Below are 56373 nucleotides of genomic sequence, written 5' to 3'. Positions count from 1 at the left end.
CTGATGACGACAGATCCGGCTGCCGAGGGTGAGCCGGTCGTATCGGCGCCTGTTGATGAGTCTCTGAAATCACTGAACAAGGGGGCGGCCTCTTCTGCGCCCTCCGACCTGGTAAACAACGCTTCCACGGTCCGTGTTCCCGAGCAGTTGCCAGCCTCGCTGGCCGGCACCTCGGTCCCGGATGGTTGGGCCCGAACGGACAGGTTCGGCAATCTTGTCCCGACCCCGCATCTGCGACAGCTGTTCGAGTATTTCCTGTCAGCCCTGGGAGAGGAATCGCTGCAAGCGTTGGTGGCGCGCATTGAAGCGGCGCTGTCGGGCCTGGAAGAGCCAGCGAGATCCCAGGCCCTGGTAACCCTTGGAAACTACCTGGAATACAAACTTGCGGTTTCTGAGCTGGAACAAAGCTATGGTGAGGTGTCCGGGCTTGGCGCGGGTGAGATGCAGCGAAGGATGGCAGAGATCCAGGCACTGCGGCGGACCTGGCTTGATGCCGATACCGCCGCCGCTTTCTTTGCTGACGATGAGGCAGTCGACCGCTTCCAGATCGAAAAACTCAGGATCGCAAGCAATGACAGCCTGACCGATGAGCAGAAAGCAGAAGCTCTTCGCCAGGCCGAGTCTGCCTTGCCGGAGCCGCTCCGCAAGGCCAGGGAGGAGACCCGACGGTTTGCAGACTATGAACAGGTGCGCCGGGAGCTGGCGGATGATCCCCGGGCGCTCGAGGCCTGGCGTCAGGAGGCCTTTGGGGAAGCCGCGGCGGACAGGCTGGCCCGCCTTGAGGAGGAACAAAAGAACTGGGACCGCCGCTGGCAAGTCTATTCACAGGAGCGGGACCGGCTATTGTCCCCCGGGCTTGCCGAGCCGGAACGTCAACAGGCGCTGGAGCGTCTGAGGGCCAGCCACTTCAATGAAACCGAACAGGTTCGAGCCGAGGCGCTGGATTCGATACGGTAATTAACCTGTCATTTAATCGCCCTATCCTGCCAGGGGAGTCTGCAACCAGCGGCGCCGGCCGTGTATGATGGCGCAAAGGGCGCCCGGCGGATGCCGAGACGGTCCATCAGACTTTTTGTTCAGCCATCCAGGAGGTTGTCAGTGCCGATTCCGACTCCCCGTACTTTTCCTGCCACCCGCTTACGCCGTAACCGGGCCAGCGATTTCTCGCGTCGCCTGGTTCGGGAAAACCAGCTCACGCCGGACAACCTGATCTATCCGGTATTCGTGCTGGAGGGTGAGGGCCAGCGGGAACAGGTGCCCTCAATGCCGGGAGTGGAGCGCCTGAGCATTGATCTGCTGGTTGAACAGGCTGCGGAGCTGGTCGAATTGGGTATCCCGGCAATTGCCCTGTTTCCGGTAGTTCCGGCCGAGAAGAAAAATCTCTCCGGCTCCGGAGCCTGGGATTCCGATGGTCTGGCGCAGAGAGCGGTTCGCGCCCTCAAGTCGGCCCACCCGGAACTCGGAGTGATTACAGACGTGGCGCTGGACCCGTTCACCACCCATGGCCAGGACGGCATCATCGATAACGACGGTTATGTCCTCAATGACGTGACGGTCGAGGCACTGGTCAACCAGGCGCTCTCCCATGCCGATGCGGGCGCCGATGTGGTCGCACCGTCTGACATGATGGATGGCCGTATTGGTGCCATTCGCGAAGCGCTGGAAAACGGCGGCCATGTGAACACACGGATCCTGGCCTATTCTGCCAAGTACGCATCAAGCTATTACGGGCCTTTCCGTGATGCGGTAGGCTCGGCCGCCAATCTCGGCAAGGGTAACAAGGCGACCTACCAGATGGATCCGGCCAACGGTGACGAGGCATTGCATGAGGTCTCGATGGACCTGGCCGAAGGCGCAGACATGGTGATGATCAAGCCCGGTATGCCGTATCTCGATATCGTGCACCGGGTGAAGACGGAATTGCGGGTACCAACATTTGTTTACCAGGTCAGTGGCGAATACGCCATGCATATGGCCGCAGCCCAGAACGGCTGGCTCGACGGGGATGCGGTGATGATGGAAAGCCTGATGGCCATGCGCAGAGCCGGGGCCGACGGAATCCTGACCTACTTTGCCGTGCGCGCGGCCCGACTGATGCGGGACCGTCAGCGCGGATAAGGCCAAAATCATTCGCCAGCAGTGGCGAACACACTGGAATCGAGGAATCATGACAACGGAAACGGCGAAGAATCAGACGGCAGGGGATGACCGGAGTGTGCCTGCGCCGGTGGATGTGCCCCCGGTTGGTGAGGAGATCAACCTGGATGCCAATGAAAACTACTTTAACCGCGAACTGAGCCAGCTGCAGTTCAATTACCGGGTACTCAAGCAGGCGCTGGATACGACCCACCCGTTGATCAACCGTCTGATTTTCTGCTGCATCTTCAGCAGCAACATGGATGAGTTCTTCGAAATCCGTGTTGCCGGTCTGCGGCAGCAGATGAAATACGGTCGTGAAACCATCGGTGCCGATGGCATGATGCCGGACCAGGCACTGGCGGAAATCAGCCGTGTTGCTCACGAGTACATCCGCGAGCAGTACGACATACTGAACAATGTTCTGATTCCCGAGATGGAAGAGCAGAACATCCACTTTGTCCGGCGCCGGGAGTGGACGCCGGAGCAGGCGGAGTGGGTGCGCACTTATTTCGAGGAGGAGATCCTGCCGGTGGTCAGCCCCATCGGGTTGGATCCCTCCCACCCGTTTCCACGCCTGGTGAACAAGAGCCTGAACTTTATCGTGGAACTGGATGGCAAGGACGCCTTCGGCCGGGAAACCGGCATGGCGATTGTGCCGGCTCCTCGTTCGCTTCCGCGTCTGGTGCGGCTGCCCGATGATGTCTGCAGTGGTGGCGAGAACCTGGTGTTCCTGTCGTCCATGATCCACGCCCATGCCGATGAACTCTTCCCCGGCATGGAAGTGAAAGGCTGCTACCAGTTCCGGCTGACCCGTAACGCCGACCTTGAGCTTGAGGACGACCTGGAGGACCTTGCCTCGGCCCTGCGTGGTGAGTTGCTTAGCCGCCGGTTTGGTGACGGGGTGCGCCTGGAGGTTGCTGACAACTGCCCGGAAGAACTGGTGCAGTTCCTGCTCAAGGAGTTCGGTCTGACCGAGCGGGATCTTTACCAGGTGCATGGCCCGGTCAACCTGACCCGGCTGATGGCGGTCGGTGGGCTGGTGGACCGGCCGGACCTCACCTATTCCGGCTTTTCGCCGTCGATCCCCAAGCAGATCCGCAGCAAGGAATCGATGTTCGACGCCATCCGCAAGCGTCCGATCCTGCTGCTGCATCCCTATGAGAATTTCAGCCCGGTGGTGGATCTGCTGCGCCAGGCCGCCAAGGACCCCCAGGTTCTGGCGATTCGACAGACCCTCTACCGTACCGGCGCCGATTCGGAAATCGTCGAAGCCCTGGCGGATGCCGCGCGCCGTGGTAAAGAGGTGACCGCCGTCATCGAGCTGCGGGCCCGTTTCAGCGAGGCCGAGAACCTGGAGCTGGCCAGCCGGCTGCAGGAGGCCGGGGTGATCGTGGTGTACGGCGTGGTCGGCTACAAGACCCACGCCAAGATGATCCTGATTGTCCGTCGTGAAGAAGGGCGGCTGCGCCGTTATGTCCACCTGGGCACCGGTAACTACCACGCGGGCAATGCCCGTCTGTATACCGACTACAGCTTCATGACCTGCGACGAATCCATCGGCGACGACGTCAACAAGCTGTTCCAGCAGCTGACGGGCATGGGCAAGGCTCTGAAGATCAAGAAGCTTTTCCACTCGCCATTCACCCTGCACTCGCGCCTGCTCAGCCTGATTGAACGCGAGGCCGGCTATGGCGAGAAAGGCCGGATTATCTTCAAGTTCAATGCGCTCACCGAGATCCAGCTGATCAAGGCGCTTTACCGGGCCTCCCAGGCGGGTGTGAAAATCGATCTGATTATCCGCGGTATCTGTTGCCTGCGCCCGGAGGTGCCGGGCCTCTCGGAGAATATTCGGGTGAGGTCGATCATTGGCCGCTTCCTGGAGCACACCCGTGTCTACTACTTTGGCAACAATGGCCGCCCGGATGTGTACTGTTCGAGTGCCGATGGTATGGAACGGAACCTGCTCAGCCGGGTGGAAACCGCTTTCCCCCTGGACGATCCTGATCTTGCCGCCCGGGTCAGAGAAGATCTGGATACCTACCTGGCCGACAATTGCCAGTCCTGGGTACTGCAACCGGACGGCAGTTATATTCAGAACCAGCCCGCAGAAGGTGAAGAGCGCCTTGCCTCACAATTGGTGTTGCTTGAACGGCTGACCGGAAAAACCTGATTCCCGAACTGGAGAAAGTTGTTTGAACACCAAATGGATGATTGCCGGCGCTGGTGTGCTGGCTGTAGCGGGCGGCCTGCCCTGGGTCGTGGGATACGTAACTGAGCAGCAGTGGCACCAGGCAACAGCGGAGGTGAACGATGCACAACCCTTCCTTCGCATGGAAACGGATAACTATGAGAGAGGTATTCTCGGGGCCCGTTTCAGAGGTTCGGTGAACCTGATCAATCCGGAAACCGGTGAATCCCAGAAGCTTGCCTACCGGGCCAATGTGACCCATGGCGTGACCGGCAGCCTGATGGATTTCCAGCCCGAGGATGGCTGGGCCGCCGGCGATAGCGACTGGTTCTCCGGTGAGGAGCCGAAGCTGACCCTGGAAACCCGTCTCTGGGGTACCGCTGTTCTCGAACTCGAAGCGCCCCAGATGACCCTGACGGACCCGGATACCGGGGAGACCCTGGCCTCAAGTGGCGGCTTGGCAAGAATTGAGGTCAGTGAGGCCGGTTCTCAGGCCGATGCCTTGATGGTCTGGCCGGGAGTAACCCTGTCCGGTCCGGACCTGGATATCCAGGTCAGCGACTTCCGCCTCGAGCAAACCATGAGTCATCTGACCGGTGAGGTCTGGACCGGCTCCGGCGAGATTGCGGTGGAATCGGTTGCTGTGACCCCGGCGGCGGAAGCCCCCTTCATGCTTCAGGGGATTTCGGTTCTTAGCAGCAGCGAGCCGGTCAACGATGGTGAGCGCCTGGATTCACGAATGACGTTCGAGGTCGCTGGCGTTTCAACGGCCGATGAGCGTTATGGTCCCCAGAGACTGGTGTTCGCATTGTCCGGGCTGGATGTGGCGGCCTGGAGCAACCTGACCGAGAGCCTTTCATCCATGCAGGCGCTGGCTATCACTCAGGCCTCTGGCGGTCCCCAGCAGTTTGAGCAGCAGATGGCCGCCATGCAGCAGGTGAATGCCGCCGTTCGGGATTTGGCAGCAGCCGGGTTCTCGGTTGGTTTTCCAGAGCTGACGGTGACCACCCCGGAGGGTGTGATAGAAGGCAGCGCCCGGATCGCCCATCCGGAGCTGACGGCGGATCAGAAAGCAGAAATGCTGATGGTGATGCAGCAGTTGACCGGCAAAATGGATCTCAGTCTGCCCGTCGCGCTCGCGGAGGAATACCCGGAATTCCGGTTACAGCTGGCACCGCTGATAAAGCAGGGGCTGCTGGTAGAGCAGGGTGACAGTCTGGTGCTTGATGCCAGTATGAAAGATCTTGTGCTGGACGTGAACGGTGTGGAAATTCCTTTGCCGCCGTTGCTTTGACGCCGCTGCTTCATTGCCATAAAAAAGCCCCGCTGGTCGGGGCTTTTTTGTTAGTTCAGCTTCAGCTGAACTTCTTTTTCAGGGCAGCCTCTACCGCCGGATCAACAAACTCCGAGACATCGCCACCCAGGGATGCGATTTCCCGGATCAGGGTGGAGGAGATGTAGGACAGGTGATTGGCCGGTGTCAGGAAAACGCTTTCCACTTCCGGAGCCAGACGGCGGTTCATGTCGGCCAGCTGGAATTCGTATTCGAAATCCGATACCGCCCGGAGTCCACGGAGGATCACGGTGGCACCCTGTTCACGGACGAAATCGGCGAGCAGGTTGCTGAATCCGGTGACGCTGACATTGGGGAGATGCGCGGTCGCCTGGCGGACCAGTTCGCAGCGTTCTTCTAGATCGAGAAGTGGCTGTTTCTTGGGGTTATAGGCGATGGCGACGACGATTTCATCAAACATTCGGCCGGCCCGTTCGATCAGGTCGGTGTGGCCGTTGGTGATGGGATCGAAGGTGCCCGGGTAGATGACTTTGGACATGCGCAGCTCCTTTCTTTGCGAGGCCCAAGGATAGCAGCATTTTCGGAGACTCTGTAGGCGTCCGGGGCTTCAGGTCGTGCATGTCGGCTATGTGGTGGGGCCGACTGGAAGGGCTTGTCCGGGAAACGCTACAAGCACCCCTTCGGGGTCCGGCCAGCAATCACAGATTGCTGTCGTTCGCCTGCGCATGAAGCTTCGCTTCATAATCGCTTGTCTCACCCATGTGCGCTTGAGCGAAGCCATCCATGGCTTCTCACATTCCCGGACAAGCCCTTCCAGCCAGCCCTTTCATCCCCGTGCGAGCCTCCCCGAAGGAAACTGGGGCTGTTATCTGCGCGCAATGCTAGCTGGCTGCTCGCGAGAGTCTTTGAGCCAACCTTGTACTGTTCCGTGCCGCCAGGGCGTAAACCGACAGCTGCGGATTTGCCCCGATGCTGGTGGGGAAGATCGAGGCATCGTGGATGCTGAGGTTGCTGACCTGGTGGTGTTCACCAAAGCCGTTGACGACCGAGTTTTGCGGATTGCTTCCCATGGCGCAGCCGCCCATCTGGTGGGCGGTGAACAGGCGGACGCGGTGGGGTGCCATGGGGAGCTGGTCGATGGCGGCTTTGGCGTCGGTCCAGTTGGTGTACCAGTCGGAATCCAGGTGCATCAGGCGGACTTTTTCGGCACCGGCGGCGAACTGGATTTCGGCCATGGTGTGGAAGGCTTCGCGGATGCCCTTCCAGAGGTAGTCGCTGACGGGGTAGTCCAGTACCGGACTGCCGTCGTCGCGGAGGGAGACTGTGCCGCCGGGGCTTTCGGGGTGGAAGCCGTCCCGGAGCAGGGCGATGACGGACTGCATGTGGGGCAGGCCGGCCATGTTGTTGATCTGGGTTTCGCCGTGGCCGGGTATGACGCCGCTGGACATGCCCGGGTGCAGCGGTGGCACCTCGAGTTTGTAACCAACCGGGCCGTCGACGCCGTTTCGGAAGTTGAATTCGTCCGAGTAGATGGACTGGGGCGCGCCATAGAACGGATCGACGCGCTGAGGCATCTGGGCGACGGTGGCGTTGACCGGATGGATGAACGAACGCTTGCCGATCCGCTGGTGCGGGTCCGGGATGTCGGAGCGGAGCAGCAGGCCGGGGCTGCCGATGGCGCTGGCGGCGACCACGAAGTGTCGGGCTTTGAGCGTGACCTTGATCCCGGTCGGGGTGACGCCATCATCCGCAAAGGCAGAGGCTTCCAGGTGGTCGATCTTGTCCTCGTTCATTACCAGGCGGTCGGCGCGCAGGCTGTGGAACAGCCGGGCGTTGTTATCGAGCGCCCCCGGAATGGTGGTCATCAGGGCGCCCTGTTTGGCGTTGGTCGGGCAGCCGACGCCGCAATAGCCCAGGTTCCAGCAGCCTTTCACATTGCGGGGAATGATCTGCCAGCTGTAACCCAGTTTTTCGCAGCCCTGGCGCAAGATGTCGTTGTTGACGTTCGGGTCGACCTGCCACGGGGCCATGGAGTGGCGTTCTTCCCGGCCATCGAACCAGGGCGCCATGGCGTCCGGCCGAAGTTCGTCCAGGCCAAACTGCTCGGCCCAGTAATTGAGCGTGGGCGCCGGTGTCCGGAAACTGGAAGTCCAGTTTACCGTGGTGGAACCGCCCACGCAGCGGCCTTGCAAAATGGCGATTGCCCCGTCCCGGGTTACCCGGCTCATGCCTTCCTGGTAAAGGTTGGCATAGGAGGTCTGCTCGTCCATCTTGAAGTCTTTCTGATAGTAAAGCCGGCCCTCCTCCACGAGTATCACGGACAACCCGCTGCGGGCCAGAATCTCGGCGGTGGTGCCGCCACCGGCGCCGGTTCCGATAACAACAACGTCCGCTTCTGCGGTCAGGTTTTGCGTCAGGAGGGCGCTATCGGTGACGTTCCAGCCTGATTCCAGGCCCTGGGCAATACGATCGGTCAATGACATGTTTGTGCTCCGTCAGATCAGCTGGCAATCAGGCGTTTTGGAATTGTGGCAATGCGTCGACCGCGTATTGCGGTGGTCCGGGATAGCCGGACAGGTGCCAGAAATCCCGATAGCCATAAAACGCCACGTTGCTGATCTTGGTCAGCGCAATGTAGCCGTTGTTGAACAGCCCGATACGGCTGGTGCGCCAGCGCTCCAGAAACGCGTCGGCTTCCGCCGTTGTCACATTCGGCCAGCTGGACCAGACCCGGGCAACGGTCACCCGGGTGAGCCCGAAGTTCAGCAGGTCAAACAGTTGCCGCAGTTCCTTCTGGTTAGCTGGTCCGAACTTGTGGATGCCGGCATCAATCCGCTCGATCGTCCCGGCAATTGCCAGGTTTCTGGCCTGTGGCTGCTCTGGCAAACCCGGCCCAATCATGGCGGGCAACAAGGCCTCGAACAGCGCAATGTCATCCTCGTTTAAAAACCGGAACTGGTAGCTGGCGTCCATCCGGGTGCCAACGGCACTCAGCCGGCCCGCCGGCTGAGTGGCGCATCCGCTAAGCCCGGCGGTGACGCTGACGGTGCCCAGAAACACGGCACCGCCAAGTCCGGTTTTTAGAAAGCTTCGGCGGTTGAGATCGGCAAATTGAGGGTGTCCTGACGGATCAGGGATCTGTTTCTGCATGGGTGTGTTCTCGTTATTGTTTTTGGATAGCGGGGAAAATGCTGAATCGTCGCGGGCTGGTAGCCCCTTCCAAAACTGTGCAAAACAGGGATGTTTTGCTCAAGCCTACACGGACGTATTCACGGCGTGTTTTGGAAGGGGCTACCAGCCCGCGACAGACTCCGAGTTCTCAGCGGATAAAGAACTTGTAAACCAATTTGTGCGCAGTTGTCCCATGGGGCGCATAGACAAACTTGCCGCTGTTGAATTTCTGCTTGGTGAAAATGGCCCGGTGATGGGAGAAGGTCAGGAACCCCTCACGGCCGTGATAGTGCCCCATGCCGGAATCACCGATGCCACCGAAAGGCAGATCATCCTGGGCTACGTGCATCAGGGAATCGTTGATGCACATGCCTCCAGAGTGGGTGTTATCCACCACATGCTGCTGCTGGGTCTTGTCGTACCCGAAGAAATACAGCGCCAGAGGCCGCGGACGATCATTGATGTAGTGAATGGCTTCATCCAGGCTGCCGTAACTGACGATCGGCAGAATCGGACCGAAGATCTCATCCTGCATCACCTTCATATCCGGAGTGGTGTTCAGCACCAGCGTCAGGGGCAGTTTTCGGGTGCCGTCCTTCAGATTCTCCCGGGCAGGGTTGATCTCCACCAATTCGGCGCCTTTCTCCCGGGCGTCCTCAAGGTAGCCTTGCAGTCGATCGTACTGCCGCTCATTGATGATGGCAGTGAAGTCGTCATTGTCCCGCAGGCTGGGATACATCTCGGAAAAACGGGCACGGAACTCGTCGACAAACGACTGCACCCGGTCAGCGGGGCAAAGGACGTAATCGGGCGCCACGCAGGTCTGGCCGGCATTGAAAGCCTTGCCAAAGGCGATTCTCTGGGCCGCGTCTTCCATGGGCACATCCGGGGAGACCACGGCCGGGGATTTGCCTCCCAGCTCCAGGGTGACCGGTGTCAGATTTTCCGCTGCGGCCTTCATGACCAGCTTGCCCACCGACGTAGAACCTGTGAACAGCAGATGATCAAACGGACGTGACGAGAAGTCTGCAGCCACGTCGGCCTCGCCATTAATAACCGAGACCAGGTCCTCCGGGAAGCTGGCTTCAATCAGCTCCTTGAACAGGGCCGAGGTGTGTGGCGTGTACTCCGACATCTTGATCATGGTGCGGTTGCCCGCAGCCAGAGACGCAACCAGGGGGCCCACTGCGAGGTAGAGAGGGTAGTTCCAGGGCACGATTACGCCCACCACACCCTTGGGCTGGTAGTGGACCTTGTTGCTGGCAGGCTGGAACAACATGGATACATGGCGTTTGGATGGCTTCATCCAGCTACTGAGATTTTTCAGGGTGTAATTGATGCCCTGGATCGACGGCATGACCTCGGCAATGAGGGATTCGTCTTTCGAGCGGCAGTTGAAATCCCGGTCGATGGCATCCAGAAGCCGGTCCTGGTTACCCAGCAGCACCCGTTTGAGGCGTTTCAGGTTTTCCTGCCGCTCGGCCAGGGAAGGCATGGGATTGTTGCGGAACGCCTTTTTCTGATCCTCAAACACGCGGTGGGTGTGCTGGATCTGTTTCTTGCTCTCGGTGAGCTGAACGACAGTGGCTCCCATGATTTTTCTCCTCTTCGGCCCCGATCATGCTTCGTCGGTGGCCCGTTATTTCAGGTATTGAACGACTGGCGAAAAAGTGTTCAATTTGCGTCTGGGGGTATTATTAGAGTATATACTCTAGTGAGTCAAGCGGAGGCGGGTGGCGAATCGGGCCATCTGTGAGCGATACAACAACAAACGCCGACGGGTCTATGAAGACAAGAGACAAGATACTGCTCTCCAGCCTGGAGCTTTTTAACGAACGTGGCGAGCGCAACGTCACGACCAACCATATTGCGGCGCACCTGGCCATCTCGCCGGGCAACCTGTATTACCACTTCCGCAACAAGTCGGACATCATTTACGAGATCTTTCTGGAATACGAAAAACTGGTGGATTTCTACCTGGACATTCCGGAAGACCGGGCCATGACCCTGGATGACATGACCTTCTATCTGGAGTCGGTCTTTGACGGTCTCTGGAGTTACCGGTTCTTCCACCGGGATCTGGAATACCTTCTGGACAGCGACAAGAGACTGCGACAGGACTATCGCGATTTCACCAACCGCTGCCTGACTTCAATCAGTCGCATTTTCGAAAAACTGGCGGAAGCCGGGATTATCGAACCCCAGGAGGAAGACCTGCGATCGGCCATGTCGCTGAATGTGTGGCTGGTGATTACCAACTGGATGGCGTTCCTGAAAACCGCCCATGCGGCCGAGGAATCTGCCTGTCTCACGCTCACCGAGCTGAAGCAGGGCATCTACCAGGTGCTCACCCTGGAAATTCCCTACCTGACGCCAGCGTATCGTGAGCGTGTGATGGCTCTGAGAGAGAAGTATCGGCCGGCACTGCACGACAGGGACGATCTGGGCGCGGCCCTGTGTAAGTGAAATCCGAAGAATCGATCAAAAAATGATCTAGCCTGGAACTTTTGGCGAAAATCGGACTCATAACGGTGACGTTGGGAATTCGGATATTCCTTGCGTCTCCTGAGTGCGATCTCAGGTTTTAGCACGTCGCAAACCCTGACGTTTCACCGGTCTGCTTTCTGGCAGGCCGGTTTTTTTATTCCCTACTGTTTCCTGCTCAAAAAACACCCTTGTAAGTGATTTCCGAATTCGATACGCTTCTGATGTTACCGGTAACATCTGCCGGCACAAAAACAATCAGGAGACGCGATTATGTTCCCGACCCGACTCGCGACTGGCCTACTGTCAGCTGCATTTGCCTTTAACGCCTTCGCGGCGGACTATACCTTCAAGTTCCAGTCCTCCGACCCCTCTGGCGTCAAGAACTTCGAGATTCAGCAGCAATGGGCTGACCGTGTCGAAGAAATGACCGGTGGCCGCGTTGCCATTGATCTTCTGCCTGTGGGCAGCGTGGTAAGCCATACCGAAACTCTCGGTGCCATGAATATGGGCGTCCTGGATGGCCATGTGTCGGTGACCGGTTATTTTTCCGGCAAGGATCCCGCGTTCGGGCTCATTGGCAATACCGTGGGCGCTTGGTCCAGCCCGGACCAGCTCATCGATTACATCAATTATGGCGGTGGCTATGAGCTGATGAACGAGCTCTACGCGCCCTATGGCGTGAAGTTTGTTGGCGGTGGTGGCACTGGCCTGGAGTCGTTTGTTTCGAAGAAACCGCTGGACGGTGTGGAGGACCTGAAAGGCCTCAAGATGCGTGCACCGGAAGGTCTGGTGCAGTCGGTGTTTGCCGCCGCGGGGGCGGCGCCAGTGAACCTGCCGGGTTCCGAGGTCTACACCGCACTGAGTAAGGGTGTTATTGATGCTGCTGACTACACGGTGTTCTCCACCAACCACGAAGCCGGTTTGCACGAGATTGCCGAGCATCCGGTGTACCCGGGCTTCCACTCGCTGCCGCTGATCGAAATTGCCATGAACCTGGAAGATTGGGAAAAGCTTCCCGAGGATATTCAGACGATCATGACCGTCTCGGCCCGGGACTTCGCCCAGGATATCAGCGCCCAGCTGGCCATGGCGGACAAGAAGGCCGTCAGAGAAGCCCGTGACAATCCTGATATCACCGTTCATAACTGGTCGGCGGAAGAGCGCCGGAAGTTCCGCACCATTGCCCGGGAGCAGTGGAAGAAATACGCTGAGCAATCCCCCAATGCCGAGAAAGTCTATCAGTCGGTAACCGGCTATCTGGAATCTCAGGGCCTGCTCTGAAGTCGATGCCCCGTAACCAGCAACTGGGTGGGCAAGGCCTGCCCAGTGCGCGGAGTTGATTATGTCTACTGCAAACCTTTCTTCCGGGCCGGAGAGCACTCCGGGCCAAGGTGATCTGCTGCCCGAAACCGACGAGGATATCGGCTTTACCCGCCTTGACCGCGCCATTGTCTGGCTGGGAAAAAAGCTGAGCCTGGTTTTCGCGTTGATTGTTCTGGTGTCTTTCTACGAGATTGTCCGTCGATATGTGTTCGGATCGCCGACGCTCTGGGTGCATGAAACGGTGACCTTCGCTGGTGCCACCCTGTTCGTGCTGGGTGGGCTCTATGCCCTGGCCACTGATCGCCACGTGCGGATTGTGCTGATCTACGACGCCGTGTCCCCGGCCATCCAGCGTTGGCTGCGGGTGGTTCACCATCTGTTCGGGCTGGCGTTCTGTTCGATGCTGCTCTATGCCAGCTGGTTCATGGCCAGGGGCGCTGTCTGGGCCCCCTGGGGCGGCTGGCGTCTGGAGACCTCCGGGTCAGCCTGGAATCCGCCGTTTCCTGCCTTTCTCAAGGTGATCATTCTGGTGGCCATTGCTGTTATGACCCTTCAGTTTGTCTTGCACCTGATTCGTGATCTGCGTGGTCCGGCAACGGCCGGGGAGAAAGGTAATGTTTGAGCTGGCTTCTCTCGGAATTGGCTACGGCAGCCTGCTGATGCTGCTGATGCTGATTGTACTGTTGCTGACAGGCATGCAGCTGGCCTTTGCCACTGGCCTGGTGGCCCTGGTCTTTGCCCTGGGCTGGTTTGGCCCGGACGCGCTGCCGATTGTCAGCAGCCGTCTGTACAGCTTTATCGGTAACTACGTTTTTCTGGCGGTTCCGATGTTCGTATTGATGGCGTCGCTACTGGATCATTCCGGCATTGCCCGGGACCTTTTTGATGCTATGGCTCGTTTTGGCCGCAAACTGCGCGGTGGTGTCGCCCTCCAGACTCTGGTGGTAGCGGTGATCCTTGCTTCCATGTCGGGGGTGATCGGTGGCGAAACCGTGTTGCTCGGCATCCTGGCGCTGCCGCAGATGCTGCGCCTCGGCTACGATCGTAAGCTGGCCATTGGCACCACTTGTGCCGGTGGTGCGCTGGGCACCATGTTGCCGCCGAGTATTGTCCTGATTATTTATGGTCTGACCGCAAACGTCTCCATTGGTGATTTGTTCAAGGGGGCGTTCCTGCCTGCGCTGATCCTGGCGCTACTCTATATGGGGTACGTGCTGGTCAGGGTCTGGCTGAAGCCGGAGATGGCCCCCATCCCCTCCGACCAGGATCAGCCGGAAACCCCGGCGCCGAACTTCTTCAAGGCCCTGTTGTTCCCGATTCTGTCGGTCGTGGTCGTGTTGGGCAGCATCTATGGCGGTGTGGCGTCGGTCACCGAAGCTTCGGCCCTGGGTGTGCTGGGCATTGCCATCAGTACCTGGATCCGGGGAGAACTGTCTCTGGCCATGGTGCGCAAAGCCACAATCAGTACGCTGAGGGTGTGTGGCATGATCATCTGGATCGGCATCGGCGCCACCGCTCTTGTGGGCGTCTACAACCTGATGGGCGGTATCGAGTTTGTCCGCGAGATGGTTTTTGCAGTCAGTGGCGGGGATGGGCTAACCACCATCCTGTTCATGATGTTTATTCTACTGATTCTGGGCATGTTCCTGGACTGGGTCGGGGTGGCTCTTCTGACCATGCCGATTTTCGTGCCCATTGTCACGGAGCTGGGCTACAGCCCGATCTGGTTCGGTGTGGTGTTCTGCATGAATATGCAGGTATCCTTCCTGTCACCGCCCTTTGGCCCGGCCGCGTTCTATCTGAAAACGGTAACCCCCAAGGACATCACCCTCGGCGAGATTTTCCGGTCGCTACTGCCATTTATTGCCTTGCAGATTGTTGCGCTGGCCCTGTTGATCGCATTCCCGCAACTGGCTTTGTGGTGGCAGTGATATGAGCGTTTCCAAAATCATCGTCATGGGTGTGTCCGGGTGTGGCAAAAGCCTGATTGGTACCCGGCTGGCGGAACGTCTTCAGGTTCCGTTTTTCGATGCCGACGACTTTCACAGTCCGGCCAACGTGGCCAAAATGGCCAGCGGTGTGCCGCTGACAGATTCCGACCGTAGCGGTTGGCTGGATGATCTGGCAGAGCTGGTCCAGGGTGAGCAAGGCGGTCTGGTGCTGGCATGTTCTGCCCTCAAGCGGGCGTACCGTGACCGGCTGAGGTCGGGTAATCCGTCACTGCAGTTTGTCTATCTCAAGGGCGACATGGAAACCATCTGGTCTCGGCATTCCAGTCGGGAAGATCACTACTTCAATGGTCGTTCCATGCTCGAAAGTCAGTTTCGCACGCTGGAGGAGCCGGAACCCGGGGAAGGGGCCATTGTCGTCGACGTCTGCGAGCCACCCGACCGCATTGTTGAGCGCTGCCTGGCAGTGCTGAGTACACCCGACCGGAGGCGGAAAAACTGAATGGTTAAAAAGAAGCGCCCAACACTGCAGGATATTGCCGATAGGGTCGGTGCTACGAAAATGACCGTGAGCCGTTGCCTGCGGGGCGGCAATAATGTGTCTGAACACATGCGTGAGCGGATTTTCGCCGAGGCCGAGCGCTGGGTTACATCCCGAACAGGGCGCCGGATCTGCTTTCCAAATCCACCAGCCACGCAATCGGTGTGCTGCTGCCATCGCTGACCAACCAGGTCTTCGCCGATGTCATCAAGGGGATCGAATCAGTCACTGAACCGGCGGGCTATCACCTGATGCTGGCCCACTACGGTTACAGCCGCGAGGTGGAAGAGCGCAGTCTGGCCTCGCTACTGTCCTACAACGTTGATGGCGTGATTCTGTCGGAAAGCCAGCACACCGACCGCACCCTGCGAATGCTGGGAACAGCAGGCGTGCCCACGGTGGAAATCATGGACACCCACACGACGCCCTTCGAGCAGGCGGTGGGTTTTGACAATGTGCGTGCGGCCTATGACATGGTGCGGGAGATGATTCGCCGTGGTCGCCGCCATGTTGTGTACCTGGCGGTTCGGCTGGATGCTCGCACGTTGCAACGACAGGAAGGTTACACCCGCGCCATGGAGGAGCAGGGGCTGATTCCCGTTACCCTGCGCAGTGAACAGCGCTCATCATTCAGTGTCGGCGCCACATTGCTGCAACGCATACTCATCGAAGCGCCGGACACTGACGCGATCTTCTGCACCAACGACGACGTGGCTATAGGCGCTTTTTTCGAGTGCCAGCGGCAGGGTATCGAGGTGCCGGGCCAGATGGCGATAGCAGGCTTTCACGGCCACAATGTTGGCCAGGTCATGGTGCCGACGCTGGCCAGCGTCATTACGCCACGTGAGCAGGTGGGCCAAAGGGCGGCTGAGGCCCTGATCGCTCGCCTGTCCGGCGCGGACATGGGCGAACAGGTGATTGACCTCGGTTACCGGATAGAATGCGGTGGCACCCTTTAATTCCTTGTTACTCCGCTTCCAGCCACTCGATCAAGGCCTCCCGGCATTCGTCCACGCCCCGTTTTGACGTTGCAGAGAACATGATCAGATGTTCGACGCAGGAATACGATTTCAGGTTCTTGGCAATGCCCAGCATGGCGGTCTTGGCCTGGCCGTATTTCAATTTGTCGGCTTTGGTGGCCAGAATCATCAGCGGCAGGTTGTTATGTTCGCACCATTCCACCATCATTTGGTCGAAATCGGTCAGTGGGTGGCGAATGTCCATCACCAGAACCAGGCCGCGTAAACAGCGCCGGTCATTCAGATAGTGGCCCAGGTGCTTTTGCCAATCGTCTTTCATGTCCCGGGATACTTTGGCATAGCCGTACCCGGGCAAATCGACCATTCGGCAATTCTCGCGGTTGAGAGAGAAGAAGTTGATCAGCCGTGTGCGTCCGGGGGTCTTACTGGTGCGGGCCAGCTTGCTGTTGGCGGTGATCGCATTAAGCGCACTGGACTTGCCGGCGTTGGAACGGCCGGCAAAGGCGACTTCAGCGCCGAAATCCGGCGGGCACTCATCCAGGCGGGAAGCGCTGATGAGGAATCGGGCGCTGTTAAAAGAAAGGCTTTTTTGAGTCAGATCAGAGTCCACAGCGGTTGGCTTTCCTTTGGATTTCAGTTGTCAGGGATTAATGTATAATGCTACACCAATTCCGGGCGGCGCGCTGTGCGCGACCGCTGTCAGCCCCGGTTTCGAGCCTGACTGGTCAGTGCCTGCCGGCTGCATAGCGAAGAATACCCTTAAAAGATGAGAGAAGCGGAGCGAGCATGAAAAAACTGATCGCAGGAGTAGTTCTCGGTGTTGGCCTCACAGCGATGGCGCACGGGGCGGGAGATCCTCAAGCAGGTGAAGAGAACGCAGCGGTATGTGCCAGTTGTCACGGCGCGAATGGTGCCAAGCCCATTATGGGGTCTTATCCCAAGCTGTCCGGTCTCGGCGAAAAATATCTTTATCGCCAGTTGGTGTTGATCAAGGACAAAGAGCGGAATATCGCGGAAATGACCGGTATTCTGGATAACATGGACGATCAGGACCTGCAGGATCTTGCGGCCTATTATAACGAACAGGAAATGGTTGTAGGTCAGGCCGATCCGGATCTGGTTGATCAGGGTGCTGCTCTGTACCGTGGCGGCAACATGGCAACTGGCGTTCCTTCCTGTGCAGGCTGTCACAGCCCGCAAGGCGTTGGCAACGAGCCGGCCGGCTACCCGGCTCTTGGTGGCCAGAACGCAGAGTATCTGGTCAAGCAGTTGAAAGCCTATCGCGATGGTGAGCGGAACAGCGGCGTGAACGCATCAATCATGATGGATGTGGCCTCGAAGCTGACCGACGCCGAGATCGAAGCGGTCTCCAGCTACATCTCCGGCCTGAACTGACACAGCCGGACGGTACCGAAAGACCCCGCCTGGAGCGGGGTTTTTGCTGCCTTTCTTTTCTGTAACTGCCGACCTGTGGAACTTTTCAGGTACGCTGGGTCATAATCCTCCCAAAACGATATTCAGATAACCGGAGATTTTTCATGTTTCGATCCTTCAGAACGGCTTTCCTGCTCCTGTTGGCGCTGTCTGTTTCTGGCCTGGCCAGTGCTGCAGAGTGGAAAGAAGGGACCCATTACAACCGGTTGGATAACCCGGTAAGAACCGAAAGCGATTCCGGTGTCGAGGTAGCGGAAGTCTTCTGGTATGGCTGCCCCCATTGTTACAACTTCAAACCTCTGATTGAGGAGTGGGCGGCCAGTGCTCCTGATTACGTCAATTACGTGAAGATCCCTGCGGCACTGGGCAGAAACTGGGAACCCCACGCCTACGCTTTTTATGCGCTTGAGGCCATGGGGGAGCTGGACAAGGTGCACGATGCCCTGTTCGAGGCGCTTGCCGGTGAGCGTCGACCGCTGAATACCCCTGAAGCCCTGGCCGACTTTGTTGCGGATTACGGTGTAGATCCGGATGAGTTTGTCAGCACTTACAAAAGCTTTGGCGTGAATGCCCGTATGCAGAAAGCTCAATCGAAAATCCGTGGCGCGCGGATTACCGGAACGCCGACTATGCTGGTTAATGGCAAGTACACTGTCAGTGCATCCATGGCCGGCAGCCATGAGGCCGTTCTCGACGTGGTGGACTACCTTGTCGCCAAAGAGCGTGGCGAGGTGGAATAACCCCCGTTACGGGTTCCGGCCCCATTGCAAAGACCAGCCGGCCGGTTGAGGCCGCCACTATGTACAAGCATATCCGAAAGCAGTTGAATGGCATCCTGAGGCCGGCCGGCGGGCCCAGGGGTGCCTGCTCCGGGACCGAACATGTCCCCGAGTTCGAGCCGCAACGGCACATTCGCCTGCTCACCTTCAACATCCAGGTGGGTATCAATACCTCGTCCTATCGCCATTATCTTACGCGAAGCTGGCAGCACATCTTGCCTCATCGCAACCGTATCGAAAATCTGGACCGGATTGCCTCCCTCCTGCGCAGCTACGACGTAGTGGCGCTGCAGGAGTGCGACGGGGGCAGCCTTCGCAGCGCCTATATCAACCAGGTGCAATACCTGGCCGAAGCGGCCGGCATTCCCTATTGGTACCAGCAATTGAACCGGAATCTCGGTCAGATCGCCCAGCACAGCAATGGCCTGCTGAGCCGGTACCGTCCCCTGGACGTTACCGAACACAAGTTGCCGGGCCTGATTCCGGGCCGGGGCGCCATCATCGCCCGATACGGAACCGAGCATGATCCACTGGTGCTGGTGCTGATGCACCTTTCCCTCAGCAAGACGGCCCAGCAACGTCAGTTGGGCTACATCCGGGAGCTGATTGCCGACTACCGGCATGTGGTTCTGATGGGGGATATGAACGCCCATGCCGAACAGCTACTGACCCAGACGCCCCTCAGGGAAACCGATCTGGTACCGCTACCGGATACCGCCCATAGCTTCCCCAGCTGGCGGCCGGAGAAGGCTTTGGATCATATCCTGGTAAGTCCTTCACTCGAGATTCGCCGGTCCGAGGTGGTGAGTTATCCGATGTCGGATCACCTGCCCATCGCCATGGATGTGGCGTTGCCGGAGGGCTACCTGGAGAAGTTCTGAATAGCATCAAGTCAAAAAAAAGCCCGGCGCATTGGCCGGGCCTTTTTGGATGCCGGATCAGGAATTACTTGATCTTGGCTTCCTTGTACGCAACGTGCTTGCGGACAACCGGATCGTACTTTTTGATCTCGATTTTTTCCGGAGTGTTACGCTTGTTCTTCTTGGTCGTGTAGAAGTGACCAGTACCTGCTGATGAAACCAGCTTGATTTTTTCGCGCATGATGCGGCTCCTTAAAATTTCTCGCCGCGGGCACGAAGATCGGCCAGCACAGCGTCAATGCCTTTTTTGTCGATGATGCGCATGCCCTTGGTGGATACGCGCAGCTTCACGAAACGCTTCTCGGACTCAACCCAGAAACGATGGTTCTGCAGATTCGGCAGAAAACGACGACGAGTGTGGTTCATCGCGTGGGAAACGTTGTTACCGGATACCGGACGCTTACCGGTAACCTGACAAACTCTGGACATACTTGCCTCCGACCTGAGCAATGGTCTCAATAATACGAATTCGTTTTTTAATGCGTCTCTGGTTGCTAAGGAGCCATTACGCCCCCATTCGCGCCTCTAAACTGAACGCTGCTCGCCAGACGCCGCCAGAAAGGGACGCTTTTATACCAGAACTCGCCCCCCAACGCAAAAAATTGTTGGGAATTTGGCCAGTTTTCCGGCATTGCCGTGCAAGGTTAACCATCGGGCTTTACAGCAGACCCCGTTCAGCGAGAGATACTACCTCACCATGGCCAACAACCATATGGTCAAGAACCCTGATATCCACCAGTCCGAGGGCCTCTTTCAAGCGGCGGGTGAGGGAAATGTCGGCCTGGCTCGGTTCGGCGACGCCCGACGGGTGGTTGTGAGCGAAAATCACCGCTGCTGCATTGTCCTCCAGAGCCTGTCGCACCACTTCCCGCGGATAGACGGCCGCGCCATCGATGGTGCCCCGGAACAACTCACGGTATTGAATAACGCGATGGCGATTGTCCAGAAACAGGCCTGCGAAAACCTCGTGCGGGTAGGTGCCGAGCCGACTGGTAAGAAAGCGGCGGGTATCTTCGGGAGAGCGCAGGGGATCACCCTGGCGCAATGGTTCATCCATGACCCGGCGCGCCATTTCCATGGCCGCCTGAACCTGGGCGTATTTGGCGGTTCCCAGACCTTTGACATCGCAGAACTGGCGACGGGAAGCCGTCAGCAACCCCCGAAGCCCGGAAAACTCCTCAATCAGGTGGCGAGCCAATGCCATGACCGGCATGCCGGTGGTGCCGGTGCGTAAAAACAGGGCGAGCAGTTCGGCGTCGGAGAGGGTTTGCGGTCCGTGGGCGAGCAGGCGTTCCCGTGGACGTTCGTCCGTGGGCCAGGCGGGGTCTGACATCGTGGCTTCCTTGCATTGGTTGTCTCCTGCCCTGGTGCTTCCTGCACCGCGACGGGCATCTCAGGGTTACAAAGGTTACTTTAAAAACTAACAATCGGTAAACGTATGCCGGGTCTGGCAGGCTGTCGCTGCGGCCTGAGCATGCTATCTTATAAGCCTTTTATTTTATGCGGAAACGGAGCCCCTATGGCCGCCAGACGAATCCTCCTGGGAGTAACCGGTGGTATCGCTGCCTATAAAAGCGCCGAACTGGTTCGCCAGTTAAAGAAAGCGGGCCATGAGGTGCGGGTTGTTATGACCCGTGGGGCGGAAGCGTTCGTGGCACCACTGACCTTCCAGGCCCTCAGTGGCGAGCCCGTGAGGACGTCCTTGCTGGACCCTGAGGCGGAAGCTGGTATGGGGCATATTGAACTGGCCAAGTGGGCTGATCAGTTGGTCGTTGCGCCGGCGTCTGCCGATTTTATCGCCCGCCTTGCCCAGGGTATGGCCGACGATCTGTTAACCACCGTTTGTTGTGCAACCGAGGCGCCCATTGCCGTGGTGCCTGCGATGAATCAGGCAATGTGGAGCAACGGCCGTACCCAGAGAAATATCCGGCTTCTTGAAGAGGATCCCCAGATCGAATTATGGGGGCCGGCTCAGGGAGCGCAGGCCTGTGGTGATACCGGGCCAGGGAGAATGTTGGAGCCGGAGGATATTGTTGCGCTTGTCGATCACAGTCGCACAGGCGTGCTCGCTGGCAAGACGGTCGTGATTACTGCAGGCCCGACCCGAGAGCCTATCGACCCGGTGCGCTATATAAGCAATCACAGCTCCGGGAAAATGGGTTATGCCCTGGCCAGCGAGGCGCATAAGGCAGGTGCCCGGGTGATTCTGGTCAGTGGTCCGGTAGCGCTTTCCGCGCCTATCGGTGTCGAGGTTCGTCCGGTGTTAACGGCCGAGGACATGTTGCAGGAAGCCTCAAGCGCAGTGGATGAAGGTTGTGACCTGTTTATTGCGACAGCTGCGGTCGCCGATTACCGTCCGGAAACCTGTGCCGGAGACAAGATCAAGAAGTCCAGTGACGCCATGGCGCTCTCGCTGGTGCGCAATCCCGACACCCTGGCTACCATAGCCGGCCGCGACGATGCGCCTTTTAGCGTAGGTTTCGCGGCCGAAACCACCGATGTGGCGAGCTACGCCACCGACAAAATGCAACGCAAGAAACTGAACATGATCGTGGCCAACGATGTGTCTACGCCCGGGCTGGGATTTAACAGCGACAACAATGCGGTGACCGTATTCTGGCCGGGTGGCCAGACGTCGATCGGTCCCGACAGCAAAACGAACATTGCCCGACAGCTTGTGGCGATGATAGGTGAACATCTTGGTCAGGCCGCCCGCTGACTCAGCGCAGCGCACCTGCACTACAATCGACAGGACCCCTCATGAGCAGGAAAAATCTTCAGGTACGTATTCTGGATGATCGCATTGGCAGCCAGATTCCCTTTCCCGAGTATGCCACCGAAGGCTCCGCAGGCCTTGATCTTCGGGCCTGTCTGGACGAACCGCTGACCCTCGAGCCGGGCGATACCCAACTGATCAGGACAGGGTTGTCGATCCACATTGCCGATCCATCGCTGGCGGCCATGATCCTGCCCCGAAGCGGGCTCGGCCACAAGCACGGTATAGTGCTTGGCAACCTGGTGGGCTTGATTGATTCGGATTACCAGGGCGAGTTAATGGTGTCCTGCTGGAACCGGGGGCGCACCAGCTTTACCGTGGATGTGGGGGAGCGTCTGGCACAGTTGGTGCTGGTACCCGTTGTGCAGGCTGATTTTGAGGTGGTTTCGGAATTCGACGCCAGCGCCCGCGGTGAAGGCGGCTTTGGCTCCACCGGCACAAGGTGACCGGGAAGCCGGCCACGCAGAACATTGTGCCGGCGTCTATACTTTGCGGATAACTGCTTGTCCAGGACGATAAAATTACAACTGCAGGATGGACTATGAAGCTGGGTAAAAAGAAAGATGCCGACGCGTCCGTTGATGAAAAGCCATCAAAGAAGGCTGTAAAAAAGGAAAAGGTCAGTGCCTCGGGGCCCAAACTCAAGCGGCTCAATTCCGTGGCGGTCAACCAGTCACTGGTCGTGGTTCTGGCGGGCGTGGTTGCCGTTGCATTGCTTCATTTTCTGGTGGTCCAGCCTTCGGCCGAGGAGCGCTTCCAGTCATTGAAAGTCCTGGAAGCCGATGCCGCAGCGCTTCGCCTGAACCAGTATTTTGACCAGGTCCAGAAAAGCGTTGATGGTCTGGCCACCCAACCGCACGTGATTCAGGCGCTTAACAACCGGAATGAAATATCGGCAACCGAGGTGCAGCTGGCGGATTCATTGCCCGGCATTGAGGCGGTTCATCTGTTTCCCTACCGTGACATTCCACGCACCTCCAGCAGTGAGGGCCTGCTGGGCTTCTCCGGGCTTGAGCTGGCCCGGCGCGCTGAAACCGGCCAGCGACTGTTTCCCGACGCGTTTCCACGGGATAACCGGTGGTTTGTCCAGATGGCAGCCCCGGTTCGCAATCCGACCAGCAATGCGGTCATCGGCAGCCTGCTGATTATCTTCGACTCCGGCCAGATCCAGCCGTTGCTGCAAGTGGTCAACTCCAGCCTCGGTGGTCAGCTCGCGCTGGTGCAGACCGTGTCCGGTTCATCCCGCACCGTGGTCAGTAACGGCAGCGGCTCCGGAAACGCGGAATCCCGCCGGCTTTCCAATCCGGACTGGACCGTAGCCTACACCCCTGCAAAATCGTCCGCAGCGCCGGTTGATACGGTAATGATCGCGCTTCTGGTCGGCGTGCCCGCGTTGATCGCTGCCATCATCGTCTGGGTACTGCTGGGCGGGGCCCAGAAGGGCTTGCGTCAGGATGTGACGGCCCTGATCCAGTGGGCGCACAAGGTGTTCGGCGGAGAGCGGGTAAAGCTGCCGACCTTCCGTTGGGATATGGTCGCCTCAACCGGTGAGGTGCTCTACCGTTTGTCACAGGTGGTTGATAAACGGGTCGCCAAGGCTGTAGAAACCGCCAAACCCAGGCCGGCCGGTTCCGGAAAGTCTGGCGGTGGTGCCGCCAAGGGCGGCGATGAGCCTTTGTTCCAGGACAAGGACATGCCCGATATCGACATGCTTGATGGCGATGAGGACGTTCTGGGCTTCGGCAGCGGCGATGATACCGTCTTTGGTTCCGGCGACACTCCGGACGTGGAAGAGGTGGCCCTGCCTCAAGTGGAGCTTTCCCAGGATATTTTCCGGGCCTATGACATTCGGGGTATTGTCGGCGAAACCCTGACCGCCGAGGGCGTTGAAGTCATCGGTCGGGCCATCGGTTCGGAGGCCCGGGAGCGCGGTGTCGACAGCCTTTGCATTGGTTATGACGGCCGCCATTCCAGCCCGGATTTGGCCGATGCCCTGGCACGCGGTGTCATGGCAGCCGGGTGCAACGTTATTCACGTGGGTGCCGTGCCCACACCGGTCCTCTATTTTGCCACCCACGAACTCCAGACTGGCTCTGGCGTTATGGTGACCGGCAGTCACAACCCGGCCAACTATAACGGCCTGAAAATCATGTTGGGTGGCGAAACCCTTTCAGGTGAGGCCATCCAGAAACTGTATCAGCGCATCCAGACCGGAGATTTTGCCAGCGGTCGGGGCAGCCAGAGCACCGAGGATGTGCGCCGTGCTTACCTGGACAGGATTGTTGGCGATATTGCGGTAGCGGCACCGCTCAAGGTGGTCGTCGATGCCGGCAATGGCATTGCCGGGGAGCTGGCACCCATGCTGATCGAGGAGCTGGGCTGCGAAGTGATTCCGCTCTACTGCGAGGTGGACGGTGACTTCCCGAATCACCATCCCGACCCAGGTAAGCCAGCGAATCTGGCGGATCTGATTGCCCGGGTTGAATCGGAAGGGGCCGATATCGGTTTGGCCTTCGACGGCGATGGTGACCGTCTCGGTGTAGTAACCAATTCCGGCAAGATTATCTGGCCGGACCGGCTGATGATGCTGTTCGCCCGGGATGTGGTTTCACGTAATCCGGGGGCTGATGTCCTTTACGATGTGAAGTGCAGCCGCAGGCTGGCCGGGGTGATTTCAGAAGCCGGGGGCCGACCGATCATGTGGAAAACCGGTCATTCCCTGATGAAGGCAAAAATGAAAGAGACTGGCGCTTTGCTGGCCGGGGAAATGAGTGGTCATATTTTCTTTGGCGAGCGCTGGTACGGGTTTGATGACGGTCTGTATTCTGCGGCCCGCCTGCTGGAAATTCTGGGCATTGAGGATCGTCACAGCGATGAAGTTTTCGAGGATTTCCCGGATGACATCAGTACGCCAGAGCTGAATGTCGAAGTGACGGAAAGTTCCAAGTTCGACATTATCAAACGCCTCGGCGAGTCCGGGGATTTCGGTGACGGCAATATCAGCACCATCGACGGCATCCGGGTGGACTACGCCGACGGCTGGGGGCTGTGCCGGGCATCAAACACCACGCCGGTGCTGGTCTTACGCTTTGAAGCGGAGACCGACGAGGCGCTGGAGCGTATCAAGTCTGTGTTCCGTGACCAGCTGCAGAAGGCAGCGCCGGATCTGGTGGCGGATTTCTGATTCGCAGTCACCGAGTTTCACAGGCAAGTTTCAATACAGGATCAACAAGGCAAAAACATGGCGCTGGATCGTGAAACAGCAATGCAGGTAGCTTCGGTACTTAGCCGGGGCCTGCCTTATATTCAGAGATTTACCGGCAAGACCGTGGTCATCAAGTACGGCGGTAACGCCATGGAAAACGAAGACCTGAAGAGCAGTTTTGCCCGCGATGTGGTGCTGATGAAACTTGTAGGCATCAACCCGATCGTTGTCCATGGCGGTGGCCCGCAGATCGGCGAGCTGCTGGAGCGTTTGAACATCCAGTCCCGATTCGTCAACGGCATGCGGGTAACCGATTCCGAAACCATGGATGTGGTGGAGATGGTGCTTGGTGGTCAGGTGAACAAGGAAATCGTGTCCCTGATTAATTCTCACGGTGGCATGGCCGTTGGGCTCACGGGGAAAGACGCCAATCTGATACGAGCCCGCAAGCTGGAGGTGGTCGACCGCTCTCCCGAACTGGAACGCCCGGAGATTATCGACATCGGCCATGTGGGCGAGGTCGCCAGTGTCAACGTGGATGTGATTGAGATGCTTACCCGCAGCAACCTGATTCCCGTGATTGCACCGATTGGCGTGGGACCGGATGGCGCCTCCTACAACATCAATGCGGATCTGGTAGCGGGCAAAGTCGCCGAGGCCATGAAGGCCGAGAAGCTGATGCTGCTGACCAACGTCTCCGGTCTCAAGAGCAAGGAAGACAAGGTGCTTACCGGGCTCACGGCCAAGCAGGTCAATGATCTCATCGAGGACGGCACCATTCATGGTGGCATGCTCCCCAAGATCCGTTGTGCACTGAGTGCCGTCGAAAATGGCGTGCGCACGTCCCATATTATCGACGGCAGGGTCGCTCATGCGTGTCTGTTGGAGATCTTCACTGATGAGGGTGTCGGCACCCTGATTTCCCGTAACTGACGGCACCCGACAAGGAGTCTCCGGATGAAGCGCCTGCTTGCGACGCTGGTAATACTGGTTCTGGTCGGCTTTGCCGCATTCAAGGCGGGGGTCTGGTGGCTGGCGGATCAGCGCATGGCCGAGGCGAGACAGGCGCTGGAGCCCCACGGTGTTCTGCACAGGGGCAGCATCAGTTCCGGCGTCGAGGGCCGGTTGGTTCTCAACGACGCCAGCTGGCAGGATTTCGAGCTCACCCAGCCTCTGGACATGGCGAGGGTGGAGCTTGATACCGGCTCACCTGTCAGCTTGCTCTCTGTCCTGTTCGACCCGGCTGGCATGCCGGAACAATGGACCTTGCGACTCGACGGCCTTGGCCTGACCCTCGACCCGACAATGCTTCGTAACTGGGTTACTGCAGAAGGCGCCAACAGCGAGGGCGATCCGGCCTTGTTTGCGCTTTCCTGCGCGCCAGATCCGCGCCAACAGCTGGGTAGTGGTGACCTGATCCGCATGGGCATCACAGCACTCGCCGGGGATGGCTTTGTGCGACAGACTCCGGGCAATCTCCATGCTGAGTTGAATACCGTCAGCACCGGCAGTCTGGAGCTGGACTGGCGTGATGCCCGAATCCGGATCCAGGATGCCGAGCTGACCGTTTCCGGTGGCGCCGAGCCGATGACGCTGACCTTGCGTGATGGTGGCCTGATGCGTCGCATCGCCGCCTATTGCGCCCGCGAAGCCGGTATCGAAACCGGAGAATGGGCCAGGCGCGCAGTGCAGGCGCTGTCTGCCGGGCTTGAGGCCCGGGGCCTGGCCGCCAGTGACCAGCTGAAAGCGTTGTACCGGCAGTGGCTGCTGGAGGGCGGTGAGCTCACGGTAGATGTGCAGCCGGCCCAGCCTCTGCTCGGAGTGCCTGTAAGAACGGCTGAAAACGAGGGTGCGGGCATGAGCTGGCCAGTTCGTTACAACGGTGCAGGCGTGCCGGACGTCTATCTGGCCGAGGCCGAGCCGGTTGTTCAGGAAACACCAGAGGTGGCCGTCGAGCCGGTGGTGCCACGGGAGGATCCTGAGACCGAAACCTGGTATCCGGCGAGTCTTGAAACCGCCGAACAATGGGTTGACCGGCAGGTCCGGGTAACGCTTTCCAACGAGAACGTGGTGGAAGGGCGTCTGGTGAGCGTCAGCGAACGCGAGCTGGAAGTGGCCCGGGTTATCGCTGGCGGTGAAGTTGCCTACCCGATGTTGATCCGGGCGATTACCAACTTTGAAGTCTGGCGGCGTGGCCGTGCACAATGATTCCAATGGGAATCTGAGAGGAAACTATGTCGCAGTCCGATAGCAAATCCGCAGTGGTGCCGGGCATTCGTGACATGCTTGCCCGTCTGATATCTCTGCCCTCAATCAGCAGCGCGTCGGCAAAATGGGATCATAGTAACGAGCCTGTGGTGCGAACCCTGGCAGAATGGCTCGAAGCCCTCGGGTTTTCCGTGGAAATCCTGGAAGTGCCGGGCATGCCCGGAAAATTCAACCTGATCGGAACCCTTGGCAGCGGCCCGGGCGGTCTTGTGTTGTCCGGCCATACCGATACAGTGCCCTTTGATGACAAACGCTGGCAGAGCGACCCCTTTACCCTGACCGAGCGGGACAATCGCTGGTACGGGCTGGGTACCTGCGACATGAAAGGCTTTTTCCCGTTGGCCATTGAAGCAGCCAGGGCCTTTGTGGACGAGGATCTCAAGCAGCCCCTGATCATACTGGCCACCGCCGACGAAGAGAGCTCCATGGATGGCGCCCGGGCCCTGGCAGAAGCTGGCAAGCCCAAGGCCCGCTACGCGGTCATCGGCGAGCCAACCAGCCTGAAACCGGTGCGCATGCACAAGGGCATCATGATGGAGCGCCTGAAATTCGAGGGCCAGTCCGGTCATTCCTCCAATCCGGCCTTGGGCCGCAACGCCATGGAAGGAATGCACGAAGCGCTCACCGAGTTGCTGGCACTCCGGTCAGGCTGGCAGGAAAAGTACCGGAACCCGAACTTCGAGGTACAGTTTCCAACCCTGAACCTTGGCTGCATCCACGGTGGTGACAATCCAAACCGTATCTGTGCCCAGTGCGAGCTGCACTTTGATCTGCGCCCGTTGCCGGGCATGAACATGGAAACCCTGCGCCAGGCCATCCTGAGCAAGGTTCAGCCGATCGCGGACCGCCGGGAACTGTCCCTGGAATTCGAGCCGCTCTTTGATGGCGTGCCACCGTTCGAAACTCCGGCCGATGCCGCTCTGGTCAAAGCCTGTGAGAAACTGACGGGCCATACCGCCCACGCGGTTGCTTTTGCCACGGAAGCGCCCTGGCTCCAGAAGCTTGGCCTGGAGACTCTTGTTATGGGTCCCGGATCCATCGATCAGGCGCACCAGCCCGATGAATTTATAGAGCTGTCCCAGCTTGATCCAACCGTTAAAGTACCGCGAGGGCTGATCCGACAGTTCTGTCTCTGAGTGTGGCGCAGGCACTTCCGACGCCTGCGGAGAGTCCTGGCGGGGAGGGTGTGCCAAAACCGTGGAGCGCCAGGGATGGCGCGACCGAGCCCTACAGGGACGTATTTACGGGCGTGTTTTGGCACACCCTCCTCGACAGGACTCGGCAAACTCCTCAAGATAAAGTACCTGCCTTTAGAAGATAACGAGAGACCAGGAGAAAGGTTTGAAATCAAACGACTGGCTGCATGGATTCCGCCATTCATCCCCTTACATCAACGCCCATCGCGGGCGGACGGTGGTATTGACCATTCCGGGGGATGCGATTGAACACGGGAATTTCATCAACATCATCCATGACATCGCGCTGCTGAGCAGTCTTGGTGTGCGGCTGGTCGTTGCCTTTGGAGCCCGCCCGCAAATCCAGACGCGGCTGGATGCTGCAGGAATCGAATCGTCGTTTTCAAAAGGTTTGCGGATTACGCCGCAAGAGCACCTCAGCATGGTGATGGAGGCCGTCGGTGGCCTGCGTGCCTACCTGGAGAGCCACCTTTCCATGGGTTTGGTGAATTCGCCGATGCATAATGCCCGTATCCGGGTAAGTGGCGGCAACTATGTGGCTGCCAAGCCCGTGGGTGTGCTCGACGGTATTGATTTTGGCCATACCGGCAAGGTGCGCCGGGTGGATGTGGCCGGGATCGAGAAACTGCTGGAGCTTGGTCACATTGTCCTGTTGCCGCCCATGGGCTATTCGCCCACCGGGGATGCCTTCAACCTCTCCTACGAGGATGTTGGCAGCCAGGTGGCAGCGGCACTGCAGGCCGAGAAGCTGATGGTGTTTATTGATGATCCCGGGTTACAGGAAGAGGACGGTACTTTGATCCGGGAGCTGTCGGCGCGCCAGGCGTCCGATCGTCTGGCGGCCGGTGCGGTGACCGGTCACGATGCCGACTTGCTGCGAGCTGCCTGTGATGCCTGTGTGAAGGGTGTGCGTCGCGCCCACATCATCAGCTATGTGGATGACGGCGCCCTGCTGAAGGAGCTCTTCACGCGGGATGGCGCCGGCACGTTGGTCAGTGGTGATCACTACGAGCAGTTCCGCCAGGCCCGGGTCGAGGACATCGGCGGGATTCTGGAGCTGATCCAGCCGCTGGAAGAGCAGGGCATTCTGGTTCGCCGCTCCCGGGAGATGCTGGAAACCGAGATTGACCGCTTTGTTGTGGCGGAGCGCGACGGCACTATCGTGGGCTGTGCCGCTCTGTACAGCTACCCTGAAGAGGGTGCCGGCGAGTTGTCCTGCTTCGCGGTAGACCCGACCTATCGCCGGGCCGGGCGGGGCGATGAGATTCTGGCAATGGTGGAGAAGCTGGCCAGGGGGCAGGGTATCCAGAAGCTGTTCGTGCTCACCACCCAGACGGAGCACTGGTTCCGGGAGCGGGGCTTCCAGCCTTCGACAGTGCAGGCCCTGCCCGGGCCGAAGCTGGCTGCCTATAACACCCAGCGGAACTCAAAGGTGTTCTTCAAACCGCTCTGACAGGGCGGCCAGATGTTCAGTCCTCTGGGGTTCCGGTTGCTCTGACAGCGTCTTGACGGCCTTGTAAAAGTCCGCAAAGTCGTAGCCTGCATTCCGAAGCATCTGACGGAACGCCGGTACGTGCTGGTTGTACTGACGAAACAGCGCCAGGTTGGCATTGTTCAGGCTGACTGGTACCGGTCCGAACGGGCCCGGTTCGGACCACTCTGCGGAAAGTTCCTGATAGGCAAGAGCCAGCTCTTGGTAAATGGCCGCCTTGCGATTCCGCAGTTGCTGGTCTGGCAAGACGTCCTGCTGAGCATAAAGAACGTCCAGCCGGGCACTGAAGTCTTCGACCAGGGAGAGCGTCTGGTTTCGGCGAGCCAGGCGGTCCAGTGCCTCCTCGAACTGGCCGGGTTTGCCCTGGTCCGATAGCCAGAGCCTGAGCCCTTCCAGCTCCACCGCGGTGGCAAAGCTTTCGTTAAATGCCGTGTCATCGGCGATGTAGACCACCCGGTGTGCCAGCTCATGGAACATCAGGGCGACCATGCGATCCTCCGCCAGTCGGGTAAAGCCGGTGTGCAGGGGGTCATCGAACCAGCCGAGGGTGGAATAGGCCGTCACGCCGCCGATAAACGTGTCGAAGCCCTTGTTGCGAAACTGCGACTCCTCGGCACGCGCATCCGCCAGGCTGTAGTATCCCCGGTAGGCCTGACAGCCGAGCACCGGATAGCACCAGCGGTGCGGTTCCAGGGAGAACTCCGGCACAGCCACCAGGTTCACCACTACCCAGGGTCTGTCGAGATCCACGTAGTCGCTGAAGGCTTCTCCCACCGGCAGGGCCAGTCGTTGACCGGCGAATTCCCGGGCCTGTTGCGCTACCGTGAGTTTTCCCCGAAGGTCCACCGGCGTTGAGGTGTCGGAGAGAATGTCGTCGACCGGTTCCGCCGACATCATCAGGGAGAGATGGCCACTGACAGCCTGCGAATAGTAGCCAATGGTCGAACAGCCGTTAAGCATTGTTACCAGTAGCAAAAGTAGATAGATCTGACTAAGCTGTTTCATGGGTCAGGATGTTATAGTGGATTGGTTTGCCTGTGGGGGCCAGGCCGCTATAGTACAATCATGGTCTCTATAGTAGCAGCCGGTGGCATCCGCCATCGTTTCAGGGACGTGAGCCGGTACCGGGCGCTGTGTTCGGTGATCGTTCCGGCTTTGCGAGATATCAGGTAGTTCATGGATCCGAGAGAACGTCGTAGCAGCCCCCGCCAACCAATCAAGCTTGCCGCCCAGATTGATCTGGGAACCGGTGAAGCCTGGCCGTGTCAGATCGCCGATTTCTGTGCGGAGGGTCTGTTCGTCCGCTATTCGGGTGAAACCTCGAAGAAGCTGGATCGGGCGTTTGCTTCCGGCATACCCCCAGAACTGGTGATACGTTTTCGGGGTCTGGATGGTGCGCGCCGCCACGAGCTTCATGTCAGTATTGTCCGTCGCATCGATGGCGCCATGGGGGTCAATTTCAGCAGGCCCAACCCGGTAGCCGTGGATGCCATGCTGCAGCAATGCGGGGGCTCCCGAAGTCAGGATCGCTCCTCGCTCCGCGCGCCCAGTGACCGCGTACAGTTTGTCCTGCACCAGTCCGCCAAGGCGGTGACCCAGTTTATCGAGCCGTTGATGGACGCCTGTTTCGTGCAAATGGTGGAGGGTCTCAAACTGGCGGCCCAGAGAGCGGTAAATGATCAGCAGGCCAATGAATACATGGATGCTTCGGGCCAGATTCAGGCCCGGCAACGGGTCATCTGGCATCAGATGGCTCGCAGCCTGGAATCACCACTTAAGCCCGCCCCCAAGGGGTTTCCGGGGTCCGAGCTGTCCGTGGTCGACAAGGGCGAATTCGAGGACTGGTTGACGATCCGGGTGATGGTGACCAAGGCGGATACCCAGTATCGGGGCGATCTGCTGCAGCTCAAGCTTCGCCTGGACAAACTTGGCATCGCGAACGCCACGGGACACCACAATCCCCTCGGGCCCTCCCTGGTCTGCGAAGCCTTCCATAATGGCCTCAGCCAGCTCAAGGCGACCCGGGAGGTGGAGAAAGTCTGTCTGCGGGTCTTTGAGCAGACCGTGTTGCAACAGCTGGGACCTCTTTACAAAGAACTCAACGATATTCTGATTCGTCACGGTGTTCTGCCGGACCTGGATCTCAGCAAGTATCTGAGCGAGCAGGCCGGGGCAAAGCCGGAGACACAACAAGAGCCCGCGGAGCCCGAGCCGGTTGCCGCGGAGAGTGCTGCTGCAGAGTCAAAGCCGAAGGCGGGTGCCGAAGACGCCGGACAGCCCCAGTCTCGTCGCAGAGCCGGCATGCTGGGGGGCGAGTTTCGGGGTTATGCCCAGGCGGCCCAGACTGCGTTCGCCACGGTGCGTAACCTGCTGAATACCCTGAGCGCGAGCCGTGTGGCCCGGGGCGATCCGGAGCCTTTGCCGTTCCAGCCCAATGCCAGGCCTCTGTCGTCCGGAGAATTCCAGCGAGAACTCCAGCAGCTGCAATCTCAGCCCGTGGATACTGGCGAGGAGCTGGCTCCCCTGAAGGAGCGGGTGGTAGAGAAAGTAAAGGCAAGCGGTGATAACCGGCTGGATGAAGAACAGCAGGAAACGGTCGATGTGGTCGACCGGTTTTTCAAATCGGTGGTGGAAAGCCCGAAGCTCAGCGAGTATGCCCAGCAGCGCATGCGGCAGCTGGAAGTGCCCGTTCTCAAAGTTGTCATGAGGGACCCTGCGTTCTTTGACGATCAGGATAGCCCGGTACGCGGGGTGATGAACCGTCTGGCCCAGCTAGGGGTAAAGGGCGGGCGCATCAATCCGGTGGTTCAGCGTCGCGTGGATGAGCTGGTAGAGCGCATTACAACGGACTTCGAGCAGGACACCGGGGTATTCGAGCAAACGGTCCAGGAACTGGACACCCTGATTGATCGCCAGAATCTTGTCTATCGCCGGAATGTCGAGCGAGTGACAGCGGCCGCAGAGGGGGCCCAGAAGGTAGCCGAGTCAAAAAAGGCTGTGGCCGATGTTCTGGACAACAAACTGGGTGGGCGCAAGGTGCCAAAGGCGGTAATCAGCCTGTTGGATGGTGGCTGGCGGGATCTGCTTTCGCTGACCTGGATCCGGCAGGGGCCTGACAGCCAGCTGTGGCATGATTACCTGGCCGTTATCGATTCGCTCCTATCCTTCGCTGATGATCCGAACAGCTCCATTAATCTGCCCGAGCTGCTGCGGGTAATCCAGGATGGTCTGGCCTCTATTTCCAGCAACCACATGCCTTCTTCGCAAATCCGGGACGAGCTCAAGCAGTTCCTGGTTCGCAGTCCGCAAAAAAGCCCCGAACTGGTTGAAGTGCCAGTGGCAAAACCGGAGCAACCGGATGCCAGAAAACTGTCCGACCGGGAGCAACGAAGTCTTCAGCGCTGGATCAACCGGGCGCAGAAATTGCGAACCGGCGACTGGCTTCGCGACCAGGAAAAACCGGACGAACCCCAGTACATTCGTCTGGTCTGGGTGGCCCGCGGTTTCAGCCGCTTTGTCTTTGTGAATCACCAGGGCATGCGAGTGGTGGAATTGGAGCTGGAGTCCCTGGCCCGGCAGATGCGAAAAGGCATCATCGTGCCTGATAGCCAGTATGAACGCCCGCTGGTGGACGAGAGTATCGATCGCATGGTCCGCAAGGTCTATGACCAGTTGTCCTGGGCCTCCACCCATGATGAATTGACCGGCCTTCTCGGGCGTCGCGAATTCGAGCGCATGCTCGATCAGCAGTTGGCCCGTCGGGAGGATGAGCGCTCCCTCGTGCGCCTGGATCTCCGCAGGTTCCGCCTGCTGAACGACACCGCCGGCTACCAGGCCGGTGATGAGACCCTGAAGCGGGTTGCCGATATCCTGCGCAGCCACGTCGGTGACGGTATGCCCGTGGCCAGACTTGCGGGCAATGAGTTTGCCATGCTGGTGCCGTCCGAGAGTGCCAGCGACGCGGCAAGAGATCTCATCCGGGCAGTGGAGGCCGCCGAGTTCAGTTTTGGTGGTCGCGACTACCGGCTCTCAGCCAGCGCCGGTGTGGTCCCCACGTTGCCGGCCCTGGTCAGTGCTGAACGCTGGTTACGGGCGTCGGAGCAGGCGCTTGCCGCGTCTCGCCAGCAGGGCCACGGGAAGGTTTCGGAGTATGCCCTGGACGCCGATGACCAGGCCCGTCAGGAGCAGATTGCCGCCAAGGTTGCCAGCCTCAGCGACCTGAATGAGGAGCGCATGCTGCTGCGTTGCCAGAAGATCATCCCTCTGCATGCGAAGTCCTCCATGGCTGCGCAGTATGAGGTGCTGATCAGCATGTACGATGACGAGGGCAACCTCATTACCGGTCGGGACTTCGTGCGCATGGCCGAGCGTTATGACCGTATGCAGGCCGTGGATCGCTGGGTTGTTGGTCACATGCTGGACTGGCTCAGGGAACAGGCGCCGGACCCGAGGCATTTCGGCGGCGTCTGCATCAACCTGTCCGGCTATTCCATGAATGACCAGTCGCTGCTGGAGTTCATCTACGAAAAGCTGAGTGAGAAAGATGCGCCTATCGAGCGGCTGTGGTTCGAGATTACCGAGGCCTCGGCGATTAACGACGTCCAGTCAGTGGCAGACTTCATCATTGAGATGAAAGAACTTGGCTGCCGGTTCTGTCTCGGCAACTTTGGCAGTGGCCCCAGTTCGTTCGAGTTCATGCGTTCGTTACCGGTAGACCTGATTAAGATCGACAGCGCCTTTACCGGCCAGCTGTCGACCAGCGAGACTGACCGGGCAATGGTGCGCTCAATGGTGGATATGGCCCACTACATGAACCGGGAAGTGATTGCCTCCCAGGTTGAATCCCGGGACGTTCTGGACATGCTCCGACAGCTGGGTGTGGACTACGCTCAGGGCTTCGTGGTTGAAAAACCCCGTCTGCTCGACAGCCTAACCTGATTCCGGCAACCTGCCTCTATGTCAAAACGTCATCCCATCATCGCGGTTACCGGTTCGTCCGGAGCGGGCACCACGACCACCGGCCAGATTTTCAGCCGGATGTTTGCCAGTGAGGGGCTGAACGCCGCAATGGTCAGCGGTGACAGTTTCCATCGCTACAACCGTGAACAGATGGCCAGGCTTGCGGCCAAGGGCCAGTTCGGTGAGCGCAACCACTTTGCGCTGGCCGCCAATCACATCGACAAGCTGGAAGCACTGTTCTACGACTACGGCCACACCGGCAACGGTCGGTATCGTCAATACGTTCACGATGAGGATCGCAGGCTGGTTGAAGCCGGGCACAAGCCCGGCACCTTCACGCCCTGGGGGCCTTTGCCCGCCGATACCGATCTGCTGTTTTACGAGGGGCTTCATGGGGGTGTGGTCAGCGAAACCTGCAATATCGCCCAGTATGTGGACCTGCTGATCGGTGTGGTTCCGATTGTGAATCTTGAATGGATCCAGAAGATCCACCGGGACACGCACAAGCGGGGCTACAGCCAGGAGGCGGTGGTGGAAACTATCATCAACCGCATGGATGACTATGTGCACGACATCGTGCCCCAATTCTCGCACACCCACATCAATTTCCAGCGCATTCCCCTGGTCGATACTTCCAACCCCTTTGTCGTCCGGGAAGTTCCCACTGAGGACGAAAGCATGCTGGTGATCCGGTTCCGGGATCAGTCAGAGGTGGACTTTCCCTATCTGCTGCAGGTGATTGCAGGCAGCAGCCTGTCGAGACACGACACCCTGGTGGTTCCGGGCACAAAAATGCCGCTGGCCATGGACCTGATCGTACGGCCGATGGTGCAGCGGCTGATGGCAAGAAAGCCGTTTGCCTGAGGCCGTCAGGCCGTCAGGCGTCCATCCCGGTAATCCCGGAGCGTCTGTTCGATCTCTTCTCGGGTATTCATCACAAACGGACCATACTGGACCACCGGCTCGCCGATCGGTTTGCCGGCAATCAGCAGGAGTCGCGCTCCGGCTTGCCCCGCATGGAGTTCGATCTGGTCGCCGTCGTCGGAAAGAACGTTTGCGGCGCTTCGCTGCAGCGAGCTTTCCCCCAGGCTCGCGCTACCCTCGTAAAGATAGAGCATGGCGTTGTGGCCTTCCGGAAGGAGCAGTCTCAGGCTCCCATCGGATGCCAGGTGAATATCCGCGTAGATCGGCTGGGTGGTGCGATCGGGCATCGCCCCTGCATGGGCCTGGCCATCGATCTGTAATGAGCCGGCAATGAGCTTCAGTTTGCCACCGTCGAAGGCAAGCTCCGGAATCTCTTCCGGCTGGATGTCCCGGTAGCCGGCCTTCGTCATTTTTTCCGCCGCTGGCAGGTTCAGCCAGAGCTGAAAACCGCGCATCACGCCTTCTTCCTGCTGGGGCATCTCCGAATGGATGATGCCGCGACCGGCGGTCATCCATTGCACACCACCATTGCGCAGGTCGCCCCGGTTTCCGAGATGATCTTCATGCAGCATGTGCCCCTCGATCATATAGGTCACGGTTTCGAACCCCCGATGGGGGTGCGAGGGGAAGCCTGCGATATAGTCGGCGGCCTCGGCGGAACCAAACTCGTCCAGCATCAGGAACGGGTCAAGGCGAATGTTCTGTTGCTGGCCAATGGAACGCTTGATGCGCACGCCGGCACCGTCGGACGTTTCCAGGGCGGGTATGATCTGTTTCAGGGAGCGCAGGGTCATGATGTCCTCCTCTCGTTAGCTCTTGGCTCTATTTAAACGGGATGGGAGGAGAGAATAAAACGCAGAAATCTGGGGGGTGACATCAAAAAAACTGAAGGACCCGTGACGCCCCGGGCGGGGCGCCACAGGAGGCGATCATTCGACGTTGCGGGAATAGAAGATTTCCAGCATTTCCCGACGCAGACGGTCCTCGATGGACTGCGCTTCGGCGGGATCAAGATCACCGGCGTTCACCCCGAACACATAGTTATCGAGGTTGAAGTTCTTCAGCATCATCTTGGTGTGGAACAGGTTCTCCTGGTACACGTTCACATCGATCATCTGATACGCGTTCTGGGTATCTTCGGTCAGGTAGTTCTGGATCGAATTGATATCGTGATCAATGTAGTGCTTGGTGCCGTCCACATCACGGGTAAAGCCGCGAACCCGGTAGTCCACGGTAACGACATCAGAATCAAAGCTGTGGATCAGGTAGTTCAGCACTTTCAGCGGTGAGATCAGGCCACAGGTGGATACGTCGATGTCAGCGCGGAAGGTGCTCACGCCATCGTGGGGATGGCTTTCCGGGTAGGTGTGCACCGTGACGTGACTCTTGTCCAGGTGGGCCACGATGGTATCCGGCAGCGGTCCGGGAGACTCTTCGTTGTCGGGCTCTTCGCCATTGGTGAGCTCGTGCTCGGCGATCAGCATGGTGACAGATGCGCCATGGGGCTCGTAGTCCTGACGCGCGATGTTAAGAACGTTGGCGCCGATAATCTTGACGACGTCGGTCAGAATCTGGGTCAGGCGCTCGGCGTTGTACATCTCGTCGATGTAGTCGATATAGGCCTTGCGTTGTTCTTCGGTCTGCGCATAACAGATGTCGTAGATGTTAAAGCTCAGGGATTTGGTCAGGTTGTTGAAACCATGCAGCTGGAGTTTTGATTCCATGCTCAGCCCCTCCGGATCGTGGAGATGAATGACTGCAGAGCTGCATTGCTGAGCTCTGCCGAGGCCGCCACCGACTACTGACCGGGTTGTTCACCTTTTGCGCAGACCGGCGGAGAGGGTGCGTATTATGCACACCGCAAGTGACGTTGAATAGTATTCGCAATGACATTTTAGCATTCGTGATTTCCCCTGCATCCGGCCCGGGGAATCGGTCCATGAGCGGCCCTGGCGAGATTTCTCACACGTGTTATGACGCCTGGTGAACCTCGTAGCTGTGACTGATCTCGACGCCGGCCTTCTCAAGCATGATAGATGCGGAGCAGTACTTTTCTGCCGACAGGCCCACGGCCCGCTTGACCAGATTGTCTTTCAGGCTGTTTCCGGTTACTACGAAGTGCAGGTGAATGCGTGTAAACACCGCCGGAACCGCGTCGGCCCGCTCTGCTTCGAGCTCGGCGTGGCAAGCGGTCACGTCCTGGCGGCTTTTCTTCAGGATGCTCATGACGTCGAACGCCGAACAGCCTCCGAGCCCCATCAGCAGCATTTCCATGGGGCGCGGGCCCAGGTTCTCACCGCCGTGGTCTGGCGGGCCATCAAGCTGCACGCTGTGGCCACTGCCGCTGGTGGCTTTGAAACTGGCGTTGCCGGTCCAGTCTACGGTTGCTTTCATGGGACGACTCTCCGTTGTGATGACGCGGGACCAACTGGTGTGTTGGCCCCGATAAAGATGACCTGTGGCCGGATGCTAGCACAACCGGCTTCGCCAGGCAGGCCGATCTCGGATACATGTTGTATACTCTTTCCGGTTGCCCGCAACAGACCTTCTTGTTATAAGTTGCGCAGTTTTGCAGTAAAAAAGAACGAACCCGCAAGGAAAGCCGGGTGCATAACAAACATTGGGACCCGCCAGTATCTGAGGAGGCACGACTCGCATTATGGCCACTATCGTCAAGCCGGTTGAGCAGAAAACAAAGCATCTCGACTATTTCCTTTCGCAGTGCCATCGCCGCCGTTACCCAGCCAAGAGCACGATTATCTATGCCGGGGACAAGAGCGATTCCCTGTTCTACATCGTCAAAGGCTCGGTGACGGTTATCATTGAAGACGACGATGGTCGCGAGATGATCATGGCCTACCTGAACGCCGGTGACTTTTTCGGTGAAATGGGACTGTTCGACAACATGGATTCCCGCAGCGCCTGGGTAAAGGCCAAGACCGAGTGCGAAGTGGCGGAGATCAGCTACACCAAATTCCGTGAGATTGCCCAGCAGGATCCCAGGGTTCTGTATTTCATTGGTGAGCAGATGGCTTCCCGCCTCCGCCAGACCACGCGCAAGGTGGGTGATCTCGCGTTCCTGGATGTGACCGGTCGGGTCGCCCGCACCCTGCTGGATCTCTGCAAGGAACCGGATGCCATGACCCACCCGGACGGCATGCAGATCAAGATTACCCGCCAGGAAATCGGCCGTATCGTGGGTTGTTCCCGGGAGATGGTTGGACGGGTTCTGAAGACCCTGGAAGATCAGGGCCTGGTTCGGGTCAAGGGCAAAACGATGGTGGTGTACGGCACCCGCTGAGTCTCCGTATAGCAGAGCATCGATGTAGCAAGAAAGGCCGCTGATATCAGCGGCCTTTCTGGTTGGGGCAGGGGCGCCGGTGTCAGTCGGCCAGGGCCACGGACTTGATCTGCATCCACACCTGCCGGCCGGGTTCCAGAGCCAGCTGGTCAACAGCCCGGGTGGTCAGTCGGGACATGACCGGTGTGGGTCCGGCGAGCAGGCGGACGATACTGACGCCGGGGGTAACGTCCGGCTCAATCCGGTCAATGGTTGCCGGAACCAGGTTCTGGATGCTCTGGTCAGGGTTCTCTTCCAGAGCCAGGCTGATGTCCCGGGACAGCAACTGGATCCGGACCCGATCCCCGATTTTCATGCCGTTGTCCCGGCGCAGCCACAGGGAGCCACCGTCGAACTCAAAGCGCGCCAGGTGCCAGCGCTGATCCAGTTCTCTTATTGTCCCCTCCACAAGCACGCCCGCGTCGTCCTCGAGACGGAACGGGTTATCCATGCGTGCAAGTGTCTCCCGGGTCGGCCCGCTGGCTAACACCTTGCCGTCCTCCATGACCACCAGATGGTCGGCGAGCCGGGCCACCTCTGCGGTAGAGTGGGAGACATATACGATCGGGATGGCCAGGGCGTCCCTAAGACGCTCCAGATAGGGCAGGATGTCGTGTTTGCTGGCTTTGTCCAGGGCTGACATCGGTTCGTCCATAAGTAACAGCCGGGGACTGGTCAGCAGCGCGCGGGCTATCGCTACCCGCTGGCGCTCGCCCCCGGACAGGCCTGCGGGCATACGGTCCAGGTGGCCGCCGAGTCCCAGCCAGTTCACTGCCTCGTCAAACCCGATCTGCCGGTCCGTGGCCGGAATACGCCGGTATCCGAATTCAAGATTCTTGCGCACGGTCAGATGGGGAAACAGGTGGGTTTCCTGGAATACATAGGCGAGGGGACGTTTATGAACCGGCAGGAAAGTATCAGCGCTTTGCCAGTGTTCGTCGAGAACGGTCATGGCTCCCTCTGCGCGGTGAAGGCCCGCCATACAGCGCAAAACAGTGGTCTTGCCGCAGCCGGAATGCCCGAACAGGGCGGTGATGCCCGTGCCGGGCAGGGTCAGGTCAACGTCCAGACCAAACCCGGGAAACGCGCAACGGAAGCGGGCAGAGATGCTTTTCTTTTCGCTCATCTCAGTGCTCCCGACCGGGCCTTACCGTTGAGAGCGTAGAGGGTGACCAGAACCACGAAGGAGAACACCACCATGCCGGCAGAAAGCCAGTGTGCCTCGGTGTATTCGAGGGATTCCACGTGGTCATAGATAGCAACGGAGAGAACTTTGGTTTCCCCGGGAATGTTACCCCCGATCATCAGAATCACGCCGAACTCGCCAATGGTATGGGCGAAGGTCAGTACGGCGGCAGTGAGGAAACCGTTGCGGGCAAGGGGCACGGCAACAAACAGGAAGCGATCCCAGGGCGCGGCGCGAAGCGTGGCAGCGACCTCGAGGAAACGGTCGCCAACCGACTCGAAGGCATTCTGCAGCGGTTGCACCGTAAACGGCAGGGAATAGATCACGGAAGCCACCACCAGACCCTCGAAGGTAAACGGCAACAGCCCGATGCCGAGCGACTGGGTGACCTGGCCAACCCAGCCTTCCGGCCCCATCACCAGCAGCAGGTAAAAGCCAAGGACCGTGGGCGGCAGAACCAGAGGCAGCGCGACCACGGCCGCCACCGGCTGGCGCAGCCAGTGCCGGGTTCGGGCGAGCCACCAGGCGATGGGCGTGCCTATCAGCAACAGCAGCAGAGTGGTTGTCGTGGCCAGTTTCAGGGTCAGCCAGACTGGATCCCAGTAGGTTTCAAACATCAGTTGATCGCGTCATGTCCTTGGTCGTAACCATAGCTCCGGATGATGCCGATGGCAGTATCGGATTTCAGGAAATCCATCCAGGCGCGGGCTGCTTCATTGCTGGCGCCCCGGTTCAGCAGGATGGCCTGCTGGTCAATGGGCTGGTAATAGGCCTGAGGCACCTGCCATAGGGTGCCGGCATCCTCGTCCCAGACTTTCACCTGGGAAGCGGCCACGAAACCGGCCTGGGCATTGCGACTGACAACAAACTGGAACGTCTGGGCTATGGAATCACCGCGGACCAGTTTCGGTTGCAACGTTTGCCATTGGCCGATGTGCTCAAGAACCTGCTGGGCAGCCAGGCCATAGGGTGCGGTTTTCGGGTTGGCGATGGCCAGTCTGGCGAAGGGTTGCTGCTCCAGATAGCGCGGGGCATCCTCAAATGCATCGGGCGCCGGACTCCAGAGCACCAGCTTGCCCCGGGCATAGGTAAAGCGGGTTCCGTTGACCCCGGCCTGGGCCTCTTCGATCAGCTCTGGCCTGAGCACGTCGGCCGCCATGAATACGTCGAAGGGCGCGCCGTTCCTGATCTGGGCGTAAAGTTTGCCGGTAGAGCCAAAGCTGGCGGATACCCGGTGACCGGTTTCCGCTTCAAAGTGCCTGGTCAGTTCCCGGGTGGTATCGGTGAAGTTTGCGGCCACACCAATACTGACTTCGCCGGCGATGGCTCCGGAAGCAAAACTGAACAACACGCACAGGCAGGCGAAAGCCCGGGTTATTGGGTGGCAGATTCTGGTGCGGCGTTCATGGGGCTCTGGCATGGAGCAGGGCTTTCTGTTCGGCGGTTGATTGGGCAGACGCATTGTCCCTATGCAGGCACAGGGAATGCAAGTATTGCCACACCTCGTCCCGGTTGGTTTCGTTGAGCATCTCATGGCGCCCGCCCTCAAACAACCTCAGGGTCACATGGCCAACGCCCGCCTCTCGAATGGCCTGAAAGTGCTGGCGCACGCCGCGACCCATTTCACCAACCGCGTCCGCCGTTCCAGAGAACAGGTGCACAGGCAGGTCTTTGCGCCAGGTCGGCGGTTTGATGGCCAGCATGCCGCCGATAAAATCCAGCCAGAGCCCGGTTGAGCATTGGAACCCGCAAAGCGGATCGGCAACGTAGGCGTCAACCTGGTGCGGATCGCGGCTGAGCCAATCGGCATGGGTCCGGTTGGGGCGGAACCGGCGATTGAACTGCTCAAACGTCATGCGGGTAATCAACGGGCTGCGGTGCCGCTTGCCCCGGAGCAGTCGGATCAGGCCGATCAGGGCCCGGGATGCCAATAGCTGGCCTCGATCAATCCGGTTGGTGGCGCTCAGGATCAGGGTATCCAGGGAATCACCGTGCCTCTGGGCGTAACCCTGGGCAATGAACGAGCCCATGCTGTGGCCCAGCAGGTTGACCGGCAGCCCGGGAAACTGTGAACGGGCGTGCTGGACCACCTGGTGCAGGTCGGCCAACACGCTGGCCCAGCCGTTCTGGTCCGCATAGTGCCCCAGGTTCTCGACTCCTGAATTCGGGCCATGGCCCCGGTGGTGAAAGGTGATAACGGCCATGCCGCGTTCGCAGAGCCAGCGAGCGAGGGACTGGTAACGGTCGCCATGCTCGGCCATGCCGTGGCTGATGATCAGAAGGCCGGTGGGAGCCGTCGGGGTAAAGACTGTTCCGGCTATACTGTGGTCATCACCACTGCTCAGCGTCAGAGGGTGTTCGTTCGTTGTCACGACCCGGTTCCTTGTTGTTTTTCTCCGCAGCCGGGCGTTGCCACTCCGGCGGTTTCCATAGATGGGTAAGGCGAGACAATAATCCGCCGGGCTGTGCCATGTCGCGGAACAGGTCCACGTATTCGTGGGTCCAGAGCACAATCAGGTTATTGGAGCGAACAGGCCGGGTGATGCCGTATTCGGGCGGATCCTGGGCATTTTCATCGACAAACGTGCCGAACAGGCGATCCCACACTATCAGCGTGCCGCCGTAATTACGGTCGATGTAGCCGGGATTTCGGCCATGATGGACGCGGTGATGGCTGGGCGTGTTGAACACCAGTTCGATCCAGCCGGGCAGCTTCCCGACCAAAGTGGTGTGAATAAAGAACTGGTAGACCAGCGACAGGGCATAGGCTACGCCGATCCAGACAGGATTGAGTCCCAGCAGCGCCAGGGGCAGGTAGAACACCCACATGCCGTTGAAAATGTTGGTGGCATTCTGGCGCATGGCAGTGGAGAAGTTCATCCGCTCGGAGGAATGGTGAACCACATGGGCCGCCCAGAACCAGCGTACCCTGTGACTGGCCCTGTGCATCCAGTAGAAACAGAAGTCCACCCCCAGAAAAGCCAGCAGCACGGTGAATCCGTTCAATTCCAGATCAAACAGCCGGTAGTGGTAGCACAGGGCATAGACAGGGAAGGCAATGAGGCCGGCGAAGAGCAGTTCGGTCACCTGATAGCCGGCGCCTAGGGCAAAGTTTCTGACCGCCTCACGGGTATCCATCAGCTGCGGATCGTGGCGAATCTTCAGGTATTCCCACAGGGTAACGCCCACAAAAACCGGTGTTGCAATCACAAAGATCAGTTGGCGTTCATCCAGCGCCAGCCACGGCGCAGCCATCGCCCAGAGAGAAAGCAGGCCGCTGTCTTCCAGTACGGCCAGTATCATGTCGGTCAAAGCCATCGGGTTTCTGCCGGTTTCCTCATCAAGTCCGTTTATTCTGGCACGTAACCCGGAAACCGGAATGTCGGTTCACGCCAGATTGGCTAACGGATTCCGACAATCCGGTACTCAGCCTGGTCGACGGTTGTCTTCGTACACTTTTTCCAGAGCCCGGATCTGTGGCTGCCACTTGTCCAGCCAATGTTTGATGTCTTTGGGAATTCGCGCAGTTTTCGGCCATGGCACCGGATACTGTGCGGGCTGGAACATGGGTGCAAACAGGGCGGCTGCGGTCAGGTCTGCGCGCGAAAACTGGTCGCCGGCCAGGAAAGGCCTTTCGGCGTAGATGGCAGCCAGCTCGGTGAGCAACTCTTCCATGACCTGGCGGGACTTTTCAGAGGTTTTTTCGTTGATCTTCATCCACTGACGCATGACTTCATCAACCCGGCTGAAAGCAAGGCTGAGCAGTATCCGGTTATAGAAAGGCGTTCCCGCGGCCAGCATGGGCACCACAATTTTGGGGCGCTGCAGGAAGTGGTGGTAGGAATAGCAGCGGATAGCCGGCCCCGCTTCCTCGTCAAGCCGGCGCTCCCAGGCCAGCGCCTGCTCACGAACGTCCGGGTCTGCCGGTGTCAGCGGGTGCTCGGGAAACGTCTGGTCCAGGTAATCCAGAATGGCGGCCGAGCCCTGAACCACGTGGCCGTCATGGTCCAGTACCGGCACAGAGGAGGCTTCACCGGTCAGTTTCCGGATGGTTTTCACATGTTGTCCCGGCAGCAGGTTCACCGTTTCGTAGTTGAGCCCCTTGTAGTCCAGGGCCCAGCGTATTTTTTCGCAGTAGTGGGAAATGGCAAATTGGTAAAGTTTCAGTGCCATGGAGTGTCTCCTTGGTTCAGCGTTCTAGCATACTGCCGGTGGGGCGGTATAAGAAGTCCCATCTGATGCCCATGGTGGCCTCATCGGTCGTTGGGTTCTAAACTGTAGGCCGAAAAGACGCTCACAAGGGAACTGACCATGCACTCACGACGAGTTTTGATGTTGTCCGTCGTCACTGCGGCGAGCCTTGCCATCTCCGCCTGCTCCTCTCTATCCAAAACCAGTCAGCCGGTTTCCGCGAGCTATGCTTGCGGGCAACTCGATATTTCCGTCTCCGGCACCGACGACAGCGATCTGATCAGCATCGACTATCTGGATCGACGTATTCTGCTCAAGCCGGAGGTAAGTGCCTCGGGCGCATTGTACGTAACCCCCGGCGACGAGCAGACGCGGTTCTGGAGCAAGGGTGAAAAAGCGACCCTGACAGTGAAGGGGCAAACCTATCCGGAGTGTTTGCAGCCTGGCGATCTGGAAATGCCGTTTGAGGCGCGGGGGAATGAGCCTTTCTGGCACGCGACGCTCGAAGGCGGTGAGCTCTTGATAACACGGCCTTTCGAGGAACAGGGAACCCGTCGGGTACCGGTTGAAGTCAAAACAGCCAACCGGCATGGGCGGACATTTGTGGCGACGCTGGCAGATCTCCCCATTACCCTGACAGTCGCCCGTCAGCTCTGTGACGACAGCATGTCCAGGGCTCAATATCCCGCGCAGGTGCGCCTGCAGGTCGGTGATGATGAGTTCAGGGGATGTGGTGGTGATCGCCAGCGTCTGTTACGGGGCGCAATCTGGGTTGTTGAGGATCTTGCGGGCGCAGGCATCATCGATCGGTCCCGGATCACGATCGAGTTTCTTGAGGGCAATCGGATCGCGGGCAGGGCGTCTTGCAACCGATACACTGGCACCTATGAACTCAGGGGAGAGGGCATGGCTATAGGCCCACTGGCATCAACACGGATGGCCTGTGCGCCCGCGCTGATGAATCAGGAGGAGCGGTTTCTGAACCTGCTGGACCAGGTGAATTCAGTGCGGATCGGGCAGCAGGGCCAACTGCTGTTGTCGACACCGGGCGGTGAGTCTATCCGGGCGTTTCAGTCTGACCACGACAGTCCATAGCGCGTCAGGATCTCTGCCACCCGCCCACTGCTTTGCAGGGCTCTCGCTCCCTCTGACAGGAGCGCTGCGAGCTGGGCGGAATCACGGCCGATCGGTGAAAATGCAACGTAGATCGGCGACTCGTGGATCACCGCGGCCATTCGCAGGCTTTCCGTGTTGTTCTCCTGCTCCAGTTGCCACTGCATCACATAGCGGTCTTCCGGGAATACGTCAGAGCGCTGCTGGTGCAGGAGTTCGATTGCCCGGCTCAGTGGTGCCGGCCCGGACAGCACCCAGACCCGCTCTGGATCGTCCTGGTACTTCTCGATATAGCTGTCCAGTTCCGGTGAGTAAGCGTAGCCGTTGATCGCCAGCAGCTTGGATTGGCTGAGTGAGTCGATGCCAGCGTACTGCCAGGTGTTGTCAGGGTGGGTGTAGAGCGCGATCGTCGAGTAACCAGTAGCGGCGTCCGGAAACACGAAGTCCGGCGCATCCCCCGGAAGGGCTCCGACAACCGCATCAATATACCCGTCCCGGGCCTGTTGCAGGGCCCGCGCCCAGCTCATGTTCACGTACTCGACATTGATACCGTAGAGGCCAAACGCCTCCCTGGCAATATCTATCATATAGCCTTCGTGCTCGGAGCCGGCTATACAATTGTGAGGACACCAGGGATCAGCGGCAATGACAACGCTTTGGCGCGGCTCTGTGGGAGCCGGCGCAGCGGGAGCGGTCTTCGTTGCCTTTGCCGCTGTTTCAGGAACCAGCGGTGGCGGGTCCTCTGGCTGCGAGCAGGCGGCAAGAAAGAGCGCGATGGAAAGAACCAGGGTTTTTGCCATGGTGATAAAACCGGGATGCCGATGACGTCGGCTCTCCCTGAAGCATAGACCCTGGTCGCGGTTTTGTAATGGCTAAAAGCCCCTAGGCTGCGGTTTTGTTCCTGTCAGCCGACGCGGCGGTCGGCACCAGCGCCCGGGCGAGGTCTTTCATGTGCAGGGTGCCCACGTGCTGATCGTCCCGGACTACCCGGAAATTCAGAGACATATCCCCGTCGGATTTCAGCAGTACCGTTTCAAGGTTGTCCTTTTCCGAGATGTCACCGGCGAACGTGGAGTCACCGTCATCCGGGGGACTCATGACCGATCGTACCCTCAGCACCCGTGCCCGATTGATATCGCTGATGAAGTCGACGATGTAGGGATCGCCGGGATTGAGCAGGATTTCCTGGGGATCTCCCTGCTGCACTACTTCGCCATCTTTCAGGATGACCAGGTGGTCGGCCAGTTTCAAGGCCTCATCAAGATCATGGGTGATGAACACGATGGTTTTCTGCAGTTCTTCCTGGAGCTCCAGCAACAGGTCCTGCATATCGGACCGAATCAGCGGATCCAGTGCCGAGAAAGCTTCGTCCATCAACATGATCGGGGCGTCGGACACCAGGGCTCGGGCGATGCCCACCCGCTGTTGCATGCCACCGGACAGCTGGTGTGGATACTGGTATTCGTTACCCTCCAGACCAACCCGCGCGAGCCATTTTCGGGCGTCGGCCTCAAAGTCCGATGTCGTATAGCCGCGAATGTCCTTGGCCATGCCGGCGTTCTCGAGCACGGTTTTGTGGGGCAGCAGGGCAAACTTCTGGAACACCATCGACATCCGCTCGCGGCGAAGCTTTCGCAGCTGCTCTTCGCTGTAGCTCATGATGTCTTCGCCATCGACACGGATTTCGCCGGCCGTGGGGTCGATCAGTCGGTTCAGGTGCCGGATGAGTGTGGACTTTCCGGAGCCGGAAAGGCCCATGATGACCGTGATCTCGCCATCGTGGATGTCCACGTTGATATCACGCAGACCGAGTACGTGTCGCTGCTGCTCCAGCAGATCGGCTTTGCCCATGCCCTTGCGAACATACTCCAGGGCAACATCCGGGGTCGGGCCGAAGATCTTGTAAAGGTTCCGGATCGAAATCTTGATGTCTTTTGCCATGGGGGCTTTCCTCACTGCTTCTGGGAGACGTTAATTCGTGCCAGGGACGCCTTGGTTACCCTGTCGAGAATAACCGCCAGGATCACGATGCCAAGGCCGGATACCAGGCCAACACCCAGTTCCAGATTACGGATGCCCCGCAGGACCAGAACGCCAAGCCCGGGCGCGGAAACCAGGGATGCGATAACAACCATTGCAAGACTCATCATGATGGTCTGGTTAACCCCTGCCATGATGTTGGGCAGCGCCAACGGGATCTGCACCTTGTAGAGTTTCTGTCGGGGCGTCATGCCAAAGGCGTCTGCGGCCTCAATCACGTCCTTGTCTACCAGCCGGATGCCCAGGTTCGTCAGCCGGATCACAGGAACAATCGCGTAGAGGATGATGGCGATGCCGTACAGCTTTGATTCGGTAACACTGAACAGGAAGATAAGCGGGATCAGATACACAAAAGGTGGCAGCGTCTGCAGCATGTCCAGCACCGGTATGATCATCCGTTGCAGGGAATTGCTGCGTGCCATGGCGATGCCTATGGGTACCCCCAGCAAGACACAGAGGAAGGCACATACAAAAATGATCGCCAGTGTTTGCATGGCGTAATCGTAATGGTCGATGAAGGCCAGTAGCACGATACTGCCGCCTACAAAGAGCATCAGTTTCCAGGATTTGGTGACCACGTAAACAACCGCCAGTAACAGTGGAATCACGATCCACCAGGGCGTGTTCAGCATGGCGTAAAGTGCGCCATCCAGGAACCAGCTAAGAGGCTGGGTCAATGGATCGAGAACCAGACTCAGGCTGTCCTTTATTGCCAGAAATCCCTGTTCCAGGCCCTTGGTAAGTTCCCGGGACTGGGGGAAGGCGGAGCAGGATTCGTTCAGGGCGTCCATGGACGGAAACGGGAGTTCCCATATAGAGGCCGGTTCGGCGCTCTCTCCCTTGGTTTTATTCAGCAGGTCGGCCATCGACATGGGGCCGCTGCTTTTGCCTTCCGAGCACCATTGCTCAAGGCCGAGCGATGAAAAAAGGGAATCGTAGGTTGCCATGGGCGGTCAGTCTCTCCTGCGCACGTCTGGAATCAGAACGGTTTTCGGGAAACGACCCGGGGCATCCCGAAGGATGCCCCGGGAGGGGCAGGTCAATCAGTTAAGAACGTTGGCCAGACGCTCACGCGCGGAGTCGTTCAGCCAGGTTGACCACTCGTCGCTGTTGTTGCTGAGGTAGTAAACCGCAGCTTCTTCGCCCGAGGCATTGTTGGAGTCCATCCAGGCCAGGATGCTGCTCATGGTCTCGGTCTTGAACGTCAGCTTGCTGAGCATCTCGGCCACTTCCGGCTCGCGCTCTTTGAAGCTGGTAGTGATCGACGTCAGAACCGTTGCCGCCGGGAAGTCGGATACGCCCGGATTGTCGACATCCGGCGTCTGGTTTTTCTGGTGCACGTCCGGCTTGATGTCGCCGAGATCAACCCGGGTCATGTCGTACTTGCCGAGCGGGACGGTCGGACCCCAGTAGTAGCCGAACCAGGGCTCTTTGTTCTGGACAGCAGACGCCATGGAGGACGCCAGGGTCTCACCGGAACCATGGTTGAATACGTCAATGCCGGACTCTTCCAGATCCAGGGCACGAACCAGGTTGTCACTCACAACTCGGCAGCCCCAGCCGTCCGGGCAGTTGTTGAAGGTGCCGCCAACGAGCTCAGGATTGGCCATGATGCCCTCGATGGTCTTCAGCTCCGGATGCTCTTCCGCGAGGTAGGTGGGAATCCACCAGCCTTCAACGCCGCCCGGATCCAGAACCTTGCCAAGGCGCTCCACTTTGCCCTGTTCTTCAAGGCGCAGGTAGGCCTCGCCCGCGGAGTTCAGCCACAGCTCGGTGACGATGTCAGGCTCACCGTTTTCGGCAACGGAAGTTACCGCCGGAACGGTATCGGAAGGAACAATGGTGACGTCACAGCCGTAACCCTGCTCCATGATGAAGGTGGCCACGTTGGTGACGACCGTGTTGGACGCCCAGTTCATTTCGGTAATGGATACCTCGCCGCAATTGGCCTGGGCCGCGACGGGTACGGATAGCGCGCAAAGCAGTGCAGCAGACTTAAGCTTTCGCATAGTCACTTCTCCTTTTCAGGGTTTGTGATTTTTGGAGGGTGTTGTCGGTGTTAGTGCCGATACGAGGGGACGGCGATCCATAAGGATCGGGAAAACAGCTCTTTCATGGTCGCTGTTAAGGTCGAACAAATCACGAGGTCTCGGTTAATACTTAACTGTAAGGATAACGAACCTCAGCTCAGTTACAAGGGCGTATTCCAAATGCGTCTTTAAAAGAGACACATTATGCCCCGGGAGAACTGTCAAGAAGGTGTAGTAATCGATGGATACACTCCGGGTACCTGAACCCGGAGAACAGCATGACAGAGCTGCGCGACCTGACACCTCACACATCAATCAGCCACGAGCAGGCCTCCCGGGATGGGCGTCAGCGAAGGTTGCTGAGAACCTTCCTGCCGGAGCTCGTTGGCCTGGAGCGCATCCTGGCGGAAGCGCCGGATTTCATCACAACCGAAGTGGTGGAGCGGGTCGCCCTCAAGGACCTCTCCTTGCCCATCTACCGTGTAGATATCGGATCTTCCCGGCCCGATGTGCCAGCGGTATTGCTTGTTGGCGGCGTGCACGGGCTTGAACGCATTGGAAGCCAGGTAGTGATGGCCTGGCTGAAGTCGCTACTCGCCAGAGTGACCTGGGACGAACATTTGCTGGGGTTGTTGCAGAAGGTTCGAATTACCCTTTTGCCAATCCTTAACCCGGGCGGTATGTACCTGAATCAGCGCAGTAATCCCAACGGCGTGGACCTGATGCGCAATGCGCCGATCCAGGCCCAGGAACGTAGCGCATTCCTGCTCGGCGGCCAGAGAATTTCACCCCGATTGCCGTGGTACACCGGCGACCCTGAACAGGGCATGGAGCCCGAAAACCTGGCTCTTGAGGCGGTCATAAAACAGCTGCTGCCGGGGCGGCCGTTCAGTGTGGCACTGGACTGCCATTCCGGATTCGGGATGCAGGACCAGATCTGGTTTCCCTACGCCTACCGGCGTCGACCCATGCGTCGAGTCGCATCGGTTATGGCGCTGAAGCTTATCTGGGAGCAGTCATACCCAAATCACGACTACCGTTTCGAGCCCCAGTCCCGCCACTATCTCACCCATGGCGACTTGTGGGATTACTTCTACAAACAGGTCAATCGCGAAAATGCCGGTGTTTTCCTGCCCCTGACCCTGGAGATGGGCTCCTGGCGCTGGATTCGCAAGCGGCCCCGTCAGTTGCTGAGACTCGACGGCTTTTTCAATCCCCTGGTTCCGCACCGGCACAAGCGGGTCCTGCGCAGCCATCTGACCTGGATGGACTTCCTGATTAACGCCGCCGCCAGCCACGAAAACTGGTTGCCGGCTCGGGATGAGGAGTCCATGCTGAAAGAAGCCGCGATCATGCACTGGTATCGCGATACTCTCTAGCGATCCAGCCGGCCCTGGCATCCATCAATCGGAACTATCGTATGCACTGGATTCTGTTGCGGGGTCTGACTCGGGAACACGCCCACTGGGGCAGCTTCCCGGCTCGCCTTGGGGAGGCATTTCCCGAGCACCAGTTCCATCTGGTCGACCTGCCCGGGACGGGCGTGCGATATCGAGAAGACAGTCCGGCAACGGTAGCGGCGATTCGGGAAGCTGTCTCCAGGCACGTTAGCCATATCCCCGGTCCTTTCAGCATCCTGGCACTTTCCATGGGCGGTATGGTGGCCCTGGACTGGGCCCAGCAGGCTGCGGATGGTCAGATCCAGAATCTGGTCCTGATCAATACCAGTTCCGGCTTCAGCCCGCCCTGGAAACGCATGCGGCCTGGGGTCTGGCCGCGAATTCTGCGGCTGCTGGCCCGTCAGGAGTTGTTTGACCGTGAGCGGGATATTCTCCGGCTCACGTCTAACCGTGAGGTGCCTCTGTCACTGGCAAAACAGTGGTACAGCATACAACGACAACGCCCCGTCAGTACCCGCAATGCGATCAACCAGTTGGCGGCTGCCGCCCGCTACAAACCCGGTGAAAAGCGTCCTGTGCCAGATGCCCTGATTCTCGCCAGCCGCGGCGATCGCATCGTTCACTGGCGCTGCAGTTCCACGCTGGAGCAGCGCTGGCAATGGACCATGAAACTGCACCCGGATGCTGGCCATGACCTTCCACTGGACGATCCGGAGTGGATTATCCAGCAGATCCGCAACTGGCTGCCCCGGTAACGCCGGTTGCTTGACGCAACTCTTCTTTCCGGTCAGTCTTCTCGTTTTGAACCGTCAAAGCCGCCATTGATCAGGAACGGAGCCGATAATAATGAAAATCTTCGAAACCAAAACCGCCCCTAACCCCCGCCGCGTGCGCATGTTCATGGCCGAGAAAGGCCTGTTGGACAAGGCCGAATTCATCGAGATTGACCTGCAGAAGGGTGAAAACCTGACACCTGAATTTGTCGCCCGAAATCCGATGAAGAAAGTGCCTGTGATGGAACTGGATGACGGCACCTGTATTGCCGAGACCATGGCAATCTGCCGCTATTTCGAAGAGAGCTACCCGGACACGCCGACCCTGATGGGCGACACCCCGCTTGAAAAAGCCCAGCTTGAGCAGTGGCTCCGGTGGATCGAGCTGTTCTTCTTCATGCCCACTGGCATGTGTTTTCAGCACACCACCGGCTATTTCAAGGACCGGATGAACCCGATCAAGGAGTGGGGTGAGGAATGCGGCAAGAGCGTTGAGAAGTTCATGCACTTCCTCGACAAGCAGCTCGAAGGCAAGGAATACATCTGCTGCGACCGCTTTACGGCCGCCGATATCAACGCTTTCACAACAGTGGCATTCGCGCGGGTGGTGGGCATCCGGATCAAACCTGAGCAGGCCAATCTGCAGGCCTGGTACGACCGCATCAAGGAACGCCCCTCTGCCCAGGTCTGAGCCACAGGCCAGTCAGAAACCAGAAGAGAGATCTTAATGACCACAACGGATTCAAGACTCCAGTGCGCGCTGGCGTCTATTGACGCAGCCAATAAGGCCGACCCCAATCAGGAGTCTTTCGACAACGAACGCCTCCCGAAGGAATACGCCTACAGCCTGCACATGACCCGCTGGCTGTTCGAGCTTGAATCCGACCCTTTCGAACGCATGCAGATCGCCTGCCGCGCCCAGCACATTGAGCGGTGGACGATGCCGCGGAAGGACTATCCGGAAGGTCGTAAAGCCTATTACCAGTGGCGTCAGGCCTGTGGCCGTATGCATGGCCGGCGTGCTGCAGAAATCATGGCGGATTGTGGCTACCCGAAGGAGGAGTGCGATCGGGTGGAGACCATCCTGACCAAGCGCGAACTGAGGCAGGATGCCGACACTCAACTGCTGGAGGACGTGGCCTGCATGGTCTTCCTGGAACGATATTTCGCAGATTTCTATGAGGAAAAAGCGGACTACGATCGGGAGAAGTGGCTACGCATAGTGCGCCGGACCTGGGGCAAGATGTCGCCCCGTGGGCACGAGGCGGCACTCAAGCTGGCAGAGGGGATGCCGGCGCACTTGTTGGAGTTGTTGCAGGAGGCTTTGGCGGAGCCTGATGTCTGATGGGAGCATGCGAATCGGCGGGTGGAGCTTTCCAAAATACGCTGTGAATACATCCTTGTACGCTCGGCTCCGCCATCCCTGGCTCCGCACGATTTTGGAAAGCTCCACCCGCCGACTCGCCCCATCTGAAGGAGTCAGCCTGCGGGGAAAAACAGCTCCCTCAATTTCGAACCAGGCTCTTCCGCCCGCATGAACGACTCACCGACCAGGAAACCGTAGATCCCACGGTTGGTCATGGCCTCGACGTCATTGCGGGTCATGATGCCACTTTCCGTAATGGTTAGTCGGTCCTGTGAGATCCGCTCGTGCAGATCAAACGTGGTTTCCAACGACACATCAAAGGTATGCAGGTTCCGGTTGTTGATGCCGACCAGAGGCGTCGTCAGCGTCAACGCATCATCCAGTTCCTCACCATCGTGCACTTCGACCAACACATCCAGACCGATTTCATGGGCAATACCTTCCAGCTCTTGCATCTGGTCTTTGGTCAGGCAGGCGGCGATCAGAAGGATGCAGTCGGCGCCAATGGCCCGGCTCTCGTAGACCTGATAGGGCGCGACCATGAAGTCCTTGCGGATCACGGGCAGACTGCAGGCATTGCGGGCGGCGACCAGATAGTCCTCGTCGCCCTGGAAGAAGTCGCGGTCGGTCAGTACCGAAAGACAAGCGGCGCCGCCTTTCTCGTAGCTCTCGGCAATGACCGCTGGTTCGAACGGATCCCGCAGAATGCCCTTGCTTGGTGAGGCTTTTTTGATTTCTGCGATAACAGCGGGAGTCTGCTGTTCAATTCGGCTGCGCAGAGCATTAGCAAAACCTCGGGCTGCCGGTTGATCACCAGCTTTGGCCTTCAGATCTGCAATCGAGACTTGGCGCTTGCGCTCGTCAATTTCTTCCCACTTACGATCAACAATTTTCCGAAGGATTGTCGGTGTTTTATCCAGATGTCTGTCAGTCATATCAGGCTCGTAAAAAGTTAGCGAGAGCCGGAGGGGAGGGAGCTTCCAAAACTGTCTGCAGCCACGGATGGCTGCAGCCAAGCCCTACATGGACGTATTCACGGGCGTGTTTTGGAAGCTCCCTCCCCTCCGGCTCGTCCGGCTGCAAAATCAGCAGGCCGGGATCAAAAGCACTGGGAAAAATCAGCCAGCTCCGACATCTTGCCGGCAGCGAGGCCAGAGCCCATGGCGTCGAGGGCCATATCCACACCTTCTTTCGGCGTCTTGGCCAAACCAGCGACATAGATCGCTGCGCCAGCATTGAGGGCAATCAGGTCCCGGGCTTTCTCGGCCATTTCATCGTGGCCACGACCGAAGGCTGCCTTGATCAGCTTTAAGGAATCGTCGGCGGTGTCCACGGTCAGGCCCACCAGAGCCTGGCTCTTGATGCCGAGATCCTCGGGGGTGATGTCGTACTCGGTGACTTCGCCGTTCTTCAGTTCGGCTACATGGGTCGCGCTGGCAAGACTGATTTCGTCCAGGCCGTCTTTGGAGCAAACGACCATGATGTGCTCGGCCCCAAGGCGATGCAGCACCTCCGCCATCGGGCGACACAGCTCCCGGTTGAACACGCCCACCAATTGGCGTTTAACGCCCGCCGGGTTGGTCATCGGGCCCAGGATGTTGAAAATGGTCCGGCAGCCCAGCTCCTTGCGGGGGCCGATGGCATGTTTCATGGCACCGTGGTGGGCCGGAGCGAACATGAAGCCGACACCAATTTCCTCGACGCAGCGGGCCACCTCTTCCGGTTTCATGCTCAGATTGATGCCCAGCTTTTCCAACAGGTCGGCACTGCCGCTCTTTGAGGAAACTGCCCGGTTGCCGTGCTTGGCCACAAAGCCGCCGGCTGCTGCCACCACGAAGGAGGCGGCGGAAGACACGTTGAACAGGTTGGCGCCATCGCCGCCGGTGCCGACGATGTCCACCAGGGGTTCGGCCTTGACCGTAACCTTGGTGGCCAGTTCGCGCATAACCTCGGTGGCGCCGGTGATTTCGTCAATGGTTTCGCTCTTCAGACGCAACCCCATGAGAAAAGCGCCGATCTGGGCGTCTGTGGCCTCGCCGTTCATGACGATACGCATCACGTCCTTCATTTCCTCCCGGGAAAGGTCCAGGTTGGAGGCAATGCGGTTGAGAGCTTCTTTCATGTCCATGTGTCGGCCTCTTATTGTGTTCTCAGAAAGTTGCGCAGCAGCTCGTGGCCCTGTTCCGTCATAATAGACTCCGGATGGAACTGCACGCCTTCGATGGGCAGGGTCTTGTGGCGAACCCCCATGATTTCCTCGATGGAACCGTCGTCGTTGCGGGTCCAGGCGGTCACTTCCAGGCAGTCGGGCAGGGTGGCCTTGTCGATCACCAGGCTGTGGTAGCGGGTCGCCTGCAGCGGGTTGCTCAGGCCCCGGAACACGCCAGTGTCCTTGTGGAATACCGGGGACACCTTGCCATGCATGACCCGGCCGGCGCGGATGACGTCACCACCGTAGACCTGGCCAATTGCTTGATGGCCCAGGCAAATGCCCAGGATCGGAACCTTGCCGGCGAAATGCCGGATGGCCGCCATGGAGATGCCAGCCTCGTTCGGGGTGCAGGGGCCGGGGGAAATCACCAGCCGCTCCGGGTTCAGGGCTTCAATCTGTTCGATGGTAATTTCATCGTTGCGGTGCACCTGCACGTCGGCACCCAGTTCGGCCAGATACTGCACCACGTTGTAGGTGAAGGAATCGTAGTTATCGATCATCAGCAACATAATCTGTTCCTCCGCCTCAGTGGTCGAAATCGTTGTAGGTCATGGCCACCGCGCGGAAAATGGCGCGGCCCTTGTTCATGGTTTCCTTCCACTCGAGGCGGGGCACCGAATCGGCCACCACGCCGGCGCCTGCCTGGATATGCAGGGTGTTGTCCTTGATCACGGCGGTACGGATGGCAATGGCTGTG

Annotated in this window: 55 protein-coding genes (2 of these 55 cut by a window edge); 29 read left to right on the top strand and 26 right to left on the bottom strand. The window is 58.9% G+C overall.

The window, feature by feature from the left end:
* The 4 genes from KYE_RS11620 to KYE_RS11605 form a co-directional block, all read left to right on the top strand.
* Nucleotides 1–957: the 3' portion of a lipase secretion chaperone gene (locus tag KYE_RS11620; protein WP_008173502.1), read on the top strand. Its footprint begins 66 nt before the window's first position; 957 of the gene's 1023 nt are visible here — the last part of the coding sequence; its start codon lies beyond the left edge, outside the window; its stop codon occupies nucleotides 955–957.
* A gap of 141 nt (nucleotides 958–1098) precedes the next feature.
* Nucleotides 1099–2118 carry a porphobilinogen synthase gene (gene hemB / locus KYE_RS11615; protein ID WP_008173501.1) on the top strand — a complete coding sequence of 340 codons (1020 nt, stop codon included), beginning with the start codon at nucleotides 1099–1101 and terminating at the stop codon, nucleotides 2116–2118.
* A gap of 49 nt (nucleotides 2119–2167) precedes the next feature.
* The gene (ppk1, locus tag KYE_RS11610; protein WP_008173499.1) at nucleotides 2168–4309 is read left to right on the top strand and encodes a polyphosphate kinase 1; all 2142 of its coding nucleotides are present in this window, start codon (nucleotides 2168–2170) and stop codon (nucleotides 4307–4309) included.
* A gap of 22 nt (nucleotides 4310–4331) precedes the next feature.
* A complete protein-coding gene (locus KYE_RS11605) occupies nucleotides 4332–5621 on the top strand; it encodes a DUF945 family protein (protein WP_008173497.1) in 1290 nt (429 codons plus the stop codon).
* A 61-nt stretch (nucleotides 5622–5682) separates the two neighbouring features.
* Here KYE_RS11605 and coaD read toward each other — a convergent pair whose 3' ends face one another.
* The 4 genes from coaD to KYE_RS11585 form a co-directional block, all read right to left on the bottom strand.
* Entirely contained in the window at nucleotides 5683–6159 is a 477-nt protein-coding gene (coaD, locus tag KYE_RS11600) for a pantetheine-phosphate adenylyltransferase (protein WP_008173494.1), read from the bottom strand.
* Nucleotides 6160–6502: 343 nt separating this feature from the next.
* Complete coding sequence (locus KYE_RS11595) at nucleotides 6503–8104, bottom strand: GMC family oxidoreductase (RefSeq protein WP_008173492.1); 1602 nt, start codon at nucleotides 8102–8104, stop codon at nucleotides 6503–6505.
* A gap of 28 nt (nucleotides 8105–8132) precedes the next feature.
* Complete coding sequence (locus tag KYE_RS11590; protein WP_008173490.1) at nucleotides 8133–8771, bottom strand: hypothetical protein; 639 nt, start codon at nucleotides 8769–8771, stop codon at nucleotides 8133–8135.
* 169 nt (nucleotides 8772–8940) lie between these two features.
* Entirely contained in the window at nucleotides 8941–10386 is a 1446-nt protein-coding gene (locus KYE_RS11585) for a coniferyl aldehyde dehydrogenase (protein ID WP_008173488.1), read from the bottom strand.
* A 191-nt stretch (nucleotides 10387–10577) separates the two neighbouring features.
* Between KYE_RS11585 and KYE_RS11580 the strand changes: the two genes are divergently transcribed.
* The 7 genes from KYE_RS11580 (at nucleotide 10578) to KYE_RS11555 (ending at nucleotide 16051) form a co-directional block, all read left to right on the top strand.
* Nucleotides 10578–11258, top strand: a complete 681-nt coding sequence (locus KYE_RS11580; protein ID WP_008173486.1) for a TetR/AcrR family transcriptional regulator — start codon at nucleotides 10578–10580, stop codon at nucleotides 11256–11258.
* A gap of 291 nt (nucleotides 11259–11549) precedes the next feature.
* Complete coding sequence (locus KYE_RS11575) at nucleotides 11550–12560, top strand: TRAP transporter substrate-binding protein (RefSeq protein WP_008173484.1); 1011 nt, start codon at nucleotides 11550–11552, stop codon at nucleotides 12558–12560.
* Between the two features lie 61 nt (nucleotides 12561–12621).
* Nucleotides 12622–13224, top strand: coding sequence for a TRAP transporter small permease subunit (locus KYE_RS11570; RefSeq protein ID WP_008173482.1), 603 nt, complete (start codon nucleotides 12622–12624; stop codon nucleotides 13222–13224).
* On the top strand, nucleotides 13217–14533 hold the full coding sequence (locus KYE_RS11565; RefSeq protein WP_008173480.1) for a TRAP transporter large permease: 1317 nt from the start codon (nucleotides 13217–13219) through the stop codon (nucleotides 14531–14533). Before KYE_RS11570 ends, KYE_RS11565 begins: the two co-directional genes overlap by 8 nt.
* A 1-nt stretch (nucleotide 14534) precedes the next feature.
* Nucleotides 14535–15053 (top strand): gluconokinase, encoded by a 519-nt coding sequence (locus KYE_RS11560; protein ID WP_008173477.1) that lies wholly within the window; start codon nucleotides 14535–14537, stop codon nucleotides 15051–15053.
* Nucleotides 15054–15275 carry a LacI family DNA-binding transcriptional regulator gene (locus tag KYE_RS22350; protein ID WP_227497824.1) on the top strand — a complete coding sequence of 74 codons (222 nt, stop codon included), beginning with the start codon at nucleotides 15054–15056 and terminating at the stop codon, nucleotides 15273–15275.
* A complete protein-coding gene (locus KYE_RS11555) occupies nucleotides 15257–16051 on the top strand; it encodes a substrate-binding domain-containing protein (RefSeq protein ID WP_008173475.1) in 795 nt (264 codons plus the stop codon). Before KYE_RS22350 ends, KYE_RS11555 begins: the two co-directional genes overlap by 19 nt.
* Before the next feature lie 7 nt (nucleotides 16052–16058).
* On the opposite strand, the gene yihA is transcribed toward KYE_RS11555, so the two are convergent.
* Complete coding sequence (gene yihA / locus KYE_RS11550) at nucleotides 16059–16682, bottom strand: ribosome biogenesis GTP-binding protein YihA/YsxC (RefSeq protein WP_008173473.1); 624 nt, start codon at nucleotides 16680–16682, stop codon at nucleotides 16059–16061.
* A 176-nt stretch (nucleotides 16683–16858) separates the two neighbouring features.
* Here yihA and KYE_RS11545 point away from each other — a divergent pair, with 176 nt between their 5' ends.
* From KYE_RS11545 to KYE_RS11535, 3 genes are all read left to right on the top strand, one after another.
* Nucleotides 16859–17467, top strand: a complete 609-nt coding sequence (locus KYE_RS11545; RefSeq protein ID WP_008173471.1) for a c-type cytochrome — start codon at nucleotides 16859–16861, stop codon at nucleotides 17465–17467.
* 143 nt (nucleotides 17468–17610) lie between these two features.
* Complete coding sequence (locus KYE_RS11540) at nucleotides 17611–18246, top strand: thiol:disulfide interchange protein DsbA/DsbL (protein WP_008173469.1); 636 nt, start codon at nucleotides 17611–17613, stop codon at nucleotides 18244–18246.
* Between the two features lie 59 nt (nucleotides 18247–18305).
* A complete protein-coding gene (locus tag KYE_RS11535; protein ID WP_008173468.1) occupies nucleotides 18306–19166 on the top strand; it encodes an endonuclease/exonuclease/phosphatase family protein in 861 nt (286 codons plus the stop codon).
* A gap of 64 nt (nucleotides 19167–19230) precedes the next feature.
* Here KYE_RS11535 and rpmG read toward each other — a convergent pair whose 3' ends face one another.
* The 3 genes from rpmG to radC all read right to left on the bottom strand — a co-directional run bounded on the left by rpmG (nucleotide 19231) and on the right by radC (nucleotide 20538).
* Nucleotides 19231–19386 (bottom strand): 50S ribosomal protein L33, encoded by a 156-nt coding sequence (gene rpmG, locus KYE_RS11530; RefSeq protein WP_008173465.1) that lies wholly within the window; start codon nucleotides 19384–19386, stop codon nucleotides 19231–19233.
* Nucleotides 19387–19397: 11 nt separating this feature from the next.
* Nucleotides 19398–19634, bottom strand: coding sequence for a 50S ribosomal protein L28 (rpmB, locus tag KYE_RS11525; RefSeq protein ID WP_008173462.1), 237 nt, complete (start codon nucleotides 19632–19634; stop codon nucleotides 19398–19400).
* A gap of 229 nt (nucleotides 19635–19863) precedes the next feature.
* On the bottom strand, nucleotides 19864–20538 hold the full coding sequence (gene radC, locus KYE_RS11520) for a RadC family protein (RefSeq protein ID WP_008173460.1): 675 nt from the start codon (nucleotides 20536–20538) through the stop codon (nucleotides 19864–19866).
* Nucleotides 20539–20724: 186 nt separating this feature from the next.
* Between radC and coaBC the strand changes: the two genes are divergently transcribed.
* The 7 genes from coaBC (at nucleotide 20725) to argA (ending at nucleotide 30103) form a co-directional block, all read left to right on the top strand.
* Nucleotides 20725–21924 (top strand): bifunctional phosphopantothenoylcysteine decarboxylase/phosphopantothenate--cysteine ligase CoaBC, encoded by a 1200-nt coding sequence (gene coaBC / locus KYE_RS11515; RefSeq protein ID WP_008173458.1) that lies wholly within the window; start codon nucleotides 20725–20727, stop codon nucleotides 21922–21924.
* Nucleotides 21925–21965: 41 nt separating this feature from the next.
* The gene (dut, locus tag KYE_RS11510; protein WP_008173456.1) at nucleotides 21966–22427 is read left to right on the top strand and encodes a dUTP diphosphatase; all 462 of its coding nucleotides are present in this window, start codon (nucleotides 21966–21968) and stop codon (nucleotides 22425–22427) included.
* A gap of 95 nt (nucleotides 22428–22522) precedes the next feature.
* Nucleotides 22523–25165, top strand: coding sequence for a phosphomannomutase/phosphoglucomutase (locus tag KYE_RS22250; RefSeq protein WP_008173454.1), 2643 nt, complete (start codon nucleotides 22523–22525; stop codon nucleotides 25163–25165).
* Nucleotides 25166–25222: 57 nt separating this feature from the next.
* A complete protein-coding gene (argB, locus tag KYE_RS11500) occupies nucleotides 25223–26119 on the top strand; it encodes an acetylglutamate kinase (RefSeq protein WP_008173452.1) in 897 nt (298 codons plus the stop codon).
* A 24-nt stretch (nucleotides 26120–26143) separates the two neighbouring features.
* Nucleotides 26144–27394 carry a hypothetical protein gene (locus KYE_RS11495; RefSeq protein WP_008173451.1) on the top strand — a complete coding sequence of 417 codons (1251 nt, stop codon included), beginning with the start codon at nucleotides 26144–26146 and terminating at the stop codon, nucleotides 27392–27394.
* A gap of 26 nt (nucleotides 27395–27420) precedes the next feature.
* On the top strand, nucleotides 27421–28590 hold the full coding sequence (gene argE, locus KYE_RS11490) for an acetylornithine deacetylase (RefSeq protein ID WP_008173449.1): 1170 nt from the start codon (nucleotides 27421–27423) through the stop codon (nucleotides 28588–28590).
* Nucleotides 28591–28795: 205 nt separating this feature from the next.
* A complete protein-coding gene (argA, locus tag KYE_RS11485; RefSeq protein WP_008173448.1) occupies nucleotides 28796–30103 on the top strand; it encodes an amino-acid N-acetyltransferase in 1308 nt (435 codons plus the stop codon).
* On the opposite strand, the gene KYE_RS11480 is transcribed toward argA, so the two are convergent.
* Complete coding sequence (locus KYE_RS11480) at nucleotides 30077–31147, bottom strand: aminopeptidase (RefSeq protein ID WP_039881999.1); 1071 nt, start codon at nucleotides 31145–31147, stop codon at nucleotides 30077–30079. The two genes, argA and KYE_RS11480, sit on opposite strands and share 27 nt — an antisense overlap.
* A 171-nt stretch (nucleotides 31148–31318) precedes the next feature.
* On the opposite strand from KYE_RS11480, the gene KYE_RS11475 reads away from it, so the two are divergent.
* The gene (locus KYE_RS11475; protein WP_008173443.1) at nucleotides 31319–35080 is read left to right on the top strand and encodes a DUF1631 family protein; all 3762 of its coding nucleotides are present in this window, start codon (nucleotides 31319–31321) and stop codon (nucleotides 35078–35080) included.
* Nucleotides 35081–35098: 18 nt separating this feature from the next.
* The gene (locus KYE_RS11470; RefSeq protein ID WP_008173441.1) at nucleotides 35099–35965 is read left to right on the top strand and encodes a phosphoribulokinase; all 867 of its coding nucleotides are present in this window, start codon (nucleotides 35099–35101) and stop codon (nucleotides 35963–35965) included.
* Between the two features lie 5 nt (nucleotides 35966–35970).
* Here the strand turns inward: KYE_RS11470 and KYE_RS11465 are convergent, their stop codons facing one another.
* The 3 genes from KYE_RS11465 to KYE_RS11455 all read right to left on the bottom strand — a co-directional run bounded on the left by KYE_RS11465 (nucleotide 35971) and on the right by KYE_RS11455 (nucleotide 38419).
* A complete protein-coding gene (locus KYE_RS11465) occupies nucleotides 35971–36819 on the bottom strand; it encodes a pirin family protein (RefSeq protein WP_008173439.1) in 849 nt (282 codons plus the stop codon).
* A 135-nt stretch (nucleotides 36820–36954) separates the two neighbouring features.
* The gene (gene speD, locus KYE_RS11460; RefSeq protein ID WP_008173437.1) at nucleotides 36955–37749 is read right to left on the bottom strand and encodes an adenosylmethionine decarboxylase; all 795 of its coding nucleotides are present in this window, start codon (nucleotides 37747–37749) and stop codon (nucleotides 36955–36957) included.
* A gap of 247 nt (nucleotides 37750–37996) precedes the next feature.
* The gene (locus tag KYE_RS11455) at nucleotides 37997–38419 is read right to left on the bottom strand and encodes an OsmC family protein (RefSeq protein ID WP_008173433.1); all 423 of its coding nucleotides are present in this window, start codon (nucleotides 38417–38419) and stop codon (nucleotides 37997–37999) included.
* A gap of 265 nt (nucleotides 38420–38684) precedes the next feature.
* Between KYE_RS11455 and crp the strand changes: the two genes are divergently transcribed.
* Entirely contained in the window at nucleotides 38685–39326 is a 642-nt protein-coding gene (gene crp, locus KYE_RS11450; protein WP_007153756.1) for a cAMP-activated global transcriptional regulator CRP, read from the top strand.
* An 82-nt stretch (nucleotides 39327–39408) separates the two neighbouring features.
* Here the strand turns inward: crp and modC are convergent, their stop codons facing one another.
* The 6 genes from modC to KYE_RS11420 all read right to left on the bottom strand — a co-directional run bounded on the left by modC (nucleotide 39409) and on the right by KYE_RS11420 (nucleotide 44724).
* The gene (gene modC, locus KYE_RS11445; protein ID WP_008173427.1) at nucleotides 39409–40491 is read right to left on the bottom strand and encodes a molybdenum ABC transporter ATP-binding protein; all 1083 of its coding nucleotides are present in this window, start codon (nucleotides 40489–40491) and stop codon (nucleotides 39409–39411) included.
* The gene (gene modB, locus KYE_RS11440; protein ID WP_008173425.1) at nucleotides 40488–41168 is read right to left on the bottom strand and encodes a molybdate ABC transporter permease subunit; all 681 of its coding nucleotides are present in this window, start codon (nucleotides 41166–41168) and stop codon (nucleotides 40488–40490) included. The genes modC and modB overlap by 4 nt, the downstream gene beginning before the upstream one ends.
* Nucleotides 41168–41971 (bottom strand): molybdate ABC transporter substrate-binding protein, encoded by an 804-nt coding sequence (gene modA, locus KYE_RS11435; protein WP_008173423.1) that lies wholly within the window; start codon nucleotides 41969–41971, stop codon nucleotides 41168–41170. Before modA ends, modB begins: the two co-directional genes overlap by 1 nt.
* The gene (locus KYE_RS11430) at nucleotides 41955–42923 is read right to left on the bottom strand and encodes an alpha/beta hydrolase (protein WP_008173421.1); all 969 of its coding nucleotides are present in this window, start codon (nucleotides 42921–42923) and stop codon (nucleotides 41955–41957) included. Before KYE_RS11430 ends, modA begins: the two co-directional genes overlap by 17 nt.
* Nucleotides 42883–43869 carry a sterol desaturase family protein gene (locus KYE_RS11425; RefSeq protein ID WP_008173420.1) on the bottom strand — a complete coding sequence of 329 codons (987 nt, stop codon included), beginning with the start codon at nucleotides 43867–43869 and terminating at the stop codon, nucleotides 42883–42885. The genes KYE_RS11430 and KYE_RS11425 overlap by 41 nt, the downstream gene beginning before the upstream one ends.
* Before the next feature lie 108 nt (nucleotides 43870–43977).
* On the bottom strand, nucleotides 43978–44724 hold the full coding sequence (locus KYE_RS11420; RefSeq protein ID WP_008173418.1) for a glutathione S-transferase family protein: 747 nt from the start codon (nucleotides 44722–44724) through the stop codon (nucleotides 43978–43980).
* Between the two features lie 138 nt (nucleotides 44725–44862).
* Here KYE_RS11420 and KYE_RS11415 point away from each other — a divergent pair, with 138 nt between their 5' ends.
* Complete coding sequence (locus KYE_RS11415; protein ID WP_227497823.1) at nucleotides 44863–45837, top strand: META domain-containing protein; 975 nt, start codon at nucleotides 44863–44865, stop codon at nucleotides 45835–45837.
* Here the strand turns inward: KYE_RS11415 and KYE_RS11410 are convergent.
* From KYE_RS11410 to KYE_RS11395, 4 genes are all read right to left on the bottom strand, one after another.
* On the bottom strand, nucleotides 45813–46655 hold the full coding sequence (locus KYE_RS11410; protein ID WP_008173414.1) for a substrate-binding periplasmic protein: 843 nt from the start codon (nucleotides 46653–46655) through the stop codon (nucleotides 45813–45815). The two genes, KYE_RS11415 and KYE_RS11410, sit on opposite strands and share 25 nt — an antisense overlap.
* An 82-nt stretch (nucleotides 46656–46737) precedes the next feature.
* Nucleotides 46738–47796, bottom strand: coding sequence for a quaternary amine ABC transporter ATP-binding protein (locus tag KYE_RS11405; protein ID WP_008173413.1), 1059 nt, complete (start codon nucleotides 47794–47796; stop codon nucleotides 46738–46740).
* Between the two features lie 11 nt (nucleotides 47797–47807).
* Nucleotides 47808–48842 (bottom strand): ABC transporter permease, encoded by a 1035-nt coding sequence (locus KYE_RS11400; protein WP_008173411.1) that lies wholly within the window; start codon nucleotides 48840–48842, stop codon nucleotides 47808–47810.
* A 96-nt stretch (nucleotides 48843–48938) separates the two neighbouring features.
* Nucleotides 48939–49904: an ABC transporter substrate-binding protein gene (locus KYE_RS11395; protein WP_008173409.1), complete on the bottom strand. Its 966-nt coding sequence runs from the start codon at nucleotides 49902–49904 to the stop codon at nucleotides 48939–48941.
* A gap of 299 nt (nucleotides 49905–50203) precedes the next feature.
* Between KYE_RS11395 and KYE_RS11390 the strand changes: the two genes are divergently transcribed.
* From KYE_RS11390 to KYE_RS11375, 4 genes are all read left to right on the top strand, one after another.
* Nucleotides 50204–51304 carry a M14 family zinc carboxypeptidase gene (locus KYE_RS11390; protein ID WP_008173407.1) on the top strand — a complete coding sequence of 367 codons (1101 nt, stop codon included), beginning with the start codon at nucleotides 50204–50206 and terminating at the stop codon, nucleotides 51302–51304.
* A 41-nt stretch (nucleotides 51305–51345) separates the two neighbouring features.
* On the top strand, nucleotides 51346–52080 hold the full coding sequence (locus KYE_RS11385) for an alpha/beta fold hydrolase (RefSeq protein WP_008173405.1): 735 nt from the start codon (nucleotides 51346–51348) through the stop codon (nucleotides 52078–52080).
* 91 nt (nucleotides 52081–52171) lie between these two features.
* Entirely contained in the window at nucleotides 52172–52789 is a 618-nt protein-coding gene (locus KYE_RS11380) for a glutathione S-transferase family protein (protein ID WP_008173402.1), read from the top strand.
* Nucleotides 52790–52825: 36 nt separating this feature from the next.
* Nucleotides 52826–53443: a DUF4202 domain-containing protein gene (locus tag KYE_RS11375; RefSeq protein ID WP_008173400.1), complete on the top strand. Its 618-nt coding sequence runs from the start codon at nucleotides 52826–52828 to the stop codon at nucleotides 53441–53443.
* 134 nt (nucleotides 53444–53577) lie between these two features.
* Here the strand turns inward: KYE_RS11375 and trpC are convergent, their stop codons facing one another.
* From trpC to trpE, 4 genes are all read right to left on the bottom strand, one after another.
* Nucleotides 53578–54399 (bottom strand): indole-3-glycerol phosphate synthase TrpC, encoded by an 822-nt coding sequence (trpC, locus tag KYE_RS11370; RefSeq protein ID WP_008173398.1) that lies wholly within the window; start codon nucleotides 54397–54399, stop codon nucleotides 53578–53580.
* A gap of 164 nt (nucleotides 54400–54563) precedes the next feature.
* Nucleotides 54564–55592, bottom strand: coding sequence for an anthranilate phosphoribosyltransferase (gene trpD, locus KYE_RS11365; RefSeq protein WP_008173396.1), 1029 nt, complete (start codon nucleotides 55590–55592; stop codon nucleotides 54564–54566).
* A gap of 11 nt (nucleotides 55593–55603) precedes the next feature.
* Nucleotides 55604–56185 carry an aminodeoxychorismate/anthranilate synthase component II gene (locus KYE_RS11360; protein WP_008173393.1) on the bottom strand — a complete coding sequence of 194 codons (582 nt, stop codon included), beginning with the start codon at nucleotides 56183–56185 and terminating at the stop codon, nucleotides 55604–55606.
* 16 nt (nucleotides 56186–56201) lie between these two features.
* Nucleotides 56202–56373, bottom strand: partial view of an anthranilate synthase component I gene (trpE, locus tag KYE_RS11355; protein WP_039882005.1) — the 3' end only. 1316 nt of this gene lie beyond the right edge of the window; 172 of the gene's 1488 nt are visible here — the last part of the coding sequence; its start codon lies beyond the right edge, outside the window — the gene reads right to left on this strand; it ends in the stop codon at nucleotides 56202–56204.

It is taken from the genome of Marinobacter manganoxydans MnI7-9 (assembly GCF_000235625.1).
Lineage (GTDB): Bacteria > Pseudomonadota > Gammaproteobacteria > Pseudomonadales > Oleiphilaceae > Marinobacter > Marinobacter manganoxydans.
The sequence above is the reverse complement of the archived record's forward strand: the minus strand, read 5'-3'. Positions and strand labels throughout refer to the sequence as shown.

Bases quoted from the DNA above. Each gene is read 5' to 3' on its own strand.
- KYE_RS22350 (WP_227497824.1), top strand. From the start codon at position 15,054: ATGGTTAAAAAGAAGCGCCCAACACTGCAGGATATTGCCGATAGGGTC.
- KYE_RS11395 (WP_008173409.1), bottom strand. From the start codon at position 49,904: ATGCGAAAGCTTAAGTCTGCTGCACTGCTTTGCGCGCTATCCGTACCC.
- KYE_RS11590 (WP_008173490.1), bottom strand. From the start codon at position 8,771: ATGCAGAAACAGATCCCTGATCCGTCAGGACACCCTCAATTTGCCGAT.
- radC (WP_008173460.1), bottom strand. From the start codon at position 20,538: ATGTCAGACCCCGCCTGGCCCACGGACGAACGTCCACGGGAACGCCTG.
- KYE_RS11410 (WP_008173414.1), bottom strand. From the start codon at position 46,655: ATGGCAAAAACCCTGGTTCTTTCCATCGCGCTCTTTCTTGCCGCCTGC.
- modB (WP_008173425.1), bottom strand. From the start codon at position 41,168: ATGTTTGAAACCTACTGGGATCCAGTCTGGCTGACCCTGAAACTGGCC.
- KYE_RS11480 (WP_039881999.1), bottom strand. From the start codon at position 31,147: ATGAAACAGCTTAGTCAGATCTATCTACTTTTGCTACTGGTAACAATG.
- KYE_RS11575 (WP_008173484.1), top strand. From the start codon at position 11,550: ATGTTCCCGACCCGACTCGCGACTGGCCTACTGTCAGCTGCATTTGCC.
- KYE_RS11565 (WP_008173480.1), top strand. From the start codon at position 13,217: ATGTTTGAGCTGGCTTCTCTCGGAATTGGCTACGGCAGCCTGCTGATG.
- argE (WP_008173449.1), top strand. From the start codon at position 27,421: ATGTCGCAGTCCGATAGCAAATCCGCAGTGGTGCCGGGCATTCGTGAC.
- rpmG (WP_008173465.1), bottom strand. From the start codon at position 19,386: ATGCGCGAAAAAATCAAGCTGGTTTCATCAGCAGGTACTGGTCACTTC.
- argB (WP_008173452.1), top strand. From the start codon at position 25,223: ATGGCGCTGGATCGTGAAACAGCAATGCAGGTAGCTTCGGTACTTAGC.
- KYE_RS11415 (WP_227497823.1), top strand. From the start codon at position 44,863: ATGCACTCACGACGAGTTTTGATGTTGTCCGTCGTCACTGCGGCGAGC.
- KYE_RS11595 (WP_008173492.1), bottom strand. From the start codon at position 8,104: ATGTCATTGACCGATCGTATTGCCCAGGGCCTGGAATCAGGCTGGAAC.
- KYE_RS11375 (WP_008173400.1), top strand. From the start codon at position 52,826: ATGACCACAACGGATTCAAGACTCCAGTGCGCGCTGGCGTCTATTGAC.
- KYE_RS11535 (WP_008173468.1), top strand. From the start codon at position 18,306: ATGTACAAGCATATCCGAAAGCAGTTGAATGGCATCCTGAGGCCGGCC.
- KYE_RS11475 (WP_008173443.1), top strand. From the start codon at position 31,319: ATGGATCCGAGAGAACGTCGTAGCAGCCCCCGCCAACCAATCAAGCTT.
- coaD (WP_008173494.1), bottom strand. From the start codon at position 6,159: ATGTCCAAAGTCATCTACCCGGGCACCTTCGATCCCATCACCAACGGC.
- trpD (WP_008173396.1), bottom strand. From the start codon at position 55,592: ATGGACATGAAAGAAGCTCTCAACCGCATTGCCTCCAACCTGGACCTT.
- ppk1 (WP_008173499.1), top strand. From the start codon at position 2,168: ATGACAACGGAAACGGCGAAGAATCAGACGGCAGGGGATGACCGGAGT.
- KYE_RS11425 (WP_008173420.1), bottom strand. From the start codon at position 43,869: ATGGCTTTGACCGACATGATACTGGCCGTACTGGAAGACAGCGGCCTG.
- KYE_RS11560 (WP_008173477.1), top strand. From the start codon at position 14,535: ATGAGCGTTTCCAAAATCATCGTCATGGGTGTGTCCGGGTGTGGCAAA.
- KYE_RS11385 (WP_008173405.1), top strand. From the start codon at position 51,346: ATGCACTGGATTCTGTTGCGGGGTCTGACTCGGGAACACGCCCACTGG.
- KYE_RS22250 (WP_008173454.1), top strand. From the start codon at position 22,523: ATGAAGCTGGGTAAAAAGAAAGATGCCGACGCGTCCGTTGATGAAAAG.
- KYE_RS11580 (WP_008173486.1), top strand. From the start codon at position 10,578: ATGAAGACAAGAGACAAGATACTGCTCTCCAGCCTGGAGCTTTTTAAC.
- KYE_RS11540 (WP_008173469.1), top strand. From the start codon at position 17,611: ATGTTTCGATCCTTCAGAACGGCTTTCCTGCTCCTGTTGGCGCTGTCT.
- trpC (WP_008173398.1), bottom strand. From the start codon at position 54,399: ATGACTGACAGACATCTGGATAAAACACCGACAATCCTTCGGAAAATT.
- KYE_RS11455 (WP_008173433.1), bottom strand. From the start codon at position 38,419: ATGAAAGCAACCGTAGACTGGACCGGCAACGCCAGTTTCAAAGCCACC.
- KYE_RS11380 (WP_008173402.1), top strand. From the start codon at position 52,172: ATGAAAATCTTCGAAACCAAAACCGCCCCTAACCCCCGCCGCGTGCGC.
- KYE_RS11400 (WP_008173411.1), bottom strand. From the start codon at position 48,842: ATGGCAACCTACGATTCCCTTTTTTCATCGCTCGGCCTTGAGCAATGG.
- modC (WP_008173427.1), bottom strand. From the start codon at position 40,491: ATGAGCGAAAAGAAAAGCATCTCTGCCCGCTTCCGTTGCGCGTTTCCC.
- coaBC (WP_008173458.1), top strand. From the start codon at position 20,725: ATGGCCGCCAGACGAATCCTCCTGGGAGTAACCGGTGGTATCGCTGCC.
- KYE_RS11390 (WP_008173407.1), top strand. From the start codon at position 50,204: ATGACAGAGCTGCGCGACCTGACACCTCACACATCAATCAGCCACGAG.
- KYE_RS11545 (WP_008173471.1), top strand. From the start codon at position 16,859: ATGAAAAAACTGATCGCAGGAGTAGTTCTCGGTGTTGGCCTCACAGCG.
- KYE_RS11570 (WP_008173482.1), top strand. From the start codon at position 12,622: ATGTCTACTGCAAACCTTTCTTCCGGGCCGGAGAGCACTCCGGGCCAA.
- dut (WP_008173456.1), top strand. From the start codon at position 21,966: ATGAGCAGGAAAAATCTTCAGGTACGTATTCTGGATGATCGCATTGGC.
- modA (WP_008173423.1), bottom strand. From the start codon at position 41,971: ATGCCAGAGCCCCATGAACGCCGCACCAGAATCTGCCACCCAATAACC.
- KYE_RS11405 (WP_008173413.1), bottom strand. From the start codon at position 47,796: ATGGCAAAAGACATCAAGATTTCGATCCGGAACCTTTACAAGATCTTC.
- rpmB (WP_008173462.1), bottom strand. From the start codon at position 19,634: ATGTCCAGAGTTTGTCAGGTTACCGGTAAGCGTCCGGTATCCGGTAAC.
- KYE_RS11495 (WP_008173451.1), top strand. From the start codon at position 26,144: ATGAAGCGCCTGCTTGCGACGCTGGTAATACTGGTTCTGGTCGGCTTT.
- KYE_RS11585 (WP_008173488.1), bottom strand. From the start codon at position 10,386: ATGGGAGCCACTGTCGTTCAGCTCACCGAGAGCAAGAAACAGATCCAG.
- KYE_RS11360 (WP_008173393.1), bottom strand. From the start codon at position 56,185: ATGTTGCTGATGATCGATAACTACGATTCCTTCACCTACAACGTGGTG.
- KYE_RS11470 (WP_008173441.1), top strand. From the start codon at position 35,099: ATGTCAAAACGTCATCCCATCATCGCGGTTACCGGTTCGTCCGGAGCG.
- KYE_RS11465 (WP_008173439.1), bottom strand. From the start codon at position 36,819: ATGACCCTGCGCTCCCTGAAACAGATCATACCCGCCCTGGAAACGTCC.
- KYE_RS11420 (WP_008173418.1), bottom strand. From the start codon at position 44,724: ATGGCACTGAAACTTTACCAATTTGCCATTTCCCACTACTGCGAAAAA.
- crp (WP_007153756.1), top strand. From the start codon at position 38,685: ATGGCCACTATCGTCAAGCCGGTTGAGCAGAAAACAAAGCATCTCGAC.
- speD (WP_008173437.1), bottom strand. From the start codon at position 37,749: ATGGAATCAAAACTCCAGCTGCATGGTTTCAACAACCTGACCAAATCC.